Here is a 55,674-nt window from a genome sequence, read left to right as displayed (position 1 = left end):
CGGTCGCGCTCGCCGGGTTCACCGTCGAGACCACCCCGCAGGCCGCGGCCCGGTCCCTGGCCGACTTCGCGCTCGACAGCGGCGGCAGCGACAACATCACGGTCGCGCTCGCCCCGGTGGGCGCGCGTGCGGCCGTCCCCGATCCAGGAGTGTCATGAGTTCCCCTGATACCGCAGGCATCTCGATCGCCCTCGACCAGAACGAATTCCTCGCCGAGGGCGCGAGCGTGGTCGACGCGGTACTCACCGTCACCACCGGCCCCGAGCTGACCGCGGTGGCCACCCCGCCGCCTCGGCTCGAGATCCTCATCATCGACTGCTCCGGGTCGATGGGGCACCAGCGCAAGTTCGAGAACGCGCGCACCGCGACCCGGGCCGCGCTCGACGAGATCCCCGACGGCACCGCCTTCGCCATCATCGAGGGCACCGAGGCCGCCCGGATGATCTACCCCACCGGCGCGCTGTCGGCCCCCGCCGACCGCACCAACCGCACCGCCGCCAAGCGGGCACTCGACCGATTGCGGCCCGACGGCGGCACCGCCATGGGGTCATGGCTCGCCCTGGCCCGTCAGGTCGCCGCCGGGCATCCGGGTGCCCAGGCGCACGCGATCCTGCTCACCGACGGCAAGAACGAACACGAGACCCCCGAGCAGCTGGCCACCGAACTCGACCGTGCCGAAGGGCTTTTCGTCTGCGACTGCCGCGGTGTCGGTGCGGACTGGGCCGCCGCGGATCTGCACAAGATCTCCTCGAAGTTGTCCGGCGGCGCCGACATCGTGGCTGATCCCAAGGATCTCGCCGCCGATTTCGCCGCCATGATGCGGTCGTCGGCGGCCCGGGTGATCCCGGAACTCACGCTGCGCGTGTGGACTCCGGCGGGCGCGCGGGTGCGCATGGTCAAGCAGGTCGCCCCGGTGCTCGAGGACCTCACCGGGCGCCGCACCGACACCGGTGCGCAGGTGGGGGACTACCCGCTGTCGTCGTGGGCGGCCGAGGAACGCGAATACCACCTGCAGATCGAACTGGAACCGGCCGCGCCCGGGCGGGAGAAATTGGCGGGGCGGCTCAGCGTGCTCGCGGGCGAGGACGTCCTCGGGCAGGGTCTGGTCCGCGCGGTGTGGACCACCGACTCCACGCTGTCGACCAGGATCAGCACCCGCGTCGCCCACTACACCGGACAGGTCGAACTCGCCCAGGCTGTGCGGGAGGGGCTTGCCGCGCGGCGTGACGGCGACGTGTCGACGGCCACCGCCAAGTTGCGGCGCGCGGTGGAACTCGCCGCCGCCTCGGGACACGAGTCCACCGCCAAACTGCTGCGAACCGTCGTCGAGGTCGACGAGAAGGACGGCACGGTGAAACTGCGCGGTCAGGTCTCGGCCGCCGACGAACTCGCTCTCGACATCCGTTCGACCAAGACCACCCGATTGCGGTCGGAGGGTTCCTGACATGGCGGTGTGCGCGGACGGTCACCAGACGCAGGCCACCGACTACTGCGATGTGTGCGGGTCGGCGCTCATCGGTGCCGCCGCACCCGATCCGGCCGATCTGCGCCTGTGCCCCGCGTGTTCGGTGCCGACCAGCGGGCGCTTCTGTGAGAACTGCGGATACGATTCGGCCCTGCCCGCCCCACCGCCGCGTACCGACAGCCCCGCGGCGGCGTCCGACACCGTCGGTGAGACGGGCACGGTGTGGGTGGCCAGGGTCGTCGCCGACCGCGAGTTCTACGACCGTGTCCAGGCCCGCAAAGGACCCGACGCCGACCGGGTGGCCTTCCCCGGCTTCTACCCCGAACGACGGATCGAGTTGCGCGGTGGCGAGTTCCTGATCGGCAAACGCTCGGCGTCGCAAGGCATCGTGCCCGAGATCGACCTCGGCATCGCCCCGGCCGACCCGGGTGTGTCGCGCGCGCACGCGCTGTTGCGCGTCGGGATCGACGGTGCGCTCACCGTCACCGATCTCGGTTCGACCAACGGAACCAGCCTCGACGGCAGCGAGGCATCGTTGTCGCCGCAGGTGCCGGTGCCGTTGCGGGCCGGTAGCCGGGTGCACGTCGGTGGCTGGACGACCATAACCATCGATACCCTGTCGTAGACGGGAACATCGAGCGAACCGTAGGGTCGGGGCCATGACGAAGTTCGACGGGAAGACCTGTTTGATCACCGGCGCCGCCAGCGGCCTGGGCCGGGCCACCGCCTTCGCGGCCGCCGCCAAGGGCGCGGCACTGGTGCTCACCGACATCACCGCCGACACCCTCGCCGCCACCGCCGACGAACTGCGCGCCGCCGGTGCCACCGTGCACCTGGCCCATCCCGCCGACGTGAGCGACCATTCGGCCGTGGTCGGGCTGGCCGCGCACACCTTCGAGGCCGTCGGGCACGTCGACATCGTGATGAACGTGGCGGGCATCGCCACCTGGGGCACCGTCGACAAGCTCACCCACCAGCAGTGGCGGCGCACCGTCGACATCAACCTCATGGGCCCCATCCACGTCATCGAGGAGTTCCTGCCCCCGATGATCGCCGCGCGCCGTGGCGGACACCTGGTGAACGTGTCCTCGGCCGCCGGGCTGTTCGGACTGCCCTGGCACGCGCCCTACAGCGCGACCAAGTTCGGGTTGCGCGGTGTGTCGGAGGTGCTGCGATTCGACCTGCGCAGGCACAAGATCGGCGTCAGCCTGGTGCTGCCGGGGGCGATGGCGACGCCGATGGTCGACAGTGTCGACATCGCGGGCGTCGACCGCGACAACGCCGCGCTGCAGAAGGCGATCGGCCTGTTCCTGCGCCACGCCGTCACCCCGGAACAGGCCGCCAAGGCCGTGATCCGGGGCGTCGAACGCAACCGCTACTGGGTGTACACCTCCCGCGACATCCACCTCGCGCACTGGGGTCAGCGCTTCGTCCCCTACGGCTACACCCTCGCCATGCGCGGCCTCAATGCCGCGATGACCGGCTACGCCACCAAGAACGAACTGGTGCGCTGAGCACGCCTCACACCAGATCCGAGGGATCGGTGTTGGCTCCGCACAGGATCACGCAGACCCGTTCACCCTCGGCGCGACGATAAGCGGCACCCGAACCCGTGTCGAGCAGGGCCGCCAACGCCGTCGCGGCACCGTTCTCCACGACGATGCGGTGCTCGTCCCAGAGTTGTCGGCGTGCGGCGCGGATCGTCTGGTCCTCGACCAGCACCGACATCACGTCCGGATGCTGGGCGGCCGCCAGCGCCATCTCCGAGACGTGCGGCGCGCCAAGCGAATCGGCGGCGATCGAGTCGACGCTCACCTGCACCGGTCGTCCCGCCGCGAGCGCCGCGTGCAGCGATCGGCAACCCACCGGTTCCACCGCGACGGTGCGGATGCCGAAATGCTGTGCGGCGACGGTGGTTCCGGTGAACAGTCCACCGCCGCCCACCGCGAGCACCACGGTGTCGAGATCGGGCACGCGCTGCTGGATCTCGCGCATCAGCGTGCCCGCGCCCGCCGCGATGAGCGGGTGATCGAACGCGTGTGAGAACAGCGCGCCGGTGCTCGCGGCGAATTCCTGGCACGCGGCCAGTGCCTGCTTGTACTCAGGACCGATCAGTCGTACATCGGCGCCCAAGTCACGAAGTCGACCGATTTTGACCGGCGGCGCCGTCTCGGGCAGGAACACCGTCGCGGGCACGCCCGCCTCCCGCGCCGCCCACGCGCAGGCGAGCCCGGCGTTGCCGCCTGAGGCGATCGTCACACCGGCGCTGGGCAACTCCCCGGCGGCCCGCAGGAAGTTCTGTGCGCCGCGCGCTTTGAAAGTCCCGGTGAACTGCAGGAACTCGAGCGCGAACCAGAGCGGGGAATCCCCAGGTCCAGCCGGTGTCACCGTCACCGGGCGAACCCGGCCCTCGATCCGCGCGGCGGCGGCCTCGATGTCGTCGAAAGTGGGCTTCACTCCTCGACTATGCCACCGCGCGCGGTGGCCCGACCGGCCGTTGAAACCGCGCAAATCGGGCACGAATTGTTACGGCGGGTTTACGCGCCGAGAAGTCTGGGTAAGTAACGGATTGGTAACAAGCTCGAAAGCGGGATGTCGTGTCGGATTGGGGACGCGAATTCCCCAGGTGTACCGGCCGCACGCGCGAGCGTGTCAGCAAAGGAAGTGCACATGAGCGAGCATTGGCAGAACACAGCCGCATCGGCGGTCACGGTCGCGCCGGGCGGCAGCGAGGTGCGAGGATGACCGCCAACTTGATGATCGTCGACGACGACGTGCAGATGCGGGGCGATCTGCGCCGCGCGATGGAGGACGAGGGCTACGCGGTGGCCGAGGCGGGTGTCCCCGAAGACGCCCTCGACCGGCTCCGCAACGACGGCCCGCCCGACCTGATGATCGTCGACCTGATGCGTGGCGCCACCGACGGCTTCGACTGCATCCGCGAGATCCGCCGCGACCACGACGTGCCGATCATCGTGATCAGCACCCGCTACGACACCCACGACGTGGTCGCCGCGTTGGAGGCCGGTGCCGACGACTTCGTCAGCAAGCCGTTCGAGATCAAGGAGATCACCGCCCGGATGCGCGCCCTGCGCCGCCGCGCCAGGATCGCCGCCGAACGCGACGCCACCCCCGAGGTGGTCCTCGACGACGACCCGGTGCGTCCCCTCGTCCTCGCGGCCGACGCGGGCGCGGTACGCCGCGGCAGCGAGGAGTTGCACCTCACGGTCACCGAGTTCCGGTTGCTGTGCGAACTCGCCGAAACACCGGGGCGCGTGCTCAGTCGCGCGGTCCTGCTCGAAAGAGTCTGGGATCAAGGGTTTTTCGGTGACGAACGCATCGTCGACGTCCACGTGCGCCGGTTGCGTACCAAGATCGAGCGCGATGCCTCGGATCCGCGCATCGTGGTGACCGTGCGCGGTCTGGGCTATCGACTGGATATCCAGCCGCAGTAAACGGTTCGTCATACAACCGCAAAGAGCTCGACACAAAGACCGCAAAGTCTCTTAGTCAAGGTGGAATGTATGCCGAGTCCGACTATGTCCATCGAGCCGACCGCCACGGCGGCAGCGCAAGATTCGGAAACGATTCTTCGACATCCACGTTTGGGTGACGGTGCGCAATTGTGGCGTATCGCCCGTGATTCCCGCGTCCTCGACGTGAATTCGAGCTACGCCTATCTGCTGTGGTGTCGTGATTTCGCGGCGACCTCCATGGTCGCCGAAATCGCCGGGCAGGCAGTGGGATTCGTGATCGGTTACGTCCGGCCCGAAGCGCCGGATACGCTGTTCGTCTGGCAGGTCGCCGTCGACGCCGAATTCCGTGGCCGGGGTCTGGCCGCGAAACTCCTGCACGCTCTACTCGATTCCGTGGCACCCGCCGGGATCAACACCCTGGAAACGACGATTTCACCGGATAATTCCGCTTCCCAGGCGTTGTTCTCCGCGGTGGCCCGCGAACGCGGCGCGCAATTGCGCACAGAAGCACTGTTCGAAGCACTTCATTTCCCGGATTCTCACGAAGCCGAGCACCTCTACATTATTTCGCCCGCTCAGCGCCAGGAGGCACAATCATGATCACGACCACCGATACCAGCATCTTCGAAGCCATGGAATCGAACGTGCGCGGATACTGCCGGGACTGGCCCTCGGTGTTCACCACCGCCGAAGGCGCGTGGATCCGCGACGAGCAGGGCCGCGAGTACCTCGACTTCTTCGCCGGGGCGGGTGCGCTGAACTACGGGCACAACAACCCGGTCCTGAAGAAGGCGCTGGTGGAATACATTTCGGGCAACGGCATCACCCACGGCCTCGACATGTCGACCGTGGCCAAGCGTGAACTGCTCGAGACCATCCGCGACACCCTGCTGACCCCGCGTGGGCTCGACTACAAGGTGCAGTTCCCCGGCCCGACCGGCGCCAACGCCGTCGAGGCGGCGCTGAAGCTGGCCCGCAAGGTGACCGGCCGCAAGACCATCCTCAGCTTCACCAACGCTTTCCACGGCATGACCCTCGGTGCGCTCTCGGTCACCGGTAACGCGGCCAAGCGGGCGGGCGCCGGTGTGCCGCTCGAGCACGCCACCCCGATGCCCTACGACGGCTACTTCGACAACACCATCGAGGACTTCGGCTGGATGCAGCGGGTGCTCGACGACAGCTCCTCGGGCTTCGACCGCCCCGCCGCCGTGATCGTGGAGACCGTGCAGGGTGAGGGTGGTGTCAACCTGGCCCGCGCCGAGTGGCTGCGCCACCTGGCCGGGCTGTGCGCCGCGCGCGACATCCTGCTCATCGTCGACGACGTGCAGATGGGCTGCGGCCGCACCGGCCCGTTCTTCTCCTTCGAGATCGCGGGCATCACCCCCGACATCGTCACCCTGTCCAAGTCGATCGGTGGCTACGGCCTGCCGATGGCACTGGTCCTGCTCAAGCCCGAGCACGACCAGTGGGCTCCCGGTGAGCACAACGGCACCTTCCGCGGCAACAACCCGGCCTTCGTCACCGCGACCGCCGCGCTGCGCGAGTACTGGTCCGACGACAAGCTGGCGCGGCTGACCGCCGCCAACGGTGAGTACATCGGTCGCACGCTCTCGGCCGTCGCCGAGCGGCACGAGGGCATCACCACCCGTGGTCGTGGCATGGTGCACGGCATCGTGTTCGACGACCCGTCGCAGGCGGGCAAGGTGTGCCGCACCGCGTTCGAACAGGGGCTGCTGGTGGAGACCTCCGGTTCGATGGACGAGGTCGTGAAACTGCTGCCGCCGTTGACCCTGCGCAGCGACGAACTCGATCGCGGCCTGTCGGTGCTGTCGGACAGCATCGACACCGTCTGTGGTGGTGCCGCATGATCGTGCGTACCACCACCGAGATCACCGGAACCGACCGCGACGTGGCCGGTCCCGGGTGGCGAAGCAAGCGCATCGTGCTGGCGGGCGACAAGGTCGGGTTCTCGTTCCACGAGACGACGATCGAGGCGGGCACCGTGCACCGGTTCCACTACCAGAACCATGTGGAGGCGGTGTGGCTGGTCGAGGGCGAGGGTGAACTGCTCGACCTCGAGGACCAGACCGTGTATCCGCTCGGTCCCGGCTCGATGTACCTGCTCGACGGCCACGAACGTCATCAGGTCACCGCCCGCACCACGCTGCGGATGTTGTGTGTGTTCAATCCGCCGGTCACCGGCCGCGAGGTACACGACGAGAACGGAGTGTATCCGCTGATCATCGAGGAGGATGCCAGTGTCTGATCGGTCCGACCGCTACCCCACGCGGTTGTCCGAGCCCGCCCCCCACATCGAGCGCACCGATCCCACGGTGTGGGGGCAGGTGAGTACACCCGAGCTGGCCGAGTTCGACGCGAACGGTTTCGCGACGATCCCGGACCTGCTCAGTGCGGACGAGGTGGCGGCCTTCGGGGCCGAGATAGGGCATCTGGCGGCCGATCCGGTGCTCTACGGCGACGAGCGCGTGATCGTGGAACCCGTTGCCGGACATGTTCGTTCGGTATTCCAGGTGCACCGCCTGAGCAAGCCGATCGCGGAGCTGCTCGCCGAGTCCCGCATCGTCGGGCTCGCCGAGCAGATTCTCGGTTCGCCGGTGTATCTGCACCAGAGCCGGGTGAACTACATGCCCGGTTTCGGTGGTAGCGGTTTCGGTTGGCACTCGGATTTCGAGACCTGGCACGCCGAGGACGGGATGCCTGCCCCGAGCGCGGTGAGTCTGTCGATCGCGTTGACCGACAACTACCCGTTCAACGGGTCGCTGATGGTGATGCCCGGGTCGCACCGCACGTTCGTGCCGTGCCTGGGTGAGACGCCGGAGGGCCACTACCGGGAGTCGTTGCGCGAGCAGCGGATCGGCGTCCCGACCAACGACGACATCACCTTCCTGGCCGCGCGCTACGGCATCACCCAATTCACCGGCAAGGCCGGGTCGGCGTTGCTGTTCGACTCCAACCTGATGCACGGGTCGTCGAACAACATCACGCCCTATGCCAGGTCGAACATCTTCCTGGTGTTCAACAGTGTCGAGAACGCCCTGGTCGAGCCGTTCGCGGCGCCGCGGCGTCGGCCGGAACACATCGCCGCGCGGGAGTTCACGCCCGTGCGCACCGCGCCCGGCGAGCGGCACCTGGTGGATCAGGTGCGCTGAGGCAGTTCGGCCAGGCAGGTCGCGGCCCGTGGATCCTCGTGGGCCGCGGCCTGCCACCAGGTGCGGGCGGTGCTGATGTCGCCGACGTGCAGGGCGAGCAGGCCGAGGTCGTAGGCGGCGCCGCTGTGTCCCGCCTCGGCCGCCTGGGTCCAGAGCAGCCTGGCCGAATCATGTTCCCCGCGTGCGAACATCGCGGTGCCGAGGTCGTGCAGCGCGCGGCCGACGCTCTGCTCCGCCCGTGGCTGGGCGGGTGTTCGCCGAAGTTGGTCGGTGGGTGCGGGATCCGTGTCGGTCCGGGTGAGTTCGACGACGAGTTCGTTGAAGTCGGGGGTACCCGGGCCGGTGCTGCACCACAGTGTCGACGCCCCGTCGGGCAGCAGGTCGACGACCATGCCGTAGTTGCCGGTCCACGACTGCTGCGGGCCCGCGCCCGCGACCCAGACCGGAGTGAGGGTGAACAGGGCGTCCGGCGCTTCGGCGGTGACCGTGATGTCGATGCCCGCCGCGAGCGCGTCGGACCAGATGTCCACCCCGGCCAGGCTTCGCCCGCCCAGCTTCACGTGGCCGTCGGTGACGGTCAGCCCCAAGCCGAGTCCCGACACATCGGCGGGCGGCATCACCGACAGTGCGCGCAATCGCAGCGCGGTCGTGCCGGTGGGGAGTGCCTCGGTGTACATCGGATACACGTCGGCACCGCACCAGTCGATCGGGTCGGCCCCGGTGTAACGGTGCTCGAGTGGCACGTCACCGGGGCGCTGTGCGCCAGGACGATTCATCGGTGCGGCCCACCCTTTCCGACGTAGGACCCCCTGCCTGTGCGCGCTACACCGTACCCGCGTGTGGACGCTCCCATGCGCGTTTCCCGACGTCCGAGCCGCCGCGCATGCCCCGGCCACCCGAGCCGTCGCCGGACCGCGCTGGGCGGCAACGAGGTTCGCCGGGGCGCCGCGGGGATCAGACGGCGACCGATTCGCCGATCTCCTCCTCGATCGCGCGTGCCGTGACGGGCGCGGGCGTGTGCCGCCGCTCGTACTTCCCGGCGATCACGACGAGCAGCACGCCCACCGCCAGCCACCCGAACAAGCCACCGAGCCGGGCGCCGAAACCGGCACCCCCGTCGAAGTAGAGCAGGCTGCGCAACCCTTCGACGAAGTCGGCGCCGTTCCAGAACGAGTGCAGCGCGCCGAAGAACCCGTTCTGCAGTTCCGGCCGGTAGACGCCACCGGAAGTGGTGAAGTTGAGCATCACGAACAGGGTGATCAGGGCGAGTGTGGTCCAGCGCTTCAAGAAGGTGTGCAGGCCGATGCCGATCAGGATGATGCCCGTGGCGTAGAGCCAGGCGATGCCGAACACGCTCGCGAAGGCACTGTCGATCACGCCGAACACCGGTCCCGCGACCACAACGCCGATCAGGCTCACCACCAGTGCCGTCACCACGCCGATCGCCGCGCGGACCCGCATCCGCAGCGTCGCGCCCGCGGCGCCGATCACCGCGACGCTGCCGTAGGCGCCGACGCTCAGCGCCACCAGTAGGAAGAACAGGCCCTGTCCGGTGGGATCGCCGTCGGGCTTGGTCGTCACATCGGTGACCGTCAGCGGTACGCCCTGGTGGTCGGCGACAGATCGGAACGCCACCTCGGCGGCCATCGCGCTGGTGTCCGAGCTCGCGGTGGCCACGAGAAGTTCCGGACGCGCGGCGTCGGGCACGTAGGCACCGACGAGCTCGCGTTCGCGCAGCAGATCGGTCGCGGCTTCCCGGGTGGGCACGGTGATGATGTCGACGCCCGCGCCGCCGCGATCCTTCATCGTCTGCGCGAGCACCATCGACTGCGGCGAGTCGCCGACGACGGCCAGCGCCAGATGATTCGGCGTGGGCTGGTGGAACGCGCCGAGATAGGCCAGGGCCATGCCCAGGCACATCAGCAGGGGCGTGAGCAGGTGGCCCGCGAGGTGGCGCAGCTGGGTGACGGTCATCGAGGGAAGTCTCCAAGAGGGTTGGTAAATGCAACTATTATTGTTGTATCGTACAACCATGAGTGAGTCACCGGCAAGGGACGCCGACGTCGATGTCATCCAGCGGGAACTGACCGCGTTCTCCCGTCGGGCCCGTGGCCGCGCCGCGGAACTGCACCCCGAACTGAGCTTGGTCGCCTACAGCATCCTCGACCTCGTCCTCGAACGCGACGGGTGCCAGGCCGCCGACGTGGCCGCGCAGTTCCTGCTCGACAAGTCGACGGTCAGCAGGCAGGTCGGGGCGCTCGAACAGCTCGGTTACCTGGAGCGCGAGATCGACCCCGCCAACCGGCGCAACCACATCCTGCGTGCCACCGCCGAGGGGCGCACCGTGGCGCTCCAGGCCGAACGCACCCGGCGGGCCGCCTTCACGGCGCGTTTCGCCGACTGGTCCGACGAGGATGTGCGGACTCTGGCCCGCTTGCTCGTGCGCTACAACCAAGGCTGAACCGGGTGTAGCGCGCGTCACTGCCGCCGAAGGTCGGTGCCCCGGCTCGGGGGTTCGGTCGGTATAGTCGCCGCGGATGAGTAGTGACACCACCCACCCCGCGCAGCCGACCCGACGCCCGATCAATCGAGCCTGGTGGCTGGTGCCGGTGTTGCTCGGTGTCGTTGCGGTGGTGTGCATGCGGACCCCGCTGTGGCCGTTCGAACCGTACTCCGGCGCCTTCATCGATCTGCAGGTGTACCGCCTCGGCATCGAGGCCATGCGCGACGGCGCCGACATGTACGGTCAGCTCCCCAAGACGAGCGTCGGTATCGGCCTGCCGTTCATCTATCCACCCTTCGCCGCGATCGCCCTCGCGCCGTTCGCGTTGCTGCCGTGGGGTGCGGCCAAAACCCTCTACGTCGCGGTGTCGGTCGCCGCGCTCGCGTGGACGCTGTACCTGGTCGCCCGTCGCTACAACCCCGAACGCAAGCAGGTCGCGCTGCTGGTGACCGCCTGTGCGCTGCCGGTGGCGATGCTGCTCGAGCCGGTGCGCGCCACCATCGACTTCGGGCAGGTGAACCTGCTGCTGATGGTGCTGGTCGCCACCGACTGCCTGTTGCCGAAGACCCGCTACCCGCGCGGCATGCTCATCGGTCTGGCGGCCGCCGTGAAGCTCACGCCCGCCGCGTTCGTGTTGTTCTTCCTCGTCCGCAAGGACTACAAGGCCGCTGCCACCGCCGCCGCCACCGGGGCGGTCGCCACCCTCGTCTCGTTCGCGATCCTGCCGACGGAGTCGGTGCGTTACTGGTTCGGCGGCCTCGGCAATGTCTCCGGGCTCAGCGGTTCGGCCTTCCACACCAACCAGTCGATCCAGGCGGTGCTGGCCCGCCTGCACGTCACGGGCCTGCCGTTCGATGCCCTGTGGTTGGTCTTCGGCGCCCTGCTGCTCGCCCTGGTCGTCGCCGCCATGCGCAAAGCCGCCGACGCCCCCGCGATCGCCCTGGCTCTCAACGCTGTCTTCACCCTGCTGCTGTCGCCGATCTCGTGGTCGCATCACTGGGTGTGGATCGCGCCCGCGCTGCTGGCCATCGTCTGCCACGCCCGCACTGTGCCCGCCGCCCCCGCGCGCGGCTGGTATGCCACGGCACTCGTGGTCGCCGCCGTCTTCATCATCGCGCCGCACAGCTTCCTGCCCGACGGAGAACACCGGGAAACGTCGTGGACCTGGAACCAGCATCTGATCGGCGACACCTACGTGTGGTCGGCGGTCGCGCTGGTCGTGCTGTTCCTGCTCACCGGCAGGCGCCGGGCTTCCTCCTCGTCCACCCTCGAACCCGCGCGGCCCGAGGTCATCCCCGCCGCCTGAAGGCCCGCTGTTTGGGGTCGACCCACCCGGGTACTGCGGCAGCCGTTCGAGGAAACTGGCGAAGGTCGCTTCGGCGCCCGGGAAGGTTCCGTGATGGTGACTACCGATGTGCAGCGGGTCGAGCGGGCGTTGTCGGAGATCGATTTCCCGGCCAACAAGGACGACCTGGTGCGGTGTGCGACCGATGCGAAAGCCGACGACGACACGGTGCGCGCCCTCCGCGCGATACCGCCGGTGGCCTACGCGAACATGACCGAGGTCCTGCAATCGGTGAGCCTCGACGACGGGCGATCCGAAGCGCTGCGGATGGCGCAGAGCCGCGATCACGCGCACCCGGGCGTCGCCGAGCGGGACCGCGAGGTTCCGCCGAACCCGATCGTCGAGGAACTGGGGGAGAACCGGGGTAGCTGACCGAGCTCTCACCGCCCGTCGGTCGGCGGGATCCGCCGGGTATCCGCCAGCCCCGTTCCCGTCACCAGCGGGAGGTCGAGGGTGGTGCGGATGCCCGCTGGCGCGGCGACGACGGCCGGGATCGCATTGACCAAGCGCATCGCGGTGCCGACGAGGCCGGCGTGGTTGTGGTCGCCTCGGTCGCTGAACATGGCGAGGTCGAGGGTGTAGTTCGGTTCCCCGGTGATCTCCACTCGATACGACCCGCCTTCTCGCGCGGGCTGGGGCCAGTCGGGCGCGAGATCGGCGCGCAACCGGGTGACGTGCTCGAGCACGGTCACCGCGCGGTCACCGACCATGCCCCGCACCTCGAACCGCAGCGCCGCCGCCGTGCCCGCCTCGATGGTGCCGGAATCGATGTCGAAGGTTCCCGGTGCGGGCAGGCGCTGGTACTCCTGCGTGACGGCGTCGAGTTCGATGCCGAGACCGGCCGCGAGCTGACGCACGACGCTGCCCCAGGCCAGCGAAAGCACACCCGGTCGCAACAGCAACGGTGTCTCCGTCATCGGCCTGCCGAAACCCATGATGTCGAACATGACCGACGGATTGTCGTAGGTGGAGTAGTCGACGATCTCCAGGCATCGCACCTGGTCGACATAGCGGCACGTGCCGAGCAGGGCGAGGGGGAGCAGGTCGTTGGCGAAGCCCGGGTCGATCCCGTTCACGAACAGTGACGAATCGCCCTGTGCCGCGGCCTGTTCGACGGGGTCGAGCAATTCGGCCGGAAGCACACCCCACGGGTACTGCAGGAACACCGGTGCGCTCGCCACCACATCGATACCCGCGGCGAGCAGCCTGCGTAGGTCTTCGAGGGCCTCGGGGAGTCGGTTGTCGGTCATCGCCGTGTAGACCACGCAGTCGGGTCGACGCGCGAGAACCTCCTCGATGCCGAGGGTAGCCACGACGCCGGAGGGGGTGTCGATTCCCGCCAGTTCGGCCGCGTCGAGGCCCGCCTTGTCCGGTCCGGAGACGTGCACACCGATCAGCTCGAGGCGCGGATCGGCGAGCACGCCCGCGAGCGCGTGGCGCCCCACATTGCCGGTGCCCCAGTGGATGACGCGAATGGTCATGGTCTCGTCCTCACAGATCGGGAAGCGGAATGGTCAGGTTGGGTGCGATGAGCCCGCCGTCGACCTCGAGGACCTTCCCGGTGAGGAACGACCCGGCGGGGGAGGCGAGATACACCGCCGCCGCCGCGATGTCGGCCGGATCGCCGAGGCGACGCAACGGCGTGGCCTGCTCCATCTGGGTGCGCATCTGCTCATTGCCCGCGACGACCGCCAGCGCCGAGGTGAGGATCGAACCCGGCGCGATGGCGTTGACCCGCACGCGCGGACTCAGATCGGCGGCGGCGGTGCGCGTGTAGTGCGCCAGTGCCGCCTTCGCGGTCGCGTAGGCGGCGAAGGCGCGTCCGGGCAGGCGGCCCATCGTCGAGGTGATGTTGATGATCGAGCCGCCCTCGGCCGTGGCGAGCATCGTCGGCACCGCCGCCCGGACCAGGGCGTGCGCGGTGCCGACATTGAAGGCGAAGGCCTCGGCCAGATCGTCGAGGGAGCTTTCGAGCAGCGGCTTCGGCAGCGCGCCGCCCACATTGTTCACGGCGATGTCGAGGCGGCCGAACCGGTCGGCCGCCACCTCGGCGAGGGCGGCGACCGCCGCGGGGTCGGCCAGATCGGCGACGACGACCTCGGCCTGCCGACCTGTCGCGGCGACCTGATCGGCCACCGCGCGCAGATCGGACTCCGTCCGCGCGGCGATCACCACATCGGCGCCCGCCTCGGCGAATCCGAGCGCGATCGCGGCGCCGAGGCCGCGCCCGGCGCCGGTGACGACGGCGACCCGGCCGTCGAGCCGGAAGAGATCGAGAATCATGGAAACCCCTTGTGCGTCGAATATTCGACTAATATGTGACGAATAGTCGAAGCAGTGTAGGGCGGGGTCGACCCGCGGACAAGGGGTGTCATGTCGCATTCGGCATCGCCGCCGACCCGTCGGGTCATCGATGTGATGGAACTGCTCGCGCGCACCGACCGGCCGCTCACGGCCTCGGAGATCGCCACCGCGCTGTCGCTGGCCCGCGCGACGGTCACCGCCGTGCTCACCGAACTCGCCGCCGCGGGCTGGGTGCGTCGCGACCGGGAACGCCGGTTCGGTCCGGGTCCGGCACTCGCGGCGCTGCGCCCCGCCGATCCCGAGATCCGCGAGTCGGCCGTGCGCGCCGACCTGCGGGCGCTCGCCCAGGCGGCCGGATGCGGGGTGACTCTCAGCAAGATCGAGGGCACCACCTTGACTGTCGTCGCCAAGGAGTACGCACCGGAGGCGCGGGTGGTGCCGGGTCTCGCTGTCGGCCAATCGATTCCGTTGACGTTTCCGGCGGGTGCGGCGGTGATGCCGTGGCGCGGCGAGGCCGAGCGCGCCGCGTGGCTGGCCGGTGATGCCGCGCGCCGGGAGGGTCCGGCGCTGCTGCGTTTCGTGCGGGCGCATGGTTGCGCGGTGTTCCGTCCCGATTCCGACGACGCGGGCCTGGTCGACGTGCTGGCCGACCTGCTGGGTGCGGTCGGCGCCGAACTCGTGCAACCGGACCTGCGTGTCCGCGTCCTGCGCCAGCTCGGACGCCTCACCGCCCGCCCGTACCGGGAAGCCGAATTCCTCGGCGTGCGACCGCTGCCCGTCGGTTACCTGTCGGCGCCGGTGTTCGTCGACGGGGCCGCGCCCTACGAGCTCCAGCTCGGTCCGCTGCGCTCGGCCGTCGGCCCCGCCGAACGGAGGAACTACGTCGAAGCGATTCGCCAAGGGGCGCAGGCGCTCTCGGCGTCGTTGGGACAGTGAACCGCCCTCAGGTCGTCGGGCGCGGTCGCAGGACCACCACGGGGATCTCGCGCTCGGTCCAGGACTGATAGGTGTCGAAGTCGGCGTACAGGTCGACCAGCGCGGGCCACAGCCGCGCCCGCTGCCCGGCGTCGGCGACCACCGCGCGCACGGCCCGGCGGGTGGGCCCGATCTGGATGTGTGTCTCCGGATCGGCGCACAGGTTGCGGTACCACTGCGGATGAGTGGCCAAGCCACCCTGCGAGGCGACGACAACGATGTCCGCACCGTCGGCGAGGTAGAGCAGCGGGACCGTGAACTGCTTGCCCGTCCTGCGGCCGCGATGCTCGAGCAGCAGGGTGGGTACGGGTTTGCGGAAACCCGCACCGATGCGCCAGGTGCCGCCGATGCGGCCGCCGGTGCGCCGATAGACCGCCACCTGTGCGCGGCCGACCAGTCGGAAGATCTTCGGCAGTACCGGGTGGTCGAGTTGGCGTGGGCGCGGAGGTGGGGTCACGAGCGGCTCCTGGACAGGGTTGCGGGGCCTACCGACCATACATTTGGGGCGGAATCTGTATGGTCTGTTTCCCGTGTCCCGCCGCGCGTCGGCGTCGGCCACCCGATGGTCGCGGGTGAATAATCACCGTGGGCGCCCGGTAGGTCCGGGCCGCGGCGAGAGGCGCGAGATGACCGCGATCGGTTTGCTGTTCACCGGGGTTGCCGTGCTGCTGCACGCCTATATCTTCGTGATGGAGTCGCTGCGCTGGACCGCCGCGAGCACCCGCAAGACCTTCGGCATGTCGGCCGCCGAGGCTGAGGCGACCCAGGAGATGGCCTTCAATCAAGGCTTCTACAACCTCTTCCTCGCCGTCGTCGCGGCTCTCGGGATGGGGTTCACCGCTTTCGGTGACAAGGGCATCGGACTCGCGCTGGTACTCGCGGGAGCCGGATCGATGGTCGCCGCCGGTGTCGTCCTGCTCGTGTCCTCGCCGAACAAGGCGCGTCCCGCGCTGATCCAGCTGGTCCCGCCGCTGATCGGTTGTACCGCACTGGTGTTCGCTCGCCTGTAGAACCTGGCGACGACCCTGTCTTCCGTCATATGAGTAACCGTGTTACTGTTCGCGGCGTCGCTGCTGTGACGGGGCTCATGATCCCTTGACCCGGCGACCTGGATCACCCCGGCGACGGCGCCGGAGCGTGATGTTCACGAAAGAGGTTCTCGATGGATCAGCAGGGTGTCGGGCGGTCGCGTGCCGCAAGGGTCGTCCTCGGAGCGGCCGTGGCGTGCGCGATGGCGGCGAGTGTCGTAGTCGCGCAGACGGAGACGTCCTCGGCCGAGCCGGTCGGCTCGTTCTACACCCCGCCTCCGCAGATCCCCCAGGAACCCGGCGCGATCATCAAGACCGCCCCGATGGCACTGCTCGCCACCCCGCCGAGCGAGAAGGGCTGGCCGGGCGTCGGGCAGCACGTCATGTACACCTCACGACTGCAGGACGGGTCACCCGTCGCGGTGTCGGGCACCTACATCGAGCCGACCGGGCCCTGGCTGGGCGCCGGTCCGCGCCCGACCGTCGTCATCGCGCCCGGCACCTCCGGGCAGGGCGACCAGTGCGCCATGTCGCAGGCGTTCTCCACCGGCCTGACCGTGCACACCGACCCCGCCCTCGGCCTCTCGGCGAACCAGGAACTGCCGTCCTCGGGGGTGTGGAGCCAGCTCGGCGCGCGAGTGCTGGTCACCGACTACATCGGGCTCGGTACGCCCGGCATCCACACCTACGCCAACCGCATCGAGAGCGCCCACGCGGTGCTCGACGGCGCCCGCGCCGCGCACCGCCTGGCCGGGGTCGGACCCGAGACACCCGTGGTGTTCTGGGGCTACTCGCAGGGCGGCGGTTCCACCGCGGCGGCGGCGGAGATGGCGCCGGACTACGCGCCGGAACTGACGGTGAAAGGCACCTGGGCCGGTGGTCCGGTCGCCGATCTGGCCGCCATCCTCGCCAAGATCGACGGCGCCCTGATCGGCGGCGCCATCGGCTTCGCCATCAACGGCATGCTGGCGCGCTACCCGGAGCTGAACCAGGCCCTCGACAAGACCATCAGTCCGGCCGGGCGCGACATGCTCGCCACCCTGAGCGAATCCTGCATCGCCGACCTCATCACCTATCACCCCTTCCTGAAGACCACGTCGATGACCAAGGACGGCCGCCCGCTCCTGGACCATCTGGCCGAATTGCCCGAGGCGGCACCGGCATTGGCGGAACTGCGGGTCGGCAGCATGACCCCGGCCACGCCGGTGCTCATCACCAGTGGGCTCAACGACGACACCGTCCCCTACGGTCAGGCCCGCGCGCTCGCCGAGACCTGGTGCGCCAAGGGCGCGACGGTCACCTTCCGCACCAACGACCTGCCGCCGATCCTGCCCGGCACCACCATCCCGAACCACTTCGGGCCCGAGCTGATCGACGGATTCGGTCCCGACAACGCGGTCACCTACCTGCTCGACCGCCTCGCCGACAAACCGGTCACCGGCTGCACCTTCGACTGACCAGGAACACCGATGACCACATTCTCACGCCGCTCGATGCTCGCGGCGGGAGCGGCGCTGGGCGGAATGCTGCTCGGTGTCCGCCCCGGCGCCGCGGCCCCGATCCCGATGCGCTCCGACACCATTCCGCTGACCAGGGAGGAGCACCGGGTCGTCATCGTCGGCTCCGGTTTCGGCGGCGGCGTCAGCGCGCTGCGACTGGCGCAGGCGGGTGTACCCGTCACCGTGCTCGAGCGCGGTCTGCGCTGGCCGACCGGCCCCGATGCCGAGACCTTCCCGCGCGCCTCCGCACCGGACAAGCGGATCCTGTGGTGCCGGTCCAACCCGAATCTGTTCGGGCGCCCGCTGCTGCTCGAGCCGTATGCCGGATTGATCGAGGCGGTGGCGGGCGAGAACATGACCGCACTGTGTGCCGCCGGGGTCGGCGGCGGGTCACTGGTCTATCAGGGCATGTCGCTGCAGCCCGCCCGGGACGTGTTCGACGCGCACTTCCCGCAGGAACTGGACTGGTCGCGGATGGACCGGATCCATTACCCGAGGGTGGCCGCGATGCTTCGCCTCGCCGAGGCGCCCGACGACCTGGTCGACACCGAGAACTACCGTGTCGCCAGGGTTTTCGCGGACCGGGTGCGCCGGGCCGGACTGCCGCTGTCGAAGATCCCGATGCCGATCGACTGGGACTTCGCCCTCGCCGAACTGCGCGGGGAGATGAAGCCGTCCTATACCAACGGCGACGGTGCGATGGGCGTCAACAACGGCGGCAAACACTCCGTCGACGTCACCTACATCGCCGCCGCCGAGGCCACGGGCAACTGCCGGGTGCAGACCCTGCACGAGGTGACCGAGATCGAACGCGCATCCGACGGTCGCTGGGTCGTGCACGTGCGGCGCCTCGACAGCACCGGCGCCGTCGCCGAGCACAAGATCCTCACCACCGGTGCGCTGATCCTGGCCGCGGGCAGCCTCAACACCACCCGGCTGCTGGTCCGCGCGGGCGCCAAGGGCCTGATCCCCGACCTGCCCGACGGCCTCGGCCAGGGGTGGGGAACCAATGCCGACCGTATCTACGTCTGGCACGACCCGACGGCGGAATTCGGTGCGCCGCAGGGTGGTCCGGTGGTCTACGGCAGCAAGAACTGGCAGGACCCACGCACCGCGCACACGGTGGTGCAGGCCTCGATCCCACCGCTGTCGGTCGATCCGTCCAGCACCATGCTCGTCGGCTACGGTGTGAGCGACAGCCGTGGCGCGTTCACCTACGACGCCGCGCGCGACGAGGCCGTGCTGCACTGGCCGAAGGACGGCGACCGCGCCATCCAGGACAACCACATCGGCCCGACGATCGCGCGCATCGCGGGCACCGACGGCACCCTGCTCGACACCAACGCCTTGTTCCCCTCCACCTGGCACCCGCTCGGCGGGGCCGGGATGGGCACCGTGTGCGACCTGAACGGCCGGGTGCTCGATCAGCGGGGGCTCTATGTCCTCGACGGTGCGCTGCTGCCGGGCAGCGCCGCCGCGTGCAACCCGTCGATGACGATCGCCGCGGTCGCCGAGCGGGCCATGGACACCCTCGTCGCCGAAGACGTGGGAACGCGCATCTGAGCGGGAATCGGACCGCCGACCACGGCGAGCCGCATACCGTTCCGGCCGCGCCGGGCCGTGCACTACCCTGACCGGGTGGCGAGAAGGGGCGACGGTGATCCCGCGCGCAGGATCACCGATGTCACCCTGGCGCTGCTGGAATCCGAAGGGTACGAGGCGGTGCAGTTGCGTGCCGTCGCCCGGCTCGCCCACGTATCGCTGAGCACGGTCTACAAGCTCTATCCCACCCGCGACGACCTCGTGCTCGCGGCGGTCGCGCACTGGATGGCCACCAACACCTACACCGCGCTCGAGCCGCCGCGTGCGGGGGAGACGCTGGCTCAGGTGCTCACGCGGGTGATCCGGTACGTGTTCGAACCGTGGGAGCGGTACCCGAGGATGCTGGCGGCCTACCACCACGCCCGCTCCGGCCCCGGTGGGCAGCGCCTGGACAACCAGGGTTTCGCGGCCGTGCTGCCCGCGATCGCCCCGCTGCTCGCGACCCTCGACGAGGACTACGCCGCCGATCTCGCGCTCGTGCTCTCGAACATGGTCTACGCCCTGCTCGGCCGCTTCGCGCACGGCGATCTCGCCATCACCGAGATCCTGCCCGCGCTCGAACGCGCGGTGGTCCGGTTGACCGCCGACAACGCACCGCTGGCCGCCGCCGTCGACCAGGCGGTGACCGCCGAAGTGACCGAACTCGCCTGGAACGCCGAGTTCGGCTCGCCCTACTCCCCGGGCACCGCGACCGACGAGTCCTAGCTCCTTCTTCTGACATCCGCGTACACGCCGTGATTGCTGTCCGCCGACGTCGATGATACTGTCCAGACAGGTGTCCAGCTCGGTGTCTCGAAGCTGGGAACGCCTGGGCGACAGGGGAAAGGCGGCCGACGGATGAGCGTGCGAATCGTCGTGGATCCGGATCTGTGTCAGGGGCACGCCGCGTGCCAGGAGGAAGCACCGGAGGTGTTCACGGTGCCCAAGCGCGGGAAGGTCGAGATTCTCGTCGAACGACCGTCGAGCGCGCAGCGCGCCGCCGTCGCCGACGCGGTGACCTACTGCCCCACGCGGGCGCTGTCGATCGTCGACGACGGCGCGTCCGAAGACTAAGGAGAATGACAGTGGCCGGATTTTCGCGCAGCGAACTGGAGGAGATGGTCCAGCGCTGGCTGGCGGAGAACAAGCGCTGTGAGGCCGAGGGCGACTGGCGGCCGTTGGCCGACATGTACACCGAGGACGCCACCTATGGCTGGAACTACGGACCGACCCACGAGTTCATGGCGGTGGGCCGCGAGCAGATCCGCGAGATCGCCGTCGGACAGGAGATGGACGGTCTCGAGGGCTGGACCTACCCGTATCAGCACGTGGTGATCGACGAGAAGTCCGGCGACGTCGTCGGTTTCTGGAAGCAGACCGCGCGCGCCACCCGCCCCGACGGCAGCAACTACCAGGTGCAGGGCATCGGGGGCAGCTGGTTCCGGTACGGCGGGAACTTCCAATGGTCCTGGCAGCGTGACTTCTTCGACTACGGCAACGTTGGTGCGCTGTTCCTGGAGATGATGACGAACAAGGCCATGACTCCCGGCATGCTCACCCGGATAAAGAAAGCCACGGCCGAGCAACCGCTGCCGGGCTGGTACCCGGTCGGGAAGTCACCGGTTCCGCTGTGGTGAAACAGGATTCGCGACACTCCTATGCCGGGCTGTCGCGCGCGCACCTGGCGACGCTCGTCCCGGAACTGCTGCTGTGCGGTCATCTGATCGACCGCTCGGGTATGCCGCACACGATCGGTGCGTTCGGTCGCGAGGGCATGACCGAGGTGGCCATCGCCGAATGGCAGGTCGCCAGCCCGGTCTACACCCGGCGGATGCAGAGCGCGCTCGGCTTCGTCGGTGACGGTGTCGAGACGATCTTCAAAGGTCTTCAGCTCGATATCGGTGCGCCCCCACAGTTTCTCGACTTCCGTTTCCGCGTCGACGACCACGACCACGGCGAGTTCTGGCTCGACCACTGCGGCGCGCTGGCCGATGTGGAACCCCTCGGTGACCAGTTCGTGCGGGCGATGTGCCACGACATCGAGGATCCAACCTTCGACGCGACCGCCCTGGCCACCAACCCGCACGCCCAGGTGCGCCCGATCCACCGCCCGCCCCGTGCCCCCGCCGATCGAACGCCGGTGTGCGCGTGGCGGGTGAGTATCGACCCGGCCAACGAACCACCGCCGATCCCGCGCAACGCCGGGCTGATCGCGGGCTCGGCCGCCGCGACGGTGGCGTTGTCACCGATCGATCCCGGCGACGACGGCGCCGCCGACTACCGTGGCCCCCTGCTCAGTGACCTACGGTTCGCCGACTTCTCCCGGTCGGCGCTGATCCGGATCGCCGAAGAGGTCGCGCTGCAACAGCATCTGCTGGTGGCCGGATTCCTCGTCGCCCTGCGGGAACGGGTCGACGCCGAGCGTGCCGCGGAGATCGGCCGCAAACAGTTCGCCGGAGTGGCGGGTGTGGCCTCGGGCCGGATCGCCTCGGCGCTCGGGCTGTCCGGTGACCTCGAGTCGCTGGCGCGCGTGTTCGATCTGCATCCGGCGCTCAACCCACGCCAGTACGTCGGCAGACGAATCGAAACATCGTCCACTGCTGTCACTCTCGTCCTCGAGCGGGGCTGCGGCGCGATCACCGACGGTGTGTGGCCCGCCCTGCTCGACCCGGATCACCTCGCACCGCTGGACGCGCTGGTAGGCGGTGTCGATCCGCACTACACCTGCCGAACCTCGAAGGTGACCGAATCCGAACTCGTCGTCGATGTCGTGCGCGCGGACGAACCCGCCGCCGAAGCGGTGGAGGTGGCGCTGACCAGGATCAGCACCGGTGCCGCCTTCGCCTTCGTCGATCGGGGAATCCCGTTGCCGCTGACCGTCGTCGAACCCTCTGGAGTGCGCAGTGACCGTTGACATGGAGACCTCGATCCCGTTCGACCCCTACGACTACGCCTTCCACGAGGACCCGTACCCCACCTACGCGCGACTGCGCGCCGAGGCGCCGGTCTACCGCAACGCCTCGATGGACTTCTGGGCGTTGTCGCGGCACCGCGACGTGCGCGCGGCGCTGCGCGACAGCGCGCGGCTGTCCAACAGCTGGGGTGTTTCGCTCGACCCCACCGCTTATGGTCCGGAAGCGCACCGGTCCATGTCGTTCCTGGCGATGGACGACCCGAAACACGCGCGCATCCGCAAACTGGTGTCCAAGGGTTTCACCCCGCGCAGGCTCGCGGACCTGAGCGAGCGGATCGCCGAACTCACCCGAGGGCACTGGGATCGGTGCCTGCAACTGGGCGAGTTCGACTACATCCGCGACTTCGCCGGGTTGCTGCCCATGGATGTGGTTTCGGAGATGCTCGGTGTCCCCGAGTCCGACCGCGCACATCTGCGCACCCAGTCGGACCTGCTGCTGCACCGCGAGGAAGGCGTGCTCGACGTGCCGCAGGGCGCGATCACCGCCTACCTCGAACTCACCGGCTACTACCGCGACCTGCTCGACGGGCGCCGCGAGAATCCCGGTGACGATCTGGTCTCCGTGCTGATGGAGGCCGAGATCACCGACGACGAGATCGGCACCACGCGCCTGTCCGACGCCGAGATCATCGGTTTCCTGATCCTGATGGTGGTCGCGGGCAACGAGACGACAACCAAACTCCTCGGCAACGCCATGTACTGGGGTGCGCGGTTTCCCGACGAGGTCGCCAAACCGCTGGCCGACCCGTCGATCGTGCCGGAATGGACCGAGGAGACACTGCGCTACGACAATTCGACCCAGATCCTGGTGCGCCGGGTGCTCGCCGATGTCGAGTTCGGCGGGCACACCATCGCGGCGGGGGAGCGGGTGCTGTTGCTGCTGGGCTCCGCCAACCGCGACGAGGACGTCTTCGACGGCGCCGCCGAGTACCGCATCGGCCGCGACAGCTCCCAGACCCTGCTGAGTTTCGGTCTCGGCGTGCACTTCTGCCTCGGTGCGCACCTGGCACGGATGGAGGCGAACACCGGCCTCGGACACATCGCCGCCTCCATCTCCGGCTACGAGATCGACACCGCCGCCGCCGAACGCGTCCACTCGGTGAGCGTGCGTGGCTTCGCCACGCTGCCGATGTCGGTGCGGGCGAAGTAGGTCGTTCCACCGGTAGGGCGTTATTGCGGTCGAGCTTCGTCAACGGCGTCAAGCACTGGCGGGTCGCCTGAGGGTGAGGCGGATCGCCGGTCGCCACCACCGATCCATAGTATTGTCCAGACAGGTGTCCAGTCTGGTCTGGACGGAAGGAAGGTGTGACCATGCCACGATTCGAACCCCACCCGCCGGTGCGGGCCGCCGTGGTCACCGGCGGCTCCTCCGGGATCGGCGCAGCCACCGCGAAAGCTCTTGCCGCACTCGGGCATCCGGTCGCGCTCGGTGCCCGCCGGGGGCCCGAGTGCGAGGCGGTGGCGGCCGCCGTCCGGGAGAAGGGCGGCACCGCGTTCGCCCACCGGCTCGATGTCACCGATGACGACTCGGTGGCCGAGTTCGTCGCCGCCGCACAGCGCGAACTCGGCGATATCGAGATCCTGGTGTCGGCCGCCGGGGTGGTGAAGTTCGGGTGTGTGCACGAACTGCCCTCGGCCGATTTCGTCCGTCAGCTCGACGTGCACCTGGCGGGCCCGCAGCGCCTGCTCCGGCTGCTCGTGCCCGGCATGATCGAGCGGCGGCGTGGCGACGTGGTGCTCATCGGGTCGGACTGCTCGGTGACGCCACGTCCGCGTACCGGCGCCTACAGCGCCGCCAAAGCGGGCATCGAAACCCTGGCCACCCAGATGCGCATGGAACTGGAGGGCACCGGTGTTCGGGTGTCACTGGTCCGCCCCGGTCCCACCGCCACCGAGATGGGCACCGACGCGACCGTCGAGGACATCGAACCGCTGCTGAAGGATTGGTCGCGCTGGGGCTTCGCGCGTCACCCCTACATGTTGCGTGCCGCCGATCTGGCCGACGCCGTCACCGCGGTGGTGTCCACGCCGCGCGGCGCCCACGTCATCGTCAGCGAGGTGCAACCCGAATCACCGTTGCGCTGACCGGTGCGCGTCGAAGGCCGCCCCGACCATCGGAGCGGCCTTCGACGGTGTATCGCCTCAGCGTCGCCTGCGGTACCGCACCCGGCACGGCTGCTGCAACTGCACGACCATCTTGGAGTGATCGTTGCGGTAGCTCTCCGACGGTTGCGTCATCTCGAATTCCCAGTCGCGCAGCAGGATCGCGAAGATCGCCTTCATCTGCATGAGCGCGAACGCGGCGCCGACACAGCGGTGCCTGCCCGCGCCGAACGGAATCCAGGTCCAGCGGTTGACGACATCGGCTTGTTCGGGGTCGAGGTAGCGGTCGGGATCGAACGCATCGGGCGCGGGGAAGCACTCGGGCAGCCGATTGGACACCGCCGGGGTGGCCGCCACCAGGTCCCCGGGCGCGATGCGATGCCCGCACACCTCGAATTCTCCGCGAGCCACCCGCATCAGGATGATGAGCGGCGGATGCAGGCGTAGCGTCTCCTTCAGGGCCGCCTCCAGGCGTGGAATCTGGCGCAGTGCGCGGAAACTCACCTCGGTGTCGTCGGCGAAGAGGCTGTCGAGTTCCGCGACCACGCTCGCGAGGGTGTCGGGATGGCGCAACAGTTCGATCATCGTCCACGCCGAGGTGCCCGAGGTGGTGTGGTGACCGGCGAACATCATCGAGATGAAGATGCCGGTGACCACCGAGGCCGAGAATCGTGGCGCACCCTGTTCGTCGCGCACCGACACCAGGACATCGAGCAGATCACGTTCCTCCTTGCCCTTCGGTGGCGCGGCGATCCGACGGTCCATGATCTCGCCGACCAATTCGACGAGTTCGCGCCGTGATTCGTCGCGTTTACGAAAACTTTCGATCGGCATATACGGATCCACGTAGGCCAGCGCGTCGGTGCCGCGTTCGAGATCGTGATAGAGCTCGGCGAAACGGCTGTCGAGTTCATTGCGGAATGTGGTGCCGATCAAACAGGCCGAGGACGTGTAGATGGTCAGCTCGGCGAAGAAATCGAGCAGATCTATCTCACCGGAATCGCCCCAGTCCGCGATCATCCGGTCCACCTCGTGCGAAATCGTCGCCGCGTGACCACGCATGTAATCGGCGCGCAACGCCTGATTGTGCAGCATCTCCTTGCGCCGTTCGGGGCTGGCGTCGAAGACGACACCCTCACCGAAGATCGGCTTCATGAACGGATACGCGGCTTCCTGGTCGAGGTCCTCGTCGCCCGCGCGGAAGAAGAATTCATTGGCCTCGGGGCCTGAGAGCAGCACGACGTCGCGTCCGGCGAGCTCGAAAACGCCGACGTCGCCGCATTCCTGGCGCACCCGTCGCATGAGGGCGATCGGATCGGAACGCAGTTCCTCCAGGTGGCCGTGCTCGTGTTCGCCGCCGGAGACCCTTCGCGGTTTCAGAAGCGTCATCGAAGACCTCGCAATCTCTGGGTCGTATAGACAGCTGTCCAGACGGTACTACAATTCTCAGGCGTGGCGCAATGCGCGAAAAAGCCGCCACCCGGTTATCCGGATGACGGCTTTTGTTGCGGCGGAGACTATTTCAGGACGAGATAGACCGATTTCTCGATCCGGTCCGCCATTTCGTCGTAGGTCCCGTATCCCATGCCCGCGCGAACGAGCGCGCCCGCGTACAACAATTCGAACGCCTCGAGGACATCCGGATCGTGGTCGGGGCCGAGTGCGCGCGCGATCCGCTGCCGGATCTCCAGGCCGATGCGCACCCGCAGGTGTGACACGTCCGGATCCTGGCCGAGCAGGGCGCTGGTCACCGCGCCCGCCAGCTCGTTCTCCCCGCCGACCATCAGCGACACCTGCCGCAGCGTGGCGACGACGCGCTCGGCCGGGGACTCGTCCTCGGCGTGGTCGAGCTGCGGTGTCTGCAGCAGGCGCCGCCAGAACACCTCGGCCACGAGGTGTTCCTTCGACGAGAAATAGGTGTAGGCCGTGGCTGTTCCGACGCCCGCGGCGGCGGCCACCTGCCGCACGGTGAGTCCGGAATAACCCTGCTCGGTGATGACGTCGACGGCGGCTCGGGTGAGCCGGTCGACCGTATCGGCCTGCTTCTCGGTCAGGCGCCTGCGCGTGGCCTCGAGAATCGCGGGATCAGAATGGTTTTCGGACACTGTTCCATATTAATCGTATCGGCATGGGATACCTATTTGGGCCTGCGCATGCGCGGTTCGCCGCCCCCGCGCGCACGCTCGGAAACGGTGCTGATCGCGGTATCGAGCCGCGTGCCGTTGGGCCAGCCGACATAGTGGCACAGGAACAGGGCGATTTCGCGCAGCTGTTCCTCGGTGAGCTCTTTGTTGTGCAGGGCGGCGTGGATCTGTATCTCGGCGGTCTCCATGCGGCCCTGGGCGGCGAGCGCGCCGAGGAGCAGCAGACGGCGATCACGGTCGGTGAGGCCGGGGCGCGACCAGATCTCGGCGAAGAGATGATCGACGGTGGTGGCGAAGAACGCGCCGTCGATCTCCGGCGGTTGCCAGCCGTAGACCTCCTTCATCCGGGCGAGGCCGCGGGCGCGGGCGTCGTCGGTCATGTACTGCTCCTGTCGGTCGTGGGGAGGCCGAGACCTTCGGCGAGGTGCTCGAAACCCAGGCGGGCGAGCGGTAGTTCGGTGCCGAGCCGGGCGCCGAGATCGAGGGCGAGCGCCAGATCCTTCTCGCCGAGGTCGCGCACGTGCGACATGATCGGCAGCCAGGGGTCGCCGTCGGCGAGGCGGGTGGTGCTCGCGCGCCAGAGGATGGCGCCGGGACCCCCGGTGACGGCGTCGGAATGGCGGACGACCTCCCCGAGGCGGCGGATATCGAGTCCAGCGGCCTCGGCCAGGCGCGCGGCCTCGGCAGCGGCCGCGAAGGCGACGAAATGCACGAGATTGCGGGCGAGCTTCATCCGGGTGCCCGCCCCCACCGGACCGGCGTGCACCACGAGATCGGCCCAGCGGGCGAACGGGGACCGCACGGCCTCGAATGCCGCCTCGCTGCCGCCGACCATCACCGCGAGGCGACCCTGCTTCGCGCCCGGCGCACCACCGCTGACCGGCGCGTCGACCAGATCCACGCCGTGACGCGCGCAGTCGGCGGCCAATTCGATCGCGGTGCTGTCGGCGATCGTGGAATGCACGGCGACCACCGTGCCCGCCGGGGCCGTCGACAGAATGCCCTGCGGTCCCGTCAGCACGTCACGGACCTGGGTGTCGTCGCGGACGGTCACCGAGATCACCGACGCGCGCGTCGCGACCTCGGCCGGTGTCTCGGCCACGGCGACGCCCTCGGCGGCGAACTTCTCGGTGGCGCTCGCCCGCGCGTCGCACACCACCAATCCGGCGGGCCAGTCGACGAGCCTGCGGGCCATGGGCGCACCCATGTTGCCCAGCCCGATGTAGCCGAGGCGGGGCGCGCTCTCGGTGGTCATGAGCGGATCACCTGACCGCCGTCGACATTGAAGATCTGCCCGGTCACCCAGGCGGCGTCGTCGGAGAGCAGGTACAAGCAGGCGCCGACGAGATCCTGCGGAGTGCCGATCCGCTCGAGCGGCAACCGCTTCACCATGTCGTCGACGATCACCGACGGGGTGATCGTCTTGGTCGCCTCGGTGTCGATGGGACCGGGGGCGATGGCATTGATCCGGATACCGGAGCTACCGAGCTCGTGGGCCAGTTGCTGGGTGAGACCGTTCACGCCGACCTTGGCCAGACCGTAGAAGCTCGAGTAGGTCCAGGCGGCGGTGGAGGACTGGTTGACGATCGACCCACCACTGGCGCGCATCGTCGGCCAGACCGCGCGGGTCACGTTCAGGGCGCCGTCGAAATTCACGCTCATGAAATGCTTGTAGTAGTCCCAGGGCACCGTGAGCAGCAGGTTCAGCTTCATGGTCCCGTAGATGGCCGCGTTGTTCACCAGATGGTCGATGCCACCGAACTTCTCGACGGTGAACGCGGCGAGCGCGGCCGCGGAATCCGGGTCGGCGACGTCGACCTCGCGGAACGCGGCGACACCGCCCGCCGCCGTGATCTCCTGCGCGACCGACTCGCCCGCTTCGGTATTGAGGTCGGCCACCACCACGCGGGCGCCCTCGGCCGCGAGCGCCCTGGCGTAGGCCGCGCCGATACCCTGGGCCGCGCCGGTGACGATCGCGGTCCGGTCGGTGAAACGTGTCATGGCTGTTCTCCTTCAGGCCGGGTAGGCCACGAGTTTGGTTTCGAGGTATTCCTCGAAGCCGGCGACACCCATCTCGCGCCCGATGCCGGATTGCTTGTAGCCGCCGAAGGGCGCGTCGACCGAGTACCAGGTGCCGCCGTTCACGCCGAGCGTCCCGGTGCGGATGCCGGAGGCCACGGTGTCGATCCGGGCGGGATCGGTGCCCCACACCGAACCCGACAAGCCGTAGGGGGAGTCGTTGGCGATGCGGATCGCGTCGTCGTCGCCGTCGTGCGGCAGGATCACCAACACGGGCCCGAAGATCTCCTCCCTGGCCACCCGTGACTGGTTCGTCAGGCCGGTGATCAGGGTCGGCTCGACGAAATAGCCCGCCTCGCGACCGGCGGGGCGGCCGCCGCCGACGACCACCTCACCGCCCTCGCGGCGGGCGAGGGAGATGTAGTCCTCGACGCGGTCGCGCTGACGCTCGGAGATGAGTGGACCGCACACGGTGCGCCGGTCGTCCGGGTCGCCCGCGCGGATGCCGGACATGGTTCTCGCGACGGCCTCGACCGCGGCGTCGTACGCGCCGCGCGGTACCAGCAACCGGGTGGACAGGGCACAACCCTGACCGGCGTGCACGCAGACCGAGAAGGCGGCCATCGCGCAGGCCGCCGCGAGATCCGCGTCGTCGAGGACGACGAACGCGGACTTGCCGCCGAGCTCGAGGAACACCTTTTTCACCGTGTCAGCCGCCGCGGCCATCACCGACTTCCCGGTGCGGGTGGACCCGGTGAACGACACCAGATCCACGTCCGGGTCCTCGGCGAGCTGGGCACCGAGCCGGTGATCGGAGCCGGTCACCACATTGAGCACGCCCGCAGGGAGACCGGTGTGCTCGGCGGCCAGGATGCCGAGAGCCGCACCGCACCACGGGGTGTCGGGCGCGGGTTTGAGCACCACGGTGTTGCCCGCCGCGAGCGCGGGACCGATCTTGGCGAGGTTGATCTGATGCGGGAAGTTCCACGGCGTGATCGCCCCGACCACGCCGACCGCCTCGCGCCGCAGCTCCCTGCGGGTCCGCATGCCCATCGGTTCGGCGATCGGCATCTCGGTACGCCAGGAATAGGATTCGGCGAGATCGGCGAAGTAGCCGATATCGTTCACCGGCCCTTCCAGATGCGGGCCCGCCGTGAGCATCCGGGGCGCACCCGCCTCCTCGATGGTGATCTCGCGCAGTTCCTCGATGTGCTCGCGCATGGCCTCGCGCAGTTGGCGCAGGCAGCGTGCCCGAAACGCCGGATCGGTCGACCACCCGGTGGTGTCGAAGGCGGTCCTGGCCGCGGTGACGGCGGCGCGCATGTCCTCGGTCGTGGCGTCGGCCGCCCAGCCGAGGCGCTCGCCGGTGGCGGGGTTGCCGGTCGCGAACACCCCACCCGATCCGCGACTCAGTTTTCCGTCGATCAGCAGCGTGCGGCCGTCCTCAGGACGCAGATTGCTCGGCACCGTGTCTCCCTGACTGTCTGGACAGGTGTCTAGACTGTATTTCACCGTGCCGCCGGTGGGCAAGGGCGGATCGGGCGGAACCGTTGCCATGTTCGCCTACTGACACGACGGCGGGCCCGCACCGTGTACCGGTGCGGGCCCGCCGTCGTGTTGGTCGATTCAGGGTTTGCGGGCGACGGCTCCGTACGCCGAGATCGGCTGCACCTCACCCACCTCGGCGTTCTCGGACCGCCACTGCGTGATCGAGGTGAAGCCCGGCTCCACGAACTCCAGACCGTCGAACACCGCCCGGATCTGGGCCTGGGTGCGCGGGATGTAGGGGGTGCCGCCGGTGCCGGTGTAGTTCTCGCACAGCGTCACGTAGGCCTGGCTGTCGTCGGTGCCGTCCCACATGATGAGGTAGCTGCCCGACGGGACCGCCGCCAGCACGGTGCCGACGATGCGCAGCAGGTCGTCGTAGGTCTTGGCGTGGCCGAGCACGCCCATGAACATCACCGCGATGGGCTCGTTGAAGTTCAGCACGTTGCGGGCGTCGGCGACGATCTTCTCGGGCTCGTGGAAATCGGCGTCGATGTAGGTGGTGACCCCTTCGGGGGTGGTGCTGGTGAGCAGCGCCCGCGCGTGAGTGAGGACCAGCGGATCATTGTCGACGTACACCACGCGGGCGTCGGCGGTGACACCCTGGGCCACCTCGTGGGTGTTCTGCATGGTCGGCAGACCGGTGCCGATGTCGAGGAACTGCCGGATGCCACGCTCGCGGGCCAGGAACCGCACGGCCCGGATCAGGAACTGCCGCGACTGCACCGCCATGGTCGAGATGTCCGGGTCGACGGCCAAGCCCGCGTCACCGGCGACCTTGTCGATGTCGTAGTGGTCCTTGCCCCCCATCCAGTAGTTCCAGATCCGCGCCGAATGCGGAATGTCGGTCCTGATCTGTGGGGTCTCTACGTCGGCCATGGGTCTCGTTCCTCTGCGAATCGACTGCGATTTGGCCTGCCCGCCGGTCCACACCGCCGGCGCGGCACAGCATCTGATCTGGTTGCGACAGTACAAGATTGATACCGAGTGTGAGCAGATTCGCGATTCACCTTTTCGGGCCGATCCCGGCATCGACGACAACCAGGACGACCGGGTGGGCGCACAGGCCGGAAGGTCGATCGAAAACGGGCCCATCACTGCGGATTCCGTGCACAGTGATCGCGCGGGAACGGTCAGGTCGTATTCCCGCCGGTGGCCCGGTTCGCGGATCCCTACGGTCGGTCGAGTGCATCCCGATACCCGTGCCGAAGCTCCTGTGGCCGCCCGGCTCCACGTTCCCGTCGTCCTGTTCATGGCCCTCGCCGCCGCCGTCGGCACGTCGACCATCTACCCGATGCAACCCGCGATCGCGGATGTCGCGGATTCGTTGGATACCCGGATCGCCGATGTCGGATTCGCCTTGGCGTGCGGTCCGGTGGGTTACCTGGTCGGCCTCGGCCTTCTCGTGCCACTGGTCGATCGCTGGGCGCCCGGGCGCGTTCTCGCCGTCCAGTTCGGGGTCCTCGCCTGCGCGCTCGCCGCCGGTGCCGCCGCCGGTTCCGTCGCGGCGCTCGGTGTGGTGCTCGGCGTGATCGGCGCCTGCTCGGCGGTGGGCGCGGGCCTGAGCTCTGTCGCGAGCCGGTTGGCGGACCCAGGCCGACGCGCGACGGTGTTGGGCATGGTGACCGCGGGCATTTCGGTCGGCATACTTGCGGGGCGCATCGTGGGCGGTTGGCTCGCGGACGCGCTCGGCTGGCGTGCGATGCTGCTGGTTTTCGCCGCCGTCTGCGGCGCGCTCGCCGCGTGCTGTGTGGTTGTGCTGCCCACCGTTGCCGGTGCTGCCGCTGAACGCGGCTACTTCTCGACGTTGCGTTCCCTGCCAGGGCTGTTCGTGCACCACGTGACGCTTCGGGTCGCCGCGCTGCGTGGCTTTCTGTGGTTCTTCGCGTTCTGCGCGGTGTGGGCGGGTATCGCGGTGGCGCTGTCGGAGCCGCCGTACTCCTACTCGGCCGAACGGATCGGCCTCTACGCGTTGGCGGGCTTGTCGGGCATCGCGGCCACGCGGATCGCGGGCGCGCGGACCGATCGCGACGGCGCTCGCCGGGTGATCCTCGTCGGCCTCGTCCTCGCCGGTGCCGCCGCCGTCGTCATGGCTTTCGGTCTCGCGAACCCGCCGGTGACGCTGGTCTGCTTGGCGGTCTTCGATGCCGGGCTGTTCGCGGCCCAGGTGGCCAACCAGAGCACGGCGCTGGCGATCGAGCCCAGCGCACCGGCACGGTTCAACAGCGCGTACATGATGGTCTACTTCGTCGGCGGCAGCCTGGGGACCGCGTTCGGTGCCGCGGCGGTGGACCGGTTCGGGTGGTCGATCACCACCCTGATCGCCGCCACCGCCATCGGTCTCGCCGCGACGAGCACAGCGCGATAGCCGCCGCACCCACCCGCGACCACAACTCCGTTCTGTCGCGCACCAACACCAGCCTCCTGTTCGCTGACGTGTCATCATTCCCGCTGGTCAGTGCGGTTCCGGTCACCGACGGGGGCGACACCCCGACTCGACCGCTGGACGCCGGATCCAGCGTAGCGATTGCTGAATGATTGCGGTTGCGCGCGCCGGACGGAGAGCAAACTCCCGACCCGGAGGCAGGCGATCAGCTTTCGGCTGTGTCCGGAGTCATGGAGGAGTTCGACGGTATGGGTGTGCTCAATTCTTCTGCCCTGCGGGGCATTCCGTGTGGCCGCGCGCCGCCGTGGACGGCCGGTCGGTCGTGTACGGGACCGGGGCCGCGCCGTCGTACCGGTGCGGATTCTCCCCGGACATCGGATCGGGTGTCTCCCCGCGAGCACGGGGAGACACCCGAAAGAGCTCTGCGTAGCGGTCGCCACCGCCGCGCGGAGCAACGCAGACACTGGGAGAGCGCTGCTGTGACCACACTAGATGTTCCTGTTGTTCCTGTGTGCCCGGATCCGGCCCATCGGCCGTCGACGGCACCGATCGGCCCTGAGGACCCGTTCGGCGATGTGCTGAGTGTGTTCGCCGGGCAGGTGCGCGGATGACCGGGCGCACAGGGGAGTACGAGGTCGTTGTCGTCGGTGCCGGATTCGGCGGGCTCACCATGGCGTGGGAACTGAAACAGGCAGGCGTGCACAACTTCCTGGTCCTCGAAGAGGGATCCGAGGTCGGTGGGGTATGGCGGGAGAACACCTACCCCGGCTGTTCCTGCGACGTGCCCGCGCACCTGTACTCCCTCGCCTTCGACCCGTACCGGGACCCTCGGGTGCGCTACCCCGAGGGGCAGGCGATCCTGTCGTATCTGTGCGAGGTCACCGACCGGCACGGGCTGCGGTCCCATCTGCGGTGCGGTACCTCCGTGGTCGGCGCCGACTACGGCGACGAGGATCGGGTCTGGACGCTGACGACAGCGGCGGGGGAACGGATCCGCACCCGGGCGGTGGTGTGGGCGGTCGGCCAGCTGCACCGGCCCGCCCTCCCTCGGATGCGGGGAGTCGACACCTTCGGCGGCCGGATGTTCCACTCGGCGCGCTGGGATCACACCGCCGACACGACCGGCCGCGTCGCCGTGGTCGGCACCGGTTCGTCGGCGGCGCAGCTGATTCCCGAGCTGGCCCGCACCGCGAGCGCGGTGACGGTGTACCAGCGGTCTCCGTCGTGGGTGCTGCCCAAACCCGCGGCGTCGTTCGGTCCGGTCTCGCGCTGGGCCCTGACCCACGTGCCCGGCCTGCACGACCTGTACCGCGGCGGTCTCCACCGGGCCGCCGATGCCGTACTGGCCCCGACCAGCCAGGCGGGGTGGTCGGCCAAACCGCTGGAATACGTCGCGCGAAAACACCTTCGGCGGCAGGTGCGCAATCCGGAGCTGCGCCGCAAACTCACCCCGGACCACCGGATCGGGGAGAAGCGCATCCTCATCGACAGCAAGTACTACCGGGCCCTGACCGAGCCGAACGTCGAGCTCGTCACCGACGGCATCGAGCAGGTGGTGTCGACGGGCATCCGCACCGTCGACGGCACCGAACGGGCCGCCGATGTCATCGTGTGGGCCACCGGTTTCCGTGCCAGGCAGTTCCTCGACGGTGTCCGGGTCCGTGGCCGGGGCGGTGTCGATCTCCACGACACGTGGCGATCGCAGGGGCGTCCCACCGCCTTCTACGGGTTGGCCGTCCCCGGCTTCCCGAACCTGTACCTGATCGCGGGACCGCATTCGTTCACCCCGACCAACAGCAATCCGGCTGTCAAACAGCACCAGGTTCGCTACATCATGCGCTGCCTGACGCTGGGGGCTCGGCTGCGTGAACCGATCGAGGTCACCGAGAAGGCGATGGTGTCCTACCTCGATCATCTCGACGAGGCGCTCGACCGCACCATCTGGCCCTGGGGCACCGCGTCGACGTGGTGGAAGAACGCCGACGGCACCGTCACCAATGCCTGGCCGGAGACGGTCGCCGCGTTCGGAAAGGCCCTGGCGGGCAACGATCCGTCCCTGTCTTTCGCGGTGCCGGACTCCCCTGAGCGCCGCACGGGCGTCCGGCGGTCACGACCGCAGGACGAGCCCTGCCGAACGGGATAGCGAAGTAGGCGCACAGCGTTCAGGGGCGTGAGCCCGGCCGTCGGGTGCGCCCTCGGGGAGTTCGGTTTCCTCCGCGAGGGCGGTACCGGCGGCGGTGCGCGTCGATCAGTCCTCGGCGAGAATGTCCTGGAGGGCGGTGGCGATGGCGGCGCGCAAGGGGTCGTGGCGGGGGCCGAGCCGATGTTCGGGAGCCTCGCGCTCGGACCCGTAACGCGCGATCGGTCCGACTCGCAGCGCGTCCGGCTCCCACTGGTAGCGGGCATGAACGTGGCCGTGCAGGTGCGGCCAGAAGTTGCCGAGCACTTCGTAGTTGATGCGGAAGAACCCCGGGTCCGCCGCGCGACAGGCCCGTTCCACCGCCTCGCCGAGCAGCACCAGGTCGCGCATGAACACGACACGGTCCGCCCTCGGCAGCTCGGTGAGCTGGTCGGCGTCCCCGTCATGGAGGAGCACGCAGTATCCGGGCAGGTGCTGCGTGCCGCCCATGACCGCCCATCCACTCGCCATGCGGGCGAGCACGGTCGGATTGACCCCCTGCCGGGCCGCGCCGATCGGATCCTCGGCGTATTCGATCGGCTCTCCGTCCGCTGTGGCCCCTGCCATGTCATGCCCCCACTCCCGGTGTGCGCCGGATGCTTTCGATGCGAATTATCACCGTAGTTCGCTCGACAGGGATCCGTCCCGGAACCGACGAATGGTTGGGCCGAAGATGATCGTGTCACCCGCAGACGACATCTCCCCGGGTGTGCCATGATCGCGAAGGTGGACAGCACCGATGGTTCCGCCGCCGAACGTGCCGAATTCGACCGGCTCGCCGGACCTCTGTGCGCCGAACTGCACGTGCACTGCTATCGGTTTCTCGGCTCGGTCCACGACGCCGACGACGCCCTGCAGGAGGCATTGCTGCGCGCGTGGCGCTCTCGCGCGAACCTCACCGACCCCGGAAAATTCCGCCCGTGGCTGTACAAGATCGCCACCAACCGGTGCCTGACCATGCTCGAACAACGCGGCCGCCGCGAACTGCCTATGGACGCCGAACCGGATATGCCTGCGGCAGAACGAGTTTGGCTCGAACCGTATCCCGGCCTCGGTGTCGGCGAGCCGGGCCCGGAGGCCCGGTACACGGCTCGCGAGTCGATCGAATTGGCGTTCGTCGCGATGATCCAGCAGTTGCCGGGCGTGCAGCGCGGGGTCCTACTGTTGCGCGATGTCCTCGGCTTCACCGCGCGGGAGACCGCCGAGCTGCTCGACGTGTCGGTCGCCTCGGCCAACAGCGCCCTTCAACGAGCGCGAGCCCGCATCGAACAGCACGCGCGGTCTCAGGCACCCGATGATCCGCAGACGCGTCGGCTCGCCGAGCAGTACGCGACCGCGTGGGAGCGCGCCGATGTCGACGGCATCGTCGCGCTGCTCGCCGCCGACGCCCGCTACGCCATGCCGCCACTGCCCGACTGGTACGCCGGTCGCCCGGCGATCGAGGAATTCCTGGTGACCGGGCCGCTGCGGTGGCGCTGGCGCTTCCGCCCGACCGTCGCCAACGGCCAACCCGCGTTCGGCACCTACTGGTGGGACCCCGAGCGTTCGGTGTTCGCCGCGATGGCACTGGATGTGATCACGGTGCGCGACGGGGCGATCACGGACGTCGTGTCGTTCCTCGACCCCGCGCTGTTCGTCCGTTTCGAACTTCCCGAATTCGTGGCCGACTGACGACCGCTGCTCGCGACCGTCCCCATGATGTCGTCGAGCGGCTTCCGTGGCCGACCCGCACCGCCGCCGTGCGGTGGCATCGACGGTGACGTGAAGGGCAACCCCACGAGCGCCCCGAGCCTTCCCGCCCGGGCGTCCTCCGGAACCCGCTCCGTCACTGACCTCGACTGTCGAGTTCGATCGAGTGCCGCCGCACCAGCAGGATGATCGCCAGGAGCGGATACACCAGCATCGGAAGAAGAGTGCCGGGGTAGAAGGTCTGATCGACGAGAATCGCGGTACCGGTGAGCAGGCTGAAATCGAACAGGCCGTGGATCACCGAGTTGGCGACATTGCCTCGGGTAACGCGCCGGGTCAGATAGAAGAAGTAGCCCGCCACGCTGACGATGACGGCCTGGAAGATCGCCGAGGCACCATGGGTGATGCCGTTGGCCAGATGGACCGCGCCGAAGATCACACTCGACCACAGCGCGACACGGCCCTCGGTGAGGCCGTGATCGCGCAGCATCACGACCCCGACACCCCGGAACATCCCCTCCTCACCCCACCCGACGAACTGCGTCGCGATCAGCAGAACCACGACGAACAGCCAGCCCTTCTCGGCCAGGGCGGTGTAGCTGATACCGCCGCCGATCGCCACCAGGAGCATGATCGGCACCACCCGCACCCACGATCGGGTCGGCCGGTCGTCACGCAGGACCGGGCGTAGCCAACCGAGGGAGGCGATGACGGCGTAGGTGAAGATCAGCGCCGCGCCGAGCGGGATGATCATGCCGTAGAACACCGCACGGGTGGAGCGGAAGTCGTCCTCCCCGCTGAGATGTCTCATCAGGATGCCGCCACCCTGGATGATGGCGAGGTAGACGATCACGACGACGGCGAACATCGGGTAGGACAGGTGTCGACGAGCAGTCCGCGTCAAGGGATGTGAGGTCCTCATTCGAGAGTCAGCTGCCGGACGGTATCGGATTGTCGGGTCGCACCTGGCACCGGAACATCGCCTCGGCGGATTCGTCGGGAGCCATCAGGGCTTGTTCGCCGCTCATGTGCTCCGCGCTGCGGACGACCGTGCCGGTGCCGAAACCGAGCCAACGCACGGTGTCTCCCTGCGGCGTGGTGTGGGGCGGGGCTACGGGGCCGTCACACGCCCGGTCCGGGGTGGAGACGTGGTAGGTGCGGATGCGGGACGACGATCCGTCGACAGCGGTGATGTCGAAGGCGAAGATCGCGACTCGTTCGCCCTCAACGGGATGCCCCTTAGGCCACGGATCGTCCCAGACCCCGGTGGGGCTGCCGGTCGTCTGCGCGGTGATTGTGTTCGACTCGCCCATATCGCTCCTCGGAAGGTGAGGGTGCAACTCGAATGAAGACACTCGCGATCACTGCGACCGACTGTAGCCGTTCACACGCATCCCCCGCTCGACCGGCGAAACGGGAGTCTCCGGGTGTTGAACGGCGGTGGTTCGAGCCCGTGGAACCCCACCCCGGAGGTCGCGCGGGCTCGAACCGGCTCGTCAGAGCACGATGTCGGCGAGACGGTCGATCTGAGTGGGATCGGTGCCGTAGCAGTAGAGCATGACCTCGGATGCGCCGAGGTCATCGAATTGCCGGATGGCGGAGGCGATCTCCCTCGGCGTGGTGAGCATCGTGTCGGCCATGTATTCGGCGCGTCCGCTGAACTCGTAGTAATCGAGGACGGCGGCTCTGGCCTGGTCGACGAGATGCTGCGGGCCGAGGACTGTGTTGAGCTGGGCGACGATGCGCGGAGAACCGGACCGGCCGTGCCCGGACCAGGACTCGCGGGCCATCTCGAAGAGGCCGCCCGCCCAGGAGGGTGCGGCAGCGGCGAGGAACCCACCACCCCAACGCCCGACCCGGTCGATGGCGGCGGGCCGAAAACCGCCGAACAGCAGTTCGGGGCCCCCTTCGGTGGTGGGCGCGGGACCGATGGGACCACACGTGTCGCTGAAAGGGTCACCGGACCACAGGCGGCGCAGGAGCCCGAGTTGTTCGTCCAATCGGCGGCCGCGGGTGCCGATGTCGGTACCGCTCGCCTCGTGGTCGTCGTCGCGACCACCGACCCCGAGTCCGAGCACGAACCGACCACCGGAGATCCGGTCCAGCGTCGCGGTCTGTTTCGCGAGCAGCGTCGGCTCCCGCAAGGGTGCGAGCAGCACTTCGGTCTGCAGGCGGATATGTTCGGTGCGACCGGCGAGCATCGCCAGGGTGACCAGTGGTTCCGGGTTGTCGTAGACCAGGCGGTCGAGCAGCCCGAGGCTGGCGAAGCCGGCCGCTTCGGCGCGGACCGCCCACTCGGGCAGTGTGCCGGGATCGGCGATGGGAAGGCCGAGACCGATGTGCATGAAGTCCTCCGTCGGAGATGGGTATGCGTCAGTACGCCGCCCACTCCACGCCTGCTCAGATGAGGCGGGACTCCCACTCTGCGACTGTTGTTCTGGGGAGCGCCGATCGGATTGCGGCCACCTTACGACGATCGGCGCGAACCCCGCAACCTCCGACGTCGCGGGCGATCGGATCAGGGCAGCGGACGTAAGCCGATGGCGGTTCGATCGCTGACATACACGAAGCGGCCGTCGCCCTGAGCGACCGGTGTGCCGTCGGCGACGAGCGCGTACGGGTCGGCGTCGACGGCCCGAAACGGGATGTCCCACCGGGTTTCACCGGTGGCGGGATCGAGTGAGAGGAGGCCGTCGTGGTGGGTGAGCACGATCGGGTCGGTCGACGTGGCGACAGTTCCGACCGGGGTGAGCAGCGGCCGTCGCCACCGGCGCGCACCGGTGTGGCTGTCGAGAGCGGTCACTGTTTCCGAGGCCGGGTCGGCGAGCAGGATCATCTCACCGAGGACGACCACCACCGCCGAGTCCGACCTGTCGCCCAGATCGGGGGAGGTCCACAGTGCGGCACCGGTGCGCCGGTCGTGACCTCGGTCGCCGAGCACCACGGGAATCGTGTCGTCGGTCGGGTGATCGAGCACCGTGTGTTCGGCGGTGTCGGTCGTGGCCAGCGTCCGGCCCTGCCGGTCGAGGAGGTCGGCGCCGATGGGGCAGGAGTCGCGCCGGATCAGCGCGCCGACGAGTGCGCTCGACGCGTTGCACCGGGTGGCGGTCCAGGTCGGTGCGCCGGTATCGAGCGCGAAGCCCACCAGGTCACCGCTGAGCGCGAGGACGCCCTGGCCGTGGGAGACGTCGATGATGATGTCCAGCAAGACGTCCTCCCACGGTCCGCCCAGCGCGAACGGCGTGGTCCAGAAACGATCCGGGTGCGCGAGCGACCCGGCCCGGACGCGCACGTCGTCGTCCTCCGCATTGCCCTCGACCAGATACACGCGATCCGCGTCGGTGGCGATCGCGAAGGGATACCACTCGATCGATGTGCGGGTGTATTCTCCCGTCGCCAGGTCGTAGCCGACGACAGCGGCGCCCTCGGGATCGGCCGCGCTGAAACACACGAGCTTCCCGTCGACGGGAACCTCGCCACACCCGCCCAGCCCGGCGGCGGGTGCCCGCCAGCGGGTGGCGCCGGTGTGCGCGTCGATGCCGAACAGGGCCGCGTCGTCATCGGTACGGACCACGGTCGTCACGATGTCGTCCGTGCCGACGAAACCTGTACTGCCGGAATCCAGTTCAGTTCCGTACACCGGCGATCGGAAGGTCGCCTCGGGCGTACCGGACAACTCGGCGGCATGTACCGACCAGGCCAGACCCGGTGCGGCGTCGTTGGTTCCGGTGATCTTGCGGGTGGTGTCGACCGGTTGGGACAACACGACCACCGCTCCGGCGCCCGTGACCAGCGCGGCCACCGCGGCCAGGATCAACCCGCGCAGACCCGGCGTCGTCACCGGACCGCCGAACTCGAGGTGAGGGCGATCGTTTCGAGGTGTGTGAACGACAACGGTTCCGACGGCGCCTCGGCGGTGCTGGTGACGTCGATGCGGGTACCGCCGGGCGCGGTGAGGACGAGGGTTCGGGTGAATTCTTCGGCGGTGCGCCCGAATCGGTCGGCAGTGGTCCCGTGTTCTTCGCGCGTTTCGATGACGGCGCCCTCGGCGGTGGTCCGTGTGGCAGGGGTGTACCGGTCCGGGCCGGGCTGCGGGGGAGTGGTCGGCGTCGGCTGACCGAGGGCGATCGACACACTCAGCGTCGAGGCCTGACCCTCGGTGGTGACGCGCACCGTCTGGCACAGGCCGCCGTCGCCGAAGTCGCTCGGCCGCAGATCATCGAGTGGGCGGTCGGTGGTCACCCCGTCGAGTGCGTCGCGTAGGGCAGCGTTCACCCGGATCGCCGCCGCTTCGTCGAGCCGCGCGGAACTGTCCACGCGCACCTGGCACGGCAGCGGCGGTTCGAGGGTTCCCGGCGGGATCGGGTCGCCGACGGCGAGGCCCGGCGTGAGCACGACGGTGATCAGCTCGTCGACGGTGAGCGGTACAGCTCCCGACGGCATCGAACCGGAGGGTGCGTCGGTGGCGAGAGCGGTGACCCGGCTGCCGTCCGGTCGATAGGCGCTGACTCTGTGCGACAGCGTGCGGATACCGTCGATCTCCTCCCAGGTCTTCTGCAGGTCGATGGTCGAACCGTCCGGCACGACCCGCCGTTCGTCGAGCCAGCCCGCCGTGCACGCCGGGACCGGCTCGTCGGACTGTTCGACGGTCACCCACAGCGACCCGCCACGATCACCGCGGCGTAGGTCCGCGCTCGCACCGGTGAACCCGCCGAACGCGCTGCCGGGTTCCCCGAGTATCGGATCGAACAGCAGTGATCGGCCGTGCGGTCCGAATTCGACCACCACCTCGGTGGGCAGTGTTGCCCGCAGCGCCGTCGACATGGCGACGGCCTTCCGACCGGAGAACCACGGATAGGCGGGGTTGTCGTAGGAACCGGGCCCGAGGACGCTCCCGTACTCCTCGGCGGATGGAGCGTCGACACTCGCACAGCCCGGGATCTGCGTCGGGAACGTCACGGGTGCACGGATCCGCACCGGCGTCGTCGGCGTGGTGGTCGACGTAGCGGGCACCGAGGTGGTCGGTGCCGCCGTGGTGAGCTCGGGTTCGGGCTCGTGCAGCAGTCCACCGACGATCACCCCACCGGCGACCGCCGCGACACTCCACAACCCGACCGTCCACCCGGTGATCGCCCGCGAGGGCGTCCGCTCTGCCACTGGGCCTCCTCGATCGATGCACGCGCGCGGTGGCGAACCAGGTCGACTACCGCGCTTCCGATGCCGACATGAACAGCAGGCCCAGCATGCACCTCGACGTTCACAAGACGAAAATTTCGCCCTGGCAGCGCACGCTCTTCTCTTCGCCGGTGACGATATCGAACTCGTATTCACCTGCGGCTGCCATGAACTCGACCGAAATCGTCACCGGAGTATTGGTTATCGGCAGATCCTGTGCCCACAGGAAACTGGGGATTCGAACCCGGGCCGCAGGGTCGAATTGATTGCGCACAGTGATGTCCAGCCGTACCGGCACATCGCTCGAGATGGCGAGGAGGGTCGTGTCGCACTGTCCGAAGTTGTAGTCGAGTCGCACGATCTCGGCGGGCTCGCCCTCGAACGGATCAGCAGCAGCGATAGGAGCAGGTACGAGAAGGGCGACCGAGAGCATCGGAACCGTCAGGAGCGCGCGCATGATCGAACCCTACCGTCGTGAGACCTGTTGCAAGCCTGTGTATCTCGGACAGTAGCTGCTGTTCGGGTCGGGATACGCGGCATTGTTGCCCTCACTTCTGGGGTCTGGCCGGGCGACACCGAGCGTCCCGGCCGGACAGCTCAGCCACGTCCCGCTGTTCGTTTCCTACCCGAGCGGTTGATCGATTTCTCGACGGGCGGCGGGCGGCCACTCGAGGGTGTGCGGACCACCGGGGCCTCGGTTTGGCACTGTGTCGGCGACCGGGCTTAGGTTCATGGGGAACTCGCGACACGGTGCCGTCGTGGATGTGACGGCGCCCAGGGAAGGAAGACCATGGCTCAGGCTCGCGCCGAAGCGACAGGTTTCGCCGCATGAGCGCCGTCGTGCTCCTGCTGTTCATCGCGCTGGTCCCGGCGGTGATGATCGCTGTTCCGTGGTGGTTGCTCGTCGCCGCGCCCACCGGGCGACAGGGTGCGCGATACCGGGCCGGTAGCGTGGCCGCCGTGGTCGGCTACCTCTGCGTGCCCACCGCGTTGTTCCTGGGGCACGGGCCGCCCCAGCTCGATCTCGCGGCGATCGTCGGCGACTTCGCGCTCGGTGTGCTGTGGATCGTGTTCACCTGGTCGGTGATCGGTCTGATCGTGCGTGGGGTGCTGGTCCTCGCGCGGGTCGACAAGGCGCTCGCCTCACGGGTCGTCGCGCTCGCGGTGGTGGCGGTGTCGGTCGTGCTCACCGGGTACGGCGCCTATGAGGCGCGGCGGGTGCCGCAGGTCCGCACGGTCGACGTCGCGATCCCGGGGCTGGCGCAGGGTCTGGACGGACTGCGGGTCGTCGTCGTCACCGACACCCATTTCGCGGCGATCGACCGCACGGAATGGTCGAAACGGGTGGTCGAGGAGGTCAACGCGCAGCGTCCCGACATCGTCGGGATGGCAGGCGACCTCGTCGACGGTTCGGTGGAACGGCGCCGCGACCAGGTCGCGCCGTTGGCCGATGTGCGGGCGCCGCTCGGCCGGTTCTACATCACCGGAAACCACGAATATCTCGACGACGCGCAGGCCTGGATGGACCAGATGGCCGCGCTCGGATGGCAGCCACTGAACAACACGCACCGCACGGTCGATCGCGGCGATGACAAGCTCGTCGTCGCCGGTATCAACGACCCGACCAGCGTCGATGTGCCGGGCCACGGCCCGGACCTGGCGGCCGCGCTCGCGGGAACCGACCCGGCGCTGCCGGTCGTGCTGTTCGCCCACCAGCCCAAGCAGGTTTCCGACAGTGTCGCGGCGGGCGTGGAACTGCAGATCTCCGGGCACACGCACGGCGGCCAGATCTGGCCGTTCAACTATCTCGTGCGGCTCGACCAGCCGGTGGTGGCGGGGCTGAGCAGGCACGGCACCGGGACCCAGCTCTACACCAGTCGCGGCACCGGTTACTGGGGACCGCCGCTGCGGGTGTTCGCACCGAGTGAGATCACCGTCCTTGTCCTGCGCCAGGCTCGGTGATCGTCGGCCCGGTCACGGCAGCCTGATCAGATCCGAGCGAGCGAAGTCGACCACGGTTCGGCCGCGGCGACGGCCGCTCGCGCCGCAGTGGCGCAGATCGGTGCCGTGCAGGCCTGGCGTCTTCGCGTCCTGATCCCGGACGGAGGGCCGTATTCGGCACGCCTGATCGCAAAAATGCCTGACCGTTCAGTCTGAAAACGAATTAGTTCAATTGTTGTGCTCGGCAACACGTTTCATTGATAGGGTCGCCTGGCTGGGCCGTTACGCCCGGTGTGTCTCGTGGCACGAGGGAACAAGTGGCCGCGAGATGCGTTCTCCTGCTTCATGAATCGAGACCACTATGTTCGGAATGCGCACCCGGCACCTCTTGGCGGCGATCACGGTGGCAGCACCGTTGCTCGCGACTGCCGCGCTCTCGGCGCCCGCGCAGGCGGCGACCACCACCTGGACGGTCGTCAACCCCAACAGCGACGGGACCTTTTCGGCGGTGTCGGGGCCGTTGGTCGTGAAGAACAAGAGCGGCGCGACGATATTCACCTGTCCGAGCCTGATCTCCTCGGGCTCCCTGCCCGCGGGGACCAGGACGACGTCCGGGCTCGGCGCCATCAAGAGCACGAACCCGTTCACCTGCACCAGCCCCGACGGTACGGCGTGGCAGGGTGGATTCACCGCGGCGGCGGGCGCCTCGAACTTCACGGGCAAGTCCTACAACGCGGCCACGGGAACCACCTCGATCTCCAACGGCGACCTGTTCAATTCGATCAACCTGATCTTCCGGACAACCGTGGGCAACTCGTGCGCCTTCTGGACGCACCACACCTCGATGACCTACGCGAACGCCACCTCCACTCTCGCGGCGAGCACCGCCGTGGTGAAGGTGGCCACGAGCGAAGGGGGGACGCCGACCTGTCAGGGGCTGCTCACGCAGGGCGAGACGATCGGCTTCGCCACCGAGTACAAGGTGACGCCAGCGATCAAGATCACCGCCAGGGTGAGCTGACCTGTCGGGGGCGGCTGCCCGGGCGACCGGTTCAGCCGTGCCACCGGTGGTAGGTCCGGATGGCACCAGGATGCAAGGAGACCGTCCCGGTGCCGATCAGGAACTTGCCGTCGAGGAACTTGACGCTCGGGCGGCACCTCGAGCAGGTCGGCGATGATGATCGCGGGCAGTGGTGCCGCGAGATCCCGGACTGGATCGGGGTTTTCGTGGGGGAGCGCGTCGACGAGCCGCGCGGTGAAGGTCCGGCTCACCTTCCGGCGCAGCATCGTGTTATCCGGCGGATCGCTGGTCAACAGCACCCGCACGGCCGGTATCCGGGAGAACGCGGCGCTGAGCCAACGGGGCGGTTCGAAGGCGGGATCGAACGGATCCGAGCCGATCGCCGAAACCGCGGACGAGAACCGATGCGCGTCGCGGACCACGGTGCGCACGTCGTCGTAGCGACTGACGATCCACAGATCGGGACGGCGCGAGTGGTACACGGGAGCTTCCTCACGCAGCAGCGCATAGCTCGGATACGGATCGGCGATCACCTCGGGATCGTTGAAATCGAAAGCGCTGTCCACAGTGTCGCCCCCCATGGCGGCCGGAACAGATCGGCCCGGCGCTCGATCGGCCCGGCGGAATGGTGAGTAACATAACAGCCTTCGGTCGGCTCCGGAGTGTGTGCGAAAATCGTTGCCAGGCAATGAATCGTCGCTGTTCGGGCGATTCCGTCGAGCGGGTCGTCGACCGGATCAGAGGTCGAGCAAATGCGGCAATCCGGCGCGGAATCGGTCGGCGTCGACAGCTTTGGCGCCCGCGAAGACCGGCAGGTCGACCAGCGGGAAGCGGGTCGCCCGGCTGCCGGGGTCGTCGGCCGAATCGAGGACCGCGTTGGCCGCGGCGCGGCCGGATTCGTTTGCGCCCTCCATCGTCGCCAGGTCGATGTGGCTGCGGATGTGGTCGCCGCCGAAGTAGAGGTTCGGGATGGCGCAGTGCGCCTCGGGGCGGTTGTCGTAGGAGCCGACGGTGTTGACCAGCAGGGGAGTCGCGTTGTGGATGCCGTCGGCGGACCAGGTGATGCCGGGATCCAGGTGCCAGGAATGGATGTCCTCGTCGCGCAACCAGTCGGTGCCGGTGTTGAGCCAGGTCTTCAGCTGGGCCCACACCTCCGTCGCGATCTCCTCGGCGCCGCACTCCTTGGCCGTGCGCCCGTAGCGGAGGCCGGGGGTGTCCCAGTCGGAGATGTCGACCGACAGGCACTCCACGACGGAGCCGTCGCCGTAGGTGGCGGCGAAGTCGCCCACCCACATGGGTGCCTGGCGCAGCGCGGTCAGCGCCCACGGTGACCCCAGCGCGGCGATGTGCCCCTCGGGCATATGGGTGGGACGGCGCAGGAAGTACTGGATACCGACCATCCAGTCGGTGACCAGATCACGCATCCCCGCCAAGCGCGGATCGGCGTCCAGAATCGCCGGGCTCAGCAGGTCGACGACCCGGTCGACCGGCATGGCGCAGATGTAGTGATCGGCGGTCACGGTCGTGGTCCCGCCGGTGCCGCTCACCGTGGCCGACTCGATACGGCCCCCGGCCAGCCGCAACGCGCTCGCCCCCTGACCTATGACGAACCGGACGCCGAGGGAACGCAGATACGCGACCCACGGATCGATCCACGCGGCGTTGGTCGGCCGGTTGAGAATACGGTCCACGCCGCCGGAGAACTCGGGGACGAGCCCGGTGCCCGCCAGCACCAGTGCCTCACCGATGGTGCCGATCGTGCGCGCCGAGCTGGTCTGCGGTTTGGCGGCGACGGTGATCCGGGTCAGCGCGTTCACCAGATATTTGCGATAGGCGGGTGACTTGCCCTCGGCCCGCATGATCTGTTCCCAGGTCACGTATTCCCACTGCCCGAAGCGTCGTTCGGTGCTCGAGGTGAACCACATGGTCATCTGTTTGGCGAAGAACGCCAGTTCATGGGCGGGCAGATCGGGGATGAACCGCAGGGCGCCGATGATGCTGTTCTGGATCACCTGCGGGGTGAGCTGGGTGACGCCGCCGAGCTCGACCGGTAGGAAGATCGGTGCCGTGTTCTCGAAACCGGCGACCGTGCCCTCGACCCGCACGAGGTTGTCGAGTACCCCGTTCGGGTTGCCGGGGAACGGGATTCGGCTCATCGTGTCGGGGACATTGCGGTAGCAGCCGGGGAAGAAGCGGAAGCCGTGTTCGCCCGGCAGATCCTGCCTGCCGGGGCCCGCGGTGCCGGGGACACCGAGACTGCGGGCTTTGCCGCCGAGATGGGCCGGTTCGTAGACGGTCACGTCGTAGCCGCGCTCGATCAGTTCGTGCGCCGCGCTGAGCCCGGCCATCCCGCCGCCGAAGATCGCGACCGTCTTGCCCGTGGTCCGTAGCAGCGGTGATCGCGGGCCGGGGGTGGCGGCGGACGTGGGGGCTGCGACGGCCAGCGCGGCACCGGCGGCCAATCCGGCGCGCAGGGCGGTGCGACGAGTGAAGGTGAGCGGGCTATCGGACATGCTGTGCTCCAGGTGCCACAGAGGTGAGCGGTGTGTGCGTCGACGGCGCCACACGAGGGGGATTGCCACGCAACGTGGTTCGCGTGATCTGACGTTCGGCGATGCCGTCGCGGACTTCGCGCGCCATGTCGGCGAGCACGACGGGCAGCTGACCGCGTTGGTGACGCAGCGCGTTCCAGCCCAGCCGCAGCGCGCGGGACGGGGTGTAGAGATCGGTGGGTCGGCGGGTGCGCGAGAAGATGCCGGTGGTGATCTCGGCCAGTTCGGTGTCGACCTCGGCGCGCCGGTAGAGCTCGATCTCCAAGGGCCGCATGGCTTCGCCCCGGGCGAGTCGGTTGGTCCAATGGAAGATGTCGCGGCATTCGAGGATCCGGGTGCGTTCCCACTGCGTCAGAGCCGCATCGAGGACTGCGGGTTCGTCCAGGATGTCGGCAACCGCTTCGGCCAGCGTGCGACCGTAGTGCAGGGCGTCGCGGATGCCCTGCGCGGTGACGGGGTCCTTGAAGTGGCCCGCGTCGCCGGGCAACGCCCAGCCGGGGCCCGCGGACCGGCGGAAGTAGGAGGCGATGCCGACGGCCGAGCGGACGCGTCCGACCCGTTCGCAATTGGCCAGGCGATCGGCCAATGCCGGAATCCGTCGCACCGCGGCGGTATAACGTCGCTCCGCCTCGCCGGGCCCGAGCTTGCCGTCTGCGCACGGCGGCTGCACCAGACTCAGCACGAGGCCGTCGTCGCACGGGAACGCGGTGCCCAGATCGGCACCGACGCGCCACTGCGCGGCGATGTGGCGTGGTGCGTCGGGCGAGTCGCGCCAGTAGGCGAAATAGCAGTCCCGGCCGCTCGGCACGGTCAGGAACGGTTCGTGCGCGCCCACGGCGCGGGCGACGGTACTGCGCCGCCCGTCCGCCCCGACCACCAGCGCGGCCCTGATCTCGGTGACGGTGTCGGAACTGTCGCGGTATCGCACCCCCGTGCAACGGTTTCCGTCGAACACCACTGATTCCACCCGGCACCGCTGCCGCACGTCGGCGCCCCCGGCCATCGCGGCCCGCGCGAGCACGCCGTCGAGTCCGGTACGCCGGACGCACATCGCGTAGTCGATGTCATCGACAGGTCCGAACGTCGAACCGATGCCGAATCCCGCGCCCTCGGCATACGCGTGGGTCAGTCGGGGCGCGCCGAGGGCGGCCACTTCGGCGAGGACGCCCAGCCGCTGGAGTTCGGCCATGCCCGCGGGCCAGAGCAGATGCGTCGACAACGTATCGGAGGGCAGGGCAGCGGCATCGAGGACGATCACCCGTCGACCCGCTTCGGCCAGAGGCAGTGCCGTCGCGGCACCGGCGCAGCGCGCGCCGACCACGACGACATCGGCCGACTCGATGCGGGGGACGGGGGAATCAGTCATGCGAACCGCCTCGGTCATCGAGTCTCGGACACTGTGTCCGATAGAATGATGAGGTGCGTCACACCCGGTGTCAATAGCGCACGGCGACAACATGTTTGCCGGGCATCCGGCGCCATCGAGAGTTCCCGGCGGACTGCAGGCACAATGAGGGCATGCCCCCAGCACACGAGCGCGACGCCCAGCAGGGTCCGGGGTGCCGATGCCCTCGCTGACGCGCGTCCCGCGATCGGCCCGCAAATCCTCCGACGATCGGCGGGTGGAATTCGAGCGCCGGGTCCTGCGCGCGGTCGAGGACCTGCTCGACGACGGCACGCCCTACACCGAACTGGCCGTGCAGAAGATCGCGGCCGCCTCGGGTGCGGCTCGATCGACCTTCTACCGCTACTTCCCGGACAAGAGCAGCCTGCTGATCCGGATGGCCGAACTGGCCACCGCCGACCTGTTCGCGGCCGCCGAAACATGGTGGCGCGCGGAGCACACCGACGAACAGGCCGGTGTTGTCGCGGCGATCGGCACGATGATCGGCGGCTTCCGCGCGCACCGGTACCTGCTGCTCGCCCTGAGCGAGGTCTCGGCCTACGACCGTGCGGTGGCACGCTATTGGCGCACCAGGGTGGCGGGTTTCGCCGAACTCGTGCGCGCCCGTCTCGACGCCGAGCGTGCGGCGGGCCGGGTCGCGACGAACCTCGATCCATCGACGACCGCCCTGGTTCTCACCTCGATGGTCGAACGCACACTGACGGTCGCCTTCGCGACCGACACCGGCATCAGCGACGACGACCTGGCGGCATCGCTGGGGCGCGCCATCTGGCTCGTCGTCTACGGCGACGCGCGACCGACGAACTGACCGGTAGACCGACGGCCGAAGCCGTCATCCACGACGCAGGTGTTCGTGCGCGAGGGCAAGGTCGTCCTGGCTTACGACGACAGGGAACGTGGTCCGATCGTCGACAGACTGACCTACGCCACGCCGGATTCCCTGGTGAGCCCGAAGTCGGCGGTGACCAAGGATATCGGCGGCGACCGAACTGTTCGGTATCTGGTGATACAGGGAGTCTCGTGATCGAGTGCCGCGCGGAGCGCGGAAACGGACGTTGCTCCGCGTAGTCTCGGTCTCGTGCCGACTGGTGGGAGCAAACAGGTTCGCGCGGCTCGCAAGCGCAAGAAGCGGATGGGCCTCGTCGCACACGACCTCACCGACGCGCAGTGGGACGCGCTCGAGGCATCCTGGGGTGGTTGCGCGTACTGCGGTTCCACCGTCGCGTCGCCGCAGAAGGATTGCGTGCGGGCCATTTCGCGCGGTGGCCGCTACACGCTCGCCAATGTCGTGCCCGCGTGTGCCTCGTGCAATGCCAGCAAGTGCAATGCCGAGCTGACCGGCTGGTTGCGGCGCAAGAAGCTCGACGAAAGCTCGTTTCTCGTGCGCCATCACGAGATCTCGACCGAGCTGACCGCCCGGTTCTGTTAGGAGCGAACTGTCCGGCGTACGCCTCGGGGAAACAGGCTGTCCCACAGTCGTGCCGGGGTGCGTTCGGGATCCATCAGGTCGCTTTCGGCCAGCGGGCTGGCTTCGTCGGCGACGGTGTCGGGCTCGAATCGAACCAGGGTCCGACCTTCCCCGCGCAGCGTTTCCACGGTGCGAAGCAGTGAGGACGTCTCGGCGAGGGTGGCGTCGAACTCGGCCGGGTCGACGTCGAGGTGTTCGCACAGCAGACGGCGGCGGATCCCGAGAATCGTCTCGCGCAGGAGCTCGGCGTCCCGGGTGGTCGGGGTGACCTCGACGGCGAGATCGCATTCGGTGTCGAACCCCATCGACCGGTTGTTGAGGTTGGACGACCCCACCCGCAGCAACCGATCGTCCATGACCAGCACCTTGGCGTGCACGTAGATGTGCGCGCCGTCGTCGGTGACCGGGTAGTACACACCGAGTCGGTGCTCGACGTCGGCCTGCCACAGCAGGTGCAGAAGGCGTCGGCGGGCGCCGTCCATGGCCAACTGCTCGAGCCAGCCGTCGGCGTGGCGGGGCAGGACCAGCACGATCTCCGGGCCGTTCGGCTCGCGCAGGCGGTCGGCGATCGCCTGCGCGAGGGTGCGCGAAGCCAGGTACTGGCTCTCGATGTACAGCGATCGGGTCGCACCCGCGATCGCCGCGAGATACAGCGCCTCGATCTCACGGACCTCGGCGCGGTCGGCGAGTTCGGGAAGGGTCCGGGCGATCCCCACATCGACGGACCGCATCGTCGGCTCCAGGCCCTCCGGCCATGGTGTTTCCCCGGCGATCTCGTCGACCGGCCCCAACTCCTGGCCGGTCGCCGCCTGCCACCTGGCTCCGGCCAACTCACCGATCGCCTTCGCGGCGGCGCCGTCCACCGCGGTGGTCGCATCGTGCCACGGGCCGTATCGTCGGCCGTTCGGCGCGGTGCGGTAGCTGTTGTCGTCGCGGTGGTCGCTGGTGTCCCAGCGGTCGACGGTCATGTCGATGCCGCCGCAGAACGCGAGTCGATCATCGATCACGATGATCTTCTGATGGTGCGCCGAGCCGACCGGGTGCGCGCCGTCGATCTCGAAGTGCAGCCGCCGGTCGGTCAGCCAGTTCGCGACGAAGATCGGTGTCATGCCCCGGGTGATCGCCGCGAACGCTCCGACATTCCATTTGAGCAGGTAGATCTCGAGATCCGGCCGGTGCTTCGGCAGCCAGGACAGGAATTTACCCAGTCGGTCCGGTCCCTCCAGGGTCTGCCCCTGTGGTTCGAACTTGATCCGGGTGTCGAAGTCCCAACCGATGAGCACGATGCGCTTGCGCGCCTGCAACATCGCCGACTTGGCGTGGCGGAAATAGTCGGCCGCGTCGACGATGCAGGCCAACCGATCAGCCTGGGCGATCTGCCAGCAGGTCTCGCCGGGAGCGAGGACTGGCCGCTCGTCGCTCATGCGTGGTCCCCCTCGTCAAGCCTTCGATCCGCGAACGATTCACGATACTTGCCGTACCCGGCACCGGCAGATCGACCTCGGACGCGGGCTGCTCGCCCTCAGGACCGACGATCCTGAGCCAGGATTGCGTCGAGCTCGTCGAGTCGCGTGCGGACGAGCGCCTTCTGTTCTCGCGCGGCGACGTATTCCTCACCGTCGGCCGCACTCCCGTCTCGTTGCACGTGTTCGATCGCCTCGGTCAGTTCGGCATGTCTGGCGGTGAGTTCCGCCCGTTCTTCCCGCAGTCGACCCAGCTCCGCGTCGGTCCACGTCATGGCTGCCTCCTCATGGGTTCGGCCGGTGTCGGGTCCGTGGTCAGTGGTTCGGCGTCTGATCTGTCCGGTCGTCGGTCCGAACCGGCTTCCGGTCGGGGTCTAGGCGGTCCGCTCGTTCCGATTCCTTGTGCAGCTGGGCTCGCGACTCCGCGACGTCGCTCTGGTGGAGCTGGGCCTGCTGGGCCAGCTGTTCGGCCTGCGCCGCTTTGGCATCCGCTTCGGCCTGTGCCGCCCGGCTCCTGGCGGCGAGCTCCTCGGCGCGCGCCTCCCGCTGCCCGACCTCGAGCTCCTGGCCTGCCACGCGGTCCCGGATCCCGGCCGCCTCGATACGCCGCCGCGCACGTCGCCTCCGATCGAGCGCCGCGACGAGCGCGACAAGTGCGGCGACGATCAGAACCGCGACGACGATCGTGACGATCCAACTGGTGGTGCTCATGTTCTACTCCTCGCATCCCGCCCCTGCTGTCCCTACTTCACGGGGACTACCCACCCTGTGAAAGACAAACGACCGGCCGCGCGACGGAGGCGAAGACGCTAGCTGGAACCGCTGGGGAAACCTGCCGAGCCGCTTCCGAGCTGAGCGTCACCGGTGACCTCGAGGACGAGCGTCTTGGTGGACGAGCCCTGGGTGGCCACGATCGTGTAGGTGCCCTTGGCCGGTGGACGCCAGGTGCCGCGCAGCGCGCTGCGTTGCCGGTCCGGGTAGTCCAGGCGTTCGGCCGAATCGAGCTCGCGGCCGTTGATCGTGAGGGTGGCGGGCAGGGCGTAGTCCGCCCCGAACATCCGGGCCATGACGGTGCAGTTGGCGCCGACGTAGTCGCAGGCGACGGGCATCTCGCTGCCCCAGGCGTAGATGGTGATGTCCTCCACTTCCGCCGAGGCGGTGGGAGCGAGGGTGGCCGGGAGGATCAGGGCGCCCGCCGCCAGCGCGGTCAGTCCTGCGATTCGCATGGTTCGTCCTTCGCATCGGTGTGGTCGGCTCCAGCGTGGGGCCGGGGCCGCGTGAAGCGGTAGCGTTCCACAGTTCGCGCGGGGTCGGTACCCCGAAAACCCACGGCTTGACCACGGTTTCGCTCGACCGAGTGATGCGCTCCGCAAGGTTGCACCGGGTGCCGAATCCGACCGCGCGCGGTGCGCCCGGCACCGCTTGCGAATCGTGTGTGGCAGGGCCGCACGTGTCCGCGCCGTCCGCTCACGGCGCGGCCCGGCGTGTGCCCGTACTCTGTTGAGAGCCTGCGTGTTTGGCGGCCACAGCCCGTAGAATGGAGCCCGATGGACCACTCGGACCGTTTCCCTCGTCCTGTTCCAGTGACGGTGCCGAAGCTACTGGTCGGTTTAGGGGCGGTATTGGTTGTCGCCGCGGCGATCGCGTCCTTCACCTTCACCTCGACCCTCGCCGGGGTGGCGGGGGTGCCGGAGCATCTGACGTGGCTGTGGCCGCTGGTGGTCGGGCTGACCGTCGCGCTGGTCGCCTGCACGTTCATCACCCTGGTCGGCATCCGCGACGAGAAGGCCACCTCCCTGGTGCGTTTCTACGAGTTGTTGCTCCTCGTCACCGTGCTGGCCAGCATCTGTGGCAACGTCTTGTCCATCTCCCGCGACCCGATCCAGATGGGAACCCTGGCGACGGCCATCGTGGTGTCGGTCCCTCCGGTCTGTCTGATGATCTGCGTCGGCAACTGCCTGCTGCTCACGGCGGTCGTCCCCGTCCGCATCGTGGCCTCGATCCCGCAGGACGACTGGCGGCTCCGGGTCCTCGGCATACCGAGCGCACCGACGGCGTCGAAGGACCCGGATTCCGCCCAGAGCGACAGCGCCTCCTGGTGGGACCAGCACCGGAACGAGGCGAGAACCCCGCCCACAACCCCGCGAAGTCGCACCTGAGCCGTGAGTTCCGTCTGCGCCCGGCCCGCCGCCGGGTTGCAGTTCATGAAAATTTGCAGTTTGTGCTAACTTGGCTGGCATGCCTTCGGAGTCGGCCAAGCAGCCCTCGATCGGTCTGCGCGAACAGAAGAAGCAGCGAACGCTGGCCGAACTGTGCCTCGCCGCACGGCGATTGGCGGTCGAGCACGGTCTGGACGCCACGAACGTCGACGACATCGCCAAGGCTGTCGGCGTCTCGCCGAGAACCTTCTTCAACTACTACGACACCAAGCTCGACGCGGTGGTCGGCCCGGTCGGCGACATCGGCACACCAGAAGCCAGGCAGGAATTCGTCGCGGGTGGTCCGACCGGTGTCCTCATCGAAGACCTCACCTGGCTGCACGCCGCAGGCTTCCAGCGCGACAACGAAGTGCGCGAAGGTATCTCGCTGGTCACCAAGCTGATCATGGCCGAGCCGCGAGTGCTCGCCGCCTTCATCGCCTCGGGCGCGCGCATGGAAGCCGCCACCGCCGAACTCCTCTCGGCCCGGCTCGGCGCCGACGTCGACCCCGAATTCGCCTCGCTCACCGCGGGAATCATGACAACGATCACCACGCGGGCGGCGATGTCGCTGGCCGCGGCTGCGAACGGGTCCCTCGCCTCGGCCCTGCACGAGCACTGCGCCATGGCCGCCCGGCTGTTCGATCGCCCGGGCGACACGACAAGGGAGACCTACCCATGACCACGACGGCTGACGCGCCACCGGCCCCGATCGTCCTGACCCAGAAGCGGATCTGGCTGATCTTCTCCGCCCTCATCGCGGGCATGTTCCTGGCCAGCCTCGACCAGATGATCGTCGGCACCGCGATGCCGACCATCGTCGGCGAACTCGGCGGGGTCTCCCACATGGCCTGGACCGCCACCTCGTATCTGCTCGCCACCACGATCGTGATGCCGATCTATGGCAAGCTCGGCGACATGTTCGGCCGTCGCTGGCTGTTCCTGTTCGCGATCACCGTCTTCACCGCGGCCTCCGTCGGCGCCGCCGCGTCGACGGGCTTCTGGGAGTTCATCGCCTTCCGCGGCCTGCAGGGTGTCGGCGGCGGTGGTCTGATGATCTTGGCGCAGGCCATCATCGCCGATGTGGTGCCCGCCAAGGACCGCGGCAAGTACATGGCGCCGATGGGCGCGGTCTTCGGTATCACCTCGGTCGCCGGACCGCTGCTCGGTGGTCTGTTCGCCGACCATCTCGACTGGCGCTGGTGCTTCTGGATCAACGTGCCGATCGGTATCGCCGCGCTGTTCATCGCCTTCCGCTACCTGAGCATCCCGAGTCATCGGCCCAGGTTCCGGCCCGACTACCTGGGCATCGTGCTCATGTCGAGCGCGACCACGCTGCTGATCCTGATCACCGACTGGGGCGGCAAGCAGTACGAGTGGGGCTCGACGGTGATGCTGTCGATGATCGCCGCGTTCGTCGTCGTGGTCGCGGCGTTCGTCTTCGTCGAATCGCGCGCCGAGGAGCCGATGCTGCCGCTGTGGCTGTTCCGCAATCGCACCTTCGTGCTCACCTCCGTGATCGGGTTCCTCGTCGGCTTGGTGATGTTCGCCGCGATCGGATTCATCCCGACCTACCTCCAGATGGCGACCGGTACCTCCGCGTCGGTCTCGGGCCTGCTGTTGATCCCGATGATGGTCGGCATGATGCTCACCCTCATCACCTCGATGAACGTGATCACCAAAACCGGCCGCTACCGGGTGTATCCACCGATCGGTGCCGCCCTCATCGCGGTCGAAATGCTGTGGTTGACCCGGTTGGCCGCCGACACCTCGATGTGGGTGGTCTCGGCCATGCTGTTCGTGATGGGCGCGGGCCTCGGCCTGATCATGCAGATCATCGTGCTCGTGGTGCAGAACGCGGTGACCCCGGACCAGATCGGCACGGCGACGAGCGCGAACAACTACTTCCGTGAGATGGGCGGCGCGCTCGGCATCGCGATCTTCGGTTCCATCTTCACCAGTAGGCTCACCGAGAACCTCACCGGTGCTTTCCAGGCGAACTGGCAGGAAGCGGCGGCGGCGAAGATCGACCCGAGCGGGTTGATCCCCTCGGTGGTCAAGAACCT

The 55,674-nt window shown here is 68.5% G+C and carries 60 protein-coding genes (2 of these 60 only partly in view); 33 read left to right on the top strand and 27 right to left on the bottom strand.

What is annotated here, in order from left to right; translation table 11 throughout:
- The 4 genes in view from NC7_RS24025 to NC7_RS24010 are tightly spaced (at most 34 nt apart) and all read left to right on the top strand, a layout consistent with a single transcriptional unit that may run on beyond the window.
- Nucleotides 1–158, top strand: the 3' portion of a protein-coding gene (locus NC7_RS24025; protein WP_236573672.1) for a PP2C family protein-serine/threonine phosphatase. The gene continues 856 nt to the left of window position 1, outside the view; 158 of the gene's 1,014 nt are visible here — the last part of the coding sequence; its start codon lies off the left edge, out of view; it ends in the stop codon at nt 156–158.
- Complete coding sequence (locus NC7_RS24020) at nt 155–1,444, top strand: VWA domain-containing protein (RefSeq protein ID WP_067986908.1); 1,290 nt, start codon at nt 155–157, stop codon at nt 1,442–1,444. The genes NC7_RS24025 and NC7_RS24020 overlap by 4 nt, the downstream gene beginning before the upstream one ends.
- 1 nt (nt 1,445) lies before the next feature.
- Nucleotides 1,446–2,090: a double zinc ribbon and FHA domain-containing protein gene (locus tag NC7_RS24015; protein ID WP_067986906.1), complete on the top strand. Its 645-nt coding sequence runs from the start codon at nt 1,446–1,448 to the stop codon at nt 2,088–2,090.
- 34 nt (nt 2,091–2,124) lie between these two features.
- The gene (locus NC7_RS24010) at nt 2,125–2,979 is read left to right on the top strand and encodes an SDR family oxidoreductase (RefSeq protein ID WP_067986904.1); all 855 of its coding nucleotides are present in this window, start codon (nt 2,125–2,127) and stop codon (nt 2,977–2,979) included.
- A 7-nt stretch (nt 2,980–2,986) separates the two neighbouring features.
- Here the strand turns inward: NC7_RS24010 and NC7_RS24005 are convergent, their stop codons facing one another.
- Nucleotides 2,987–3,922, bottom strand: a complete 936-nt coding sequence (locus tag NC7_RS24005) for a threonine/serine dehydratase (RefSeq protein ID WP_067986902.1) — start codon at nt 3,920–3,922, stop codon at nt 2,987–2,989.
- A 284-nt stretch (nt 3,923–4,206) separates the two neighbouring features.
- On the opposite strand from NC7_RS24005, the gene NC7_RS24000 reads away from it, so the two are divergent.
- The 5 genes from NC7_RS24000 (at nt 4,207) to thpD (ending at nt 8,111) form a co-directional block, all read left to right on the top strand.
- The gene (locus tag NC7_RS24000; RefSeq protein ID WP_067635442.1) at nt 4,207–4,920 is read left to right on the top strand and encodes a response regulator transcription factor; all 714 of its coding nucleotides are present in this window, start codon (nt 4,207–4,209) and stop codon (nt 4,918–4,920) included.
- An 84-nt stretch (nt 4,921–5,004) separates the two neighbouring features.
- Nucleotides 5,005–5,541, top strand: a complete 537-nt coding sequence (ectA, locus tag NC7_RS23995) for a diaminobutyrate acetyltransferase (protein WP_067986900.1) — start codon at nt 5,005–5,007, stop codon at nt 5,539–5,541.
- Nucleotides 5,541–6,809 (top strand): diaminobutyrate--2-oxoglutarate transaminase, encoded by a 1,269-nt coding sequence (gene ectB / locus NC7_RS23990; protein ID WP_067987021.1) that lies wholly within the window; start codon nt 5,541–5,543, stop codon nt 6,807–6,809. The genes ectA and ectB overlap by 1 nt, the downstream gene beginning before the upstream one ends.
- Nucleotides 6,806–7,207: an ectoine synthase gene (locus tag NC7_RS23985; RefSeq protein ID WP_067986898.1), complete on the top strand. Its 402-nt coding sequence runs from the start codon at nt 6,806–6,808 to the stop codon at nt 7,205–7,207. The genes ectB and NC7_RS23985 overlap by 4 nt, the downstream gene beginning before the upstream one ends.
- Complete coding sequence (thpD, locus tag NC7_RS23980) at nt 7,194–8,111, top strand: ectoine hydroxylase (RefSeq protein WP_067986897.1); 918 nt, start codon at nt 7,194–7,196, stop codon at nt 8,109–8,111. The genes NC7_RS23985 and thpD overlap by 14 nt, the downstream gene beginning before the upstream one ends.
- On the opposite strand, the gene NC7_RS23975 is transcribed toward thpD, so the two are convergent.
- Nucleotides 8,099–8,887, bottom strand: coding sequence for an SEL1-like repeat protein (locus tag NC7_RS23975; RefSeq protein ID WP_157102156.1), 789 nt, complete (start codon nt 8,885–8,887; stop codon nt 8,099–8,101). The two genes, thpD and NC7_RS23975, sit on opposite strands and share 13 nt — an antisense overlap.
- Nucleotides 8,888–9,065: 178 nt before the next feature.
- Nucleotides 9,066–10,085: an ABC-2 transporter permease gene (locus NC7_RS23970; RefSeq protein ID WP_084458751.1), complete on the bottom strand. Its 1,020-nt coding sequence runs from the start codon at nt 10,083–10,085 to the stop codon at nt 9,066–9,068.
- 58 nt (nt 10,086–10,143) lie between these two features.
- Between NC7_RS23970 and NC7_RS23965 the strand changes: the two genes are divergently transcribed.
- The 3 genes from NC7_RS23965 (at nt 10,144) to NC7_RS23955 (ending at nt 12,331) form a co-directional block, all read left to right on the top strand.
- A complete protein-coding gene (locus NC7_RS23965) occupies nt 10,144–10,572 on the top strand; it encodes a MarR family winged helix-turn-helix transcriptional regulator (RefSeq protein ID WP_067986889.1) in 429 nt (142 codons plus the stop codon).
- 76 nt (nt 10,573–10,648) lie between these two features.
- Nucleotides 10,649–11,920 carry a glycosyltransferase 87 family protein gene (locus NC7_RS23960; RefSeq protein ID WP_167352453.1) on the top strand — a complete coding sequence of 424 codons (1,272 nt, stop codon included), beginning with the start codon at nt 10,649–10,651 and terminating at the stop codon, nt 11,918–11,920.
- A 93-nt stretch (nt 11,921–12,013) separates the two neighbouring features.
- Nucleotides 12,014–12,331 (top strand): DUF2795 domain-containing protein, encoded by a 318-nt coding sequence (locus NC7_RS23955; RefSeq protein WP_201449931.1) that lies wholly within the window; start codon nt 12,014–12,016, stop codon nt 12,329–12,331.
- Nucleotides 12,332–12,339: 8 nt separating this feature from the next.
- Here the strand turns inward: NC7_RS23955 and NC7_RS23950 are convergent, their stop codons facing one another.
- A complete protein-coding gene (locus NC7_RS23950) occupies nt 12,340–13,440 on the bottom strand; it encodes an NAD(P)H-dependent amine dehydrogenase family protein (protein ID WP_067986887.1) in 1,101 nt (366 codons plus the stop codon).
- 10 nt (nt 13,441–13,450) lie between these two features.
- A complete protein-coding gene (locus NC7_RS23945; protein WP_067986885.1) occupies nt 13,451–14,242 on the bottom strand; it encodes an SDR family oxidoreductase in 792 nt (263 codons plus the stop codon).
- Nucleotides 14,243–14,332: 90 nt separating this feature from the next.
- On the opposite strand from NC7_RS23945, the gene NC7_RS23940 reads away from it, so the two are divergent.
- On the top strand, nt 14,333–15,199 hold the full coding sequence (locus tag NC7_RS23940; RefSeq protein ID WP_067986883.1) for a helix-turn-helix domain-containing protein: 867 nt from the start codon (nt 14,333–14,335) through the stop codon (nt 15,197–15,199).
- Between the two features lie 7 nt (nt 15,200–15,206).
- Here the strand turns inward: NC7_RS23940 and NC7_RS23935 are convergent, their stop codons facing one another.
- Nucleotides 15,207–15,695, bottom strand: a complete 489-nt coding sequence (locus NC7_RS23935; RefSeq protein WP_067986880.1) for a nitroreductase family deazaflavin-dependent oxidoreductase — start codon at nt 15,693–15,695, stop codon at nt 15,207–15,209.
- A gap of 169 nt (nt 15,696–15,864) precedes the next feature.
- Here NC7_RS23935 and NC7_RS23930 point away from each other — a divergent pair, with 169 nt between their 5' ends.
- The 9 genes from NC7_RS23930 (at nt 15,865) to NC7_RS23890 (ending at nt 24,405) form a co-directional block, all read left to right on the top strand.
- Complete coding sequence (locus NC7_RS23930; protein ID WP_067986877.1) at nt 15,865–16,248, top strand: DUF1304 domain-containing protein; 384 nt, start codon at nt 15,865–15,867, stop codon at nt 16,246–16,248.
- Nucleotides 16,249–16,400: 152 nt separating this feature from the next.
- Entirely contained in the window at nt 16,401–17,723 is a 1,323-nt protein-coding gene (locus NC7_RS23925) for a lipase family protein (RefSeq protein ID WP_067986875.1), read from the top strand.
- Between the two features lie 12 nt (nt 17,724–17,735).
- A complete protein-coding gene (locus NC7_RS23920; RefSeq protein ID WP_067986874.1) occupies nt 17,736–19,328 on the top strand; it encodes a GMC oxidoreductase in 1,593 nt (530 codons plus the stop codon).
- Nucleotides 19,329–19,403: 75 nt separating this feature from the next.
- Nucleotides 19,404–20,072 carry a TetR/AcrR family transcriptional regulator gene (locus tag NC7_RS23915; protein WP_084458750.1) on the top strand — a complete coding sequence of 223 codons (669 nt, stop codon included), beginning with the start codon at nt 19,404–19,406 and terminating at the stop codon, nt 20,070–20,072.
- 138 nt (nt 20,073–20,210) lie between these two features.
- A complete protein-coding gene (locus NC7_RS23910) occupies nt 20,211–20,420 on the top strand; it encodes a ferredoxin (protein ID WP_067987015.1) in 210 nt (69 codons plus the stop codon).
- 11 nt (nt 20,421–20,431) lie between these two features.
- Nucleotides 20,432–20,983, top strand: coding sequence for a nuclear transport factor 2 family protein (locus NC7_RS23905; protein ID WP_067987013.1), 552 nt, complete (start codon nt 20,432–20,434; stop codon nt 20,981–20,983).
- Complete coding sequence (locus NC7_RS23900; protein WP_067986872.1) at nt 20,977–22,260, top strand: hypothetical protein; 1,284 nt, start codon at nt 20,977–20,979, stop codon at nt 22,258–22,260. The genes NC7_RS23905 and NC7_RS23900 overlap by 7 nt, the downstream gene beginning before the upstream one ends.
- A 1-nt stretch (nt 22,261) precedes the next feature.
- A complete protein-coding gene (locus NC7_RS23895; protein ID WP_067986871.1) occupies nt 22,262–23,470 on the top strand; it encodes a cytochrome P450 in 1,209 nt (402 codons plus the stop codon).
- Between the two features lie 161 nt (nt 23,471–23,631).
- Nucleotides 23,632–24,405 (top strand): SDR family oxidoreductase, encoded by a 774-nt coding sequence (locus NC7_RS23890; RefSeq protein WP_067986869.1) that lies wholly within the window; start codon nt 23,632–23,634, stop codon nt 24,403–24,405.
- Between the two features lie 57 nt (nt 24,406–24,462).
- Here NC7_RS23890 and cyp51 read toward each other — a convergent pair whose 3' ends face one another.
- The 7 genes from cyp51 to NC7_RS23855 form a co-directional block, all read right to left on the bottom strand.
- A complete protein-coding gene (cyp51, locus tag NC7_RS23885; protein WP_067986867.1) occupies nt 24,463–25,812 on the bottom strand; it encodes a lanosterol 14-alpha demethylase in 1,350 nt (449 codons plus the stop codon).
- Nucleotides 25,813–25,940: 128 nt separating this feature from the next.
- Nucleotides 25,941–26,528 carry a TetR/AcrR family transcriptional regulator gene (locus NC7_RS23880; protein ID WP_067986865.1) on the bottom strand — a complete coding sequence of 196 codons (588 nt, stop codon included), beginning with the start codon at nt 26,526–26,528 and terminating at the stop codon, nt 25,941–25,943.
- Between the two features lie 32 nt (nt 26,529–26,560).
- Nucleotides 26,561–26,947: a carboxymuconolactone decarboxylase family protein gene (locus NC7_RS23875; protein ID WP_067487507.1), complete on the bottom strand. Its 387-nt coding sequence runs from the start codon at nt 26,945–26,947 to the stop codon at nt 26,561–26,563.
- Nucleotides 26,944–27,822 carry an NAD(P)-dependent oxidoreductase gene (locus NC7_RS23870; RefSeq protein WP_067986863.1) on the bottom strand — a complete coding sequence of 293 codons (879 nt, stop codon included), beginning with the start codon at nt 27,820–27,822 and terminating at the stop codon, nt 26,944–26,946. The genes NC7_RS23875 and NC7_RS23870 overlap by 4 nt, the downstream gene beginning before the upstream one ends.
- On the bottom strand, nt 27,819–28,568 hold the full coding sequence (locus NC7_RS23865; RefSeq protein ID WP_067986861.1) for an SDR family oxidoreductase: 750 nt from the start codon (nt 28,566–28,568) through the stop codon (nt 27,819–27,821). The genes NC7_RS23870 and NC7_RS23865 overlap by 4 nt, the downstream gene beginning before the upstream one ends.
- A 12-nt stretch (nt 28,569–28,580) precedes the next feature.
- Complete coding sequence (locus NC7_RS23860; protein WP_236573669.1) at nt 28,581–30,053, bottom strand: aldehyde dehydrogenase; 1,473 nt, start codon at nt 30,051–30,053, stop codon at nt 28,581–28,583.
- Nucleotides 30,054–30,212: 159 nt separating this feature from the next.
- Entirely contained in the window at nt 30,213–31,010 is a 798-nt protein-coding gene (locus NC7_RS23855; protein WP_067986859.1) for an SAM-dependent methyltransferase, read from the bottom strand.
- A gap of 307 nt (nt 31,011–31,317) precedes the next feature.
- On the opposite strand from NC7_RS23855, the gene NC7_RS23850 reads away from it, so the two are divergent.
- Together NC7_RS23850 and NC7_RS23845 are read left to right on the top strand one after the other, a co-directional pair.
- A complete protein-coding gene (locus tag NC7_RS23850; RefSeq protein ID WP_067987008.1) occupies nt 31,318–32,499 on the top strand; it encodes an MFS transporter in 1,182 nt (393 codons plus the stop codon).
- 625 nt (nt 32,500–33,124) lie between these two features.
- Nucleotides 33,125–34,660 (top strand): flavin-containing monooxygenase, encoded by a 1,536-nt coding sequence (locus tag NC7_RS23845; protein WP_067986857.1) that lies wholly within the window; start codon nt 33,125–33,127, stop codon nt 34,658–34,660.
- A 105-nt stretch (nt 34,661–34,765) separates the two neighbouring features.
- Here the strand turns inward: NC7_RS23845 and NC7_RS23840 are convergent, their stop codons facing one another.
- Nucleotides 34,766–35,263 (bottom strand): HIT family protein, encoded by a 498-nt coding sequence (locus tag NC7_RS23840; RefSeq protein WP_067986856.1) that lies wholly within the window; start codon nt 35,261–35,263, stop codon nt 34,766–34,768.
- 159 nt (nt 35,264–35,422) lie between these two features.
- Here NC7_RS23840 and NC7_RS23835 point away from each other — a divergent pair, with 159 nt between their 5' ends.
- On the top strand, nt 35,423–36,367 hold the full coding sequence (locus NC7_RS23835) for an RNA polymerase subunit sigma-70 (protein WP_218017653.1): 945 nt from the start codon (nt 35,423–35,425) through the stop codon (nt 36,365–36,367).
- A gap of 154 nt (nt 36,368–36,521) precedes the next feature.
- On the opposite strand, the gene NC7_RS23830 is transcribed toward NC7_RS23835, so the two are convergent.
- The 6 genes from NC7_RS23830 to NC7_RS23805 form a co-directional block, all read right to left on the bottom strand.
- On the bottom strand, nt 36,522–37,289 hold the full coding sequence (locus NC7_RS23830; protein WP_236573667.1) for a CPBP family intramembrane glutamic endopeptidase: 768 nt from the start codon (nt 37,287–37,289) through the stop codon (nt 36,522–36,524).
- A gap of 25 nt (nt 37,290–37,314) precedes the next feature.
- Nucleotides 37,315–37,698 (bottom strand): hypothetical protein, encoded by a 384-nt coding sequence (locus tag NC7_RS23825; RefSeq protein WP_067986851.1) that lies wholly within the window; start codon nt 37,696–37,698, stop codon nt 37,315–37,317.
- Between the two features lie 183 nt (nt 37,699–37,881).
- Entirely contained in the window at nt 37,882–38,730 is an 849-nt protein-coding gene (locus tag NC7_RS23820) for an LLM class flavin-dependent oxidoreductase (protein WP_067986849.1), read from the bottom strand.
- A 173-nt stretch (nt 38,731–38,903) separates the two neighbouring features.
- On the bottom strand, nt 38,904–40,226 hold the full coding sequence (locus tag NC7_RS23815) for an outer membrane protein assembly factor BamB family protein (protein ID WP_067986847.1): 1,323 nt from the start codon (nt 40,224–40,226) through the stop codon (nt 38,904–38,906).
- Complete coding sequence (locus NC7_RS23810; protein ID WP_067986845.1) at nt 40,223–41,542, bottom strand: hypothetical protein; 1,320 nt, start codon at nt 41,540–41,542, stop codon at nt 40,223–40,225. The genes NC7_RS23815 and NC7_RS23810 overlap by 4 nt, the downstream gene beginning before the upstream one ends.
- A 100-nt stretch (nt 41,543–41,642) precedes the next feature.
- A complete protein-coding gene (locus NC7_RS23805) occupies nt 41,643–42,017 on the bottom strand; it encodes a hypothetical protein (protein WP_067986843.1) in 375 nt (124 codons plus the stop codon).
- 371 nt (nt 42,018–42,388) lie between these two features.
- On the opposite strand from NC7_RS23805, the gene NC7_RS23800 reads away from it, so the two are divergent.
- A complete protein-coding gene (locus tag NC7_RS23800) occupies nt 42,389–43,522 on the top strand; it encodes a metallophosphoesterase (protein ID WP_067986842.1) in 1,134 nt (377 codons plus the stop codon).
- A 349-nt stretch (nt 43,523–43,871) separates the two neighbouring features.
- Nucleotides 43,872–44,522: a hypothetical protein gene (locus NC7_RS29360; RefSeq protein WP_157102154.1), complete on the top strand. Its 651-nt coding sequence runs from the start codon at nt 43,872–43,874 to the stop codon at nt 44,520–44,522.
- On the opposite strand, the gene NC7_RS23790 is transcribed toward NC7_RS29360, so the two are convergent.
- From NC7_RS23790 to NC7_RS23780, 3 genes are all read right to left on the bottom strand, one after another.
- Nucleotides 44,432–45,088, bottom strand: coding sequence for a cytochrome P450 family protein (locus tag NC7_RS23790; RefSeq protein WP_157102153.1), 657 nt, complete (start codon nt 45,086–45,088; stop codon nt 44,432–44,434). The genes NC7_RS29360 and NC7_RS23790 overlap by 91 nt on opposite strands.
- 171 nt (nt 45,089–45,259) lie before the next feature.
- Entirely contained in the window at nt 45,260–47,035 is a 1,776-nt protein-coding gene (locus NC7_RS23785; protein ID WP_067986836.1) for a hydroxysqualene dehydroxylase, read from the bottom strand.
- A complete protein-coding gene (locus NC7_RS23780) occupies nt 47,025–48,440 on the bottom strand; it encodes an NAD(P)/FAD-dependent oxidoreductase (RefSeq protein ID WP_167352452.1) in 1,416 nt (471 codons plus the stop codon). The genes NC7_RS23785 and NC7_RS23780 overlap by 11 nt, the downstream gene beginning before the upstream one ends.
- Before the next feature lie 256 nt (nt 48,441–48,696).
- Between NC7_RS23780 and NC7_RS23775 the strand changes: the two genes are divergently transcribed.
- From NC7_RS23775 to NC7_RS23770, 3 genes are read left to right on the top strand one after another with little or no spacing between them, the layout of a single operon-like run.
- Nucleotides 48,697–49,287 carry a TetR/AcrR family transcriptional regulator gene (locus NC7_RS23775; protein WP_236573666.1) on the top strand — a complete coding sequence of 197 codons (591 nt, stop codon included), beginning with the start codon at nt 48,697–48,699 and terminating at the stop codon, nt 49,285–49,287.
- Nucleotides 49,288–49,332: 45 nt separating this feature from the next.
- Nucleotides 49,333–49,503, top strand: a complete 171-nt coding sequence (locus NC7_RS29355) for a hypothetical protein (RefSeq protein ID WP_157102152.1) — start codon at nt 49,333–49,335, stop codon at nt 49,501–49,503.
- 54 nt (nt 49,504–49,557) lie between these two features.
- Nucleotides 49,558–49,908 carry an HNH endonuclease gene (locus NC7_RS23770; protein ID WP_084458747.1) on the top strand — a complete coding sequence of 117 codons (351 nt, stop codon included), beginning with the start codon at nt 49,558–49,560 and terminating at the stop codon, nt 49,906–49,908.
- Here NC7_RS23770 and NC7_RS23765 read toward each other — a convergent pair.
- The 4 genes from NC7_RS23765 to NC7_RS23750 form a co-directional block, all read right to left on the bottom strand.
- Nucleotides 49,905–51,371: a phospholipase D-like domain-containing protein gene (locus NC7_RS23765; protein ID WP_067986833.1), complete on the bottom strand. Its 1,467-nt coding sequence runs from the start codon at nt 51,369–51,371 to the stop codon at nt 49,905–49,907. The two genes, NC7_RS23770 and NC7_RS23765, sit on opposite strands and share 4 nt — an antisense overlap.
- Nucleotides 51,372–51,469: 98 nt before the next feature.
- A complete protein-coding gene (locus NC7_RS23760; RefSeq protein WP_067986831.1) occupies nt 51,470–51,685 on the bottom strand; it encodes a hypothetical protein in 216 nt (71 codons plus the stop codon).
- A gap of 40 nt (nt 51,686–51,725) precedes the next feature.
- Nucleotides 51,726–52,121 carry a hypothetical protein gene (locus NC7_RS23755; protein ID WP_067986829.1) on the bottom strand — a complete coding sequence of 132 codons (396 nt, stop codon included), beginning with the start codon at nt 52,119–52,121 and terminating at the stop codon, nt 51,726–51,728.
- Nucleotides 52,122–52,219: 98 nt separating this feature from the next.
- Nucleotides 52,220–52,636 carry a hypothetical protein gene (locus NC7_RS23750; RefSeq protein ID WP_067986827.1) on the bottom strand — a complete coding sequence of 139 codons (417 nt, stop codon included), beginning with the start codon at nt 52,634–52,636 and terminating at the stop codon, nt 52,220–52,222.
- 321 nt (nt 52,637–52,957) lie between these two features.
- On the opposite strand from NC7_RS23750, the gene NC7_RS23745 reads away from it, so the two are divergent.
- The 3 genes from NC7_RS23745 to NC7_RS23735 all read left to right on the top strand — a co-directional run.
- The gene (locus NC7_RS23745; RefSeq protein ID WP_157102151.1) at nt 52,958–53,569 is read left to right on the top strand and encodes a DUF2637 domain-containing protein; all 612 of its coding nucleotides are present in this window, start codon (nt 52,958–52,960) and stop codon (nt 53,567–53,569) included.
- Between the two features lie 79 nt (nt 53,570–53,648).
- A complete protein-coding gene (locus NC7_RS23740) occupies nt 53,649–54,290 on the top strand; it encodes a TetR/AcrR family transcriptional regulator (RefSeq protein ID WP_067986824.1) in 642 nt (213 codons plus the stop codon).
- Nucleotides 54,287–55,674, top strand: partial view of an MDR family MFS transporter gene (locus NC7_RS23735; RefSeq protein WP_067986822.1) — the 5' portion only. Its footprint extends 205 nt past the window's final position; only the first 1,388 of its 1,593 coding nucleotides appear in the window; its start codon is at nt 54,287–54,289; its stop codon lies beyond the right edge, outside the window. Before NC7_RS23740 ends, NC7_RS23735 begins: the two co-directional genes overlap by 4 nt.

The organism is Nocardia caishijiensis NBRC 108228 (assembly GCF_001612825.1).
Lineage (GTDB): Bacteria > Actinomycetota > Actinomycetes > Mycobacteriales > Mycobacteriaceae > Nocardia > Nocardia caishijiensis.
Note: the sequence above shows the minus strand (reverse complement) of the source record. Positions and strands in the feature narration are given on the sequence as shown.

Excerpts from the sequence above, each read along its gene's own strand:
- NC7_RS24020 (WP_067986908.1), top strand. The coding sequence starts at position 155 with ATGAGTTCCCCTGATACCGCAGGCATCTCGATCGCCCTCGACCAGAAC.
- NC7_RS24015 (WP_067986906.1), top strand. The coding sequence starts at position 1,446 with ATGGCGGTGTGCGCGGACGGTCACCAGACGCAGGCCACCGACTACTGC.
- NC7_RS24010 (WP_067986904.1), top strand. The coding sequence starts at position 2,125 with ATGACGAAGTTCGACGGGAAGACCTGTTTGATCACCGGCGCCGCCAGC.
- NC7_RS24000 (WP_067635442.1), top strand. The coding sequence starts at position 4,207 with ATGACCGCCAACTTGATGATCGTCGACGACGACGTGCAGATGCGGGGC.
- ectA (WP_067986900.1), top strand. The coding sequence starts at position 5,005 with ATGTCCATCGAGCCGACCGCCACGGCGGCAGCGCAAGATTCGGAAACG.
- NC7_RS23985 (WP_067986898.1), top strand. The coding sequence starts at position 6,806 with ATGATCGTGCGTACCACCACCGAGATCACCGGAACCGACCGCGACGTG.
- thpD (WP_067986897.1), top strand. The coding sequence starts at position 7,194 with ATGCCAGTGTCTGATCGGTCCGACCGCTACCCCACGCGGTTGTCCGAG.
- NC7_RS23975 (WP_157102156.1), bottom strand. The coding sequence starts at position 8,887 with ATGAATCGTCCTGGCGCACAGCGCCCCGGTGACGTGCCACTCGAGCAC.
- NC7_RS23970 (WP_084458751.1), bottom strand. The coding sequence starts at position 10,085 with ATGACCGTCACCCAGCTGCGCCACCTCGCGGGCCACCTGCTCACGCCC.
- NC7_RS23965 (WP_067986889.1), top strand. The coding sequence starts at position 10,144 with ATGAGTGAGTCACCGGCAAGGGACGCCGACGTCGATGTCATCCAGCGG.
- NC7_RS23960 (WP_167352453.1), top strand. The coding sequence starts at position 10,649 with ATGAGTAGTGACACCACCCACCCCGCGCAGCCGACCCGACGCCCGATC.
- NC7_RS23955 (WP_201449931.1), top strand. The coding sequence starts at position 12,014 with ATGGTGACTACCGATGTGCAGCGGGTCGAGCGGGCGTTGTCGGAGATC.
- NC7_RS23950 (WP_067986887.1), bottom strand. The coding sequence starts at position 13,440 with ATGACCATTCGCGTCATCCACTGGGGCACCGGCAATGTGGGGCGCCAC.
- NC7_RS23945 (WP_067986885.1), bottom strand. The coding sequence starts at position 14,242 with ATGATTCTCGATCTCTTCCGGCTCGACGGCCGGGTCGCCGTCGTCACC.
- NC7_RS23940 (WP_067986883.1), top strand. The coding sequence starts at position 14,333 with ATGTCGCATTCGGCATCGCCGCCGACCCGTCGGGTCATCGATGTGATG.
- NC7_RS23930 (WP_067986877.1), top strand. The coding sequence starts at position 15,865 with ATGACCGCGATCGGTTTGCTGTTCACCGGGGTTGCCGTGCTGCTGCAC.
- NC7_RS23925 (WP_067986875.1), top strand. The coding sequence starts at position 16,401 with ATGGATCAGCAGGGTGTCGGGCGGTCGCGTGCCGCAAGGGTCGTCCTC.
- NC7_RS23920 (WP_067986874.1), top strand. The coding sequence starts at position 17,736 with ATGACCACATTCTCACGCCGCTCGATGCTCGCGGCGGGAGCGGCGCTG.
- NC7_RS23895 (WP_067986871.1), top strand. The coding sequence starts at position 22,262 with ATGGAGACCTCGATCCCGTTCGACCCCTACGACTACGCCTTCCACGAG.
- NC7_RS23890 (WP_067986869.1), top strand. The coding sequence starts at position 23,632 with ATGCCACGATTCGAACCCCACCCGCCGGTGCGGGCCGCCGTGGTCACC.
- cyp51 (WP_067986867.1), bottom strand. The coding sequence starts at position 25,812 with ATGACGCTTCTGAAACCGCGAAGGGTCTCCGGCGGCGAACACGAGCAC.
- NC7_RS23875 (WP_067487507.1), bottom strand. The coding sequence starts at position 26,947 with ATGACCGACGACGCCCGCGCCCGCGGCCTCGCCCGGATGAAGGAGGTC.
- NC7_RS23870 (WP_067986863.1), bottom strand. The coding sequence starts at position 27,822 with ATGACCACCGAGAGCGCGCCCCGCCTCGGCTACATCGGGCTGGGCAAC.
- NC7_RS23865 (WP_067986861.1), bottom strand. The coding sequence starts at position 28,568 with ATGACACGTTTCACCGACCGGACCGCGATCGTCACCGGCGCGGCCCAG.
- NC7_RS23855 (WP_067986859.1), bottom strand. The coding sequence starts at position 31,010 with ATGGCCGACGTAGAGACCCCACAGATCAGGACCGACATTCCGCATTCG.
- NC7_RS23845 (WP_067986857.1), top strand. The coding sequence starts at position 33,125 with ATGACCGGGCGCACAGGGGAGTACGAGGTCGTTGTCGTCGGTGCCGGA.
- NC7_RS23840 (WP_067986856.1), bottom strand. The coding sequence starts at position 35,263 with ATGGCAGGGGCCACAGCGGACGGAGAGCCGATCGAATACGCCGAGGAT.
- NC7_RS23825 (WP_067986851.1), bottom strand. The coding sequence starts at position 37,698 with ATGGGCGAGTCGAACACAATCACCGCGCAGACGACCGGCAGCCCCACC.
- NC7_RS23820 (WP_067986849.1), bottom strand. The coding sequence starts at position 38,730 with ATGCACATCGGTCTCGGCCTTCCCATCGCCGATCCCGGCACACTGCCC.
- NC7_RS23805 (WP_067986843.1), bottom strand. The coding sequence starts at position 42,017 with ATGCGCGCGCTCCTGACGGTTCCGATGCTCTCGGTCGCCCTTCTCGTA.
- NC7_RS23800 (WP_067986842.1), top strand. The coding sequence starts at position 42,389 with ATGAGCGCCGTCGTGCTCCTGCTGTTCATCGCGCTGGTCCCGGCGGTG.
- NC7_RS29360 (WP_157102154.1), top strand. The coding sequence starts at position 43,872 with ATGCGCACCCGGCACCTCTTGGCGGCGATCACGGTGGCAGCACCGTTG.
- NC7_RS23785 (WP_067986836.1), bottom strand. The coding sequence starts at position 47,035 with ATGTCCGATAGCCCGCTCACCTTCACTCGTCGCACCGCCCTGCGCGCC.
- NC7_RS23780 (WP_167352452.1), bottom strand. The coding sequence starts at position 48,440 with ATGACTGATTCCCCCGTCCCCCGCATCGAGTCGGCCGATGTCGTCGTG.
- NC7_RS23765 (WP_067986833.1), bottom strand. The coding sequence starts at position 51,371 with ATGAGCGACGAGCGGCCAGTCCTCGCTCCCGGCGAGACCTGCTGGCAG.
- NC7_RS23760 (WP_067986831.1), bottom strand. The coding sequence starts at position 51,685 with ATGACGTGGACCGACGCGGAGCTGGGTCGACTGCGGGAAGAACGGGCG.
- NC7_RS23755 (WP_067986829.1), bottom strand. The coding sequence starts at position 52,121 with ATGAGCACCACCAGTTGGATCGTCACGATCGTCGTCGCGGTTCTGATC.
- NC7_RS23750 (WP_067986827.1), bottom strand. The coding sequence starts at position 52,636 with ATGCGAATCGCAGGACTGACCGCGCTGGCGGCGGGCGCCCTGATCCTC.
- NC7_RS23745 (WP_157102151.1), top strand. The coding sequence starts at position 52,958 with ATGGACCACTCGGACCGTTTCCCTCGTCCTGTTCCAGTGACGGTGCCG.
- NC7_RS23740 (WP_067986824.1), top strand. The coding sequence starts at position 53,649 with ATGCCTTCGGAGTCGGCCAAGCAGCCCTCGATCGGTCTGCGCGAACAG.